Raw genomic sequence first — 57671 nt, 5'->3', positions numbered from 1 at the left:
CTAAACACACTCCTATCCATATCACGACTACAAATATCAGCACCCTGATATTACCGTACTTGTCAGACAACCGCGACATCAGCATGGCGCCAAATATGGCGATGATCTGGATGATGAGTATAATGGTGATAAGTGCCGAAGTATCCATATGCAGTTCCTTGGCTGCAAAGGCGGTTGCTGCAAGCATTATGGTTTGCACGCCCATAGAGTAAAAGAAAAATGCCGGCAAATACCCGCGCAGCATTGGTAAAGCCTTTATCTTCTGCCAAACCTTGCCGAGTTCTATGAAGCCACCTTTGATAATGTTTTGATGGTGAGATGTTGCATTAGGGTTGCCTTTTGGCAGCCTGGAAAAAGGGATCATGGCGAAACCAATCCACCATATACCCACAAGAAGAAAAGATAACTGAGCAGCGGACGACTTATTTAAACCAAATTTATCTGGCATAAGCACGAACACAAAACAGATAAGCTGAAGCAAAACACTGCCCACATAGCCGTAAGTAAAGCCTTTTGCGCTAACGCGATCCTGCATGTCCAGTGTGGCTATCTCAGGCAGGTAGGAGTTGTAGAATACAAACCCTCCACTATAACCTATGGCAGCTATAGCAAAGCATATAATGCCACGTTCGATGTGTGCTGCATCAAAGAAAAACAAGCCACAGCAAGCCAGCGATCCTATTATGGTAAAAAATTGCATGAAAACTTTCTTGTTACCACGATAATCAGCTATTGAGCTAAGCACCGGCAACAGCAGCACCATTATCAGGTAAGCAAATGAGAGTGAATAATTCTGCAACGCCGTGTTGATAAAGCTATGCCCAAAGAACTGCACCCGGTTTCCGTTTGAAGCATTTTCGGTTATGGCAACATAGTAGGCGGGAAATATGGTGGTGGTAATAACCAGATTATAAGCTGAGTTTGCCCAGTCGAACATGGCCCAGGCGTTAATTATTCTCTTATCGTTCTTTTCAGGCATGGTGGCTTAAAAGTAATCAAATTTTAGGGACGGCAAAATTAGACGGTAACCCTCATACACATTATCTTCAACAACTAACCGGCAGTCAAAATCGGCTTACTAATGGCTCTATTAAGTAGTTTATACTTTACTTTTGATATGTAAGATATATGCCACCAAAAATCGTTACCATATCTATAGATGTTGCCTTAGGAAAATCTACCCAAATGCGGTATGTTCATCCGGAAGGAGCTTATAGATTGCCTGTTTTGATATTGCCGGCGTTTGGCATTTCAGCTAAGTTTTACGACCGGTTATTAAAGAGCATTGCCCTGAGAGGGAGCGCGGCGGCTATCATTGACTTTCAAGGCCAGGGTAGTAGTTCAGTATTGGCTGATCGGAAAAACGACTTTGGGTATAATGACCTATTGACAGAAGATATTCCTGCGGCAATTAGCTTTGCCTGTATCTTATTCAACACCAAAAAGATTGAACTTTGGGGCCATAGTATGGGTGGCCAGTTAGGAAGTTTGTATTGTGCCACGCACGATCAGCGTATTGCTCGTTTGGTCTTGTGTACAACCTGTTCGGTTTACTACCGGTCATGGAAGGGTTTTGGTATGCTCAAAGTTCTTTTGTTCAGCCAATTTGTACGATTAATAGCAAAAATATACGGTTATTACCCCGGAGAGCGCCTTGGTTTTGGTGGCCGTTCAGGCAAAAAGCTTATAAACGACTGGGGACAGCAGGCATTAAGCGGTAGATATAAAATCGAAGGTAGTAATACAAACTGGGAAATTGCTCTTCAATCAATTATGATCCCTATTCATGCCGTTTATCTGAAAAAGGATTTTTTGGCACCTCCACGCGCTGTAGAACACCTGTTAGAAAAATTTACACCAGCAAACGTTACAAGTGTATGCCTGGATGAGCCAGACTTAAACCATACAAGTTGGGTGCGGCAGCCACAAACTTTTTTGAATGTGATTATGGGCAATTAGGAACAGCAATTCAATGAGCTCAAAGTTGTATTTTAAGCAGCAAGTAAGACATCTGCCCTAAAATATTCCCAAAAACTTCTTACGTTTCTTTTTAGGTTTTTCCGGTTGGGAGATCACAGGCGGAGTATATTTATACCTTTCCGCTGATACAGCAGCACGCCACTTGGCAATCGAATCTGCTTTCATACGAGCGAACTGCTGGGTATGAACCAAACTATCATAGTTATAAGGTTTTAACAATAAAATGGATTTATAGGGTTTAAGCGGTACGCCGGCTCCGTCAGCGCCATATTGTGCAGAGTTGCTGTTGCCGGCTTTCGAAACGACAAATAGTACCATAAATAACGCCGCCAGGAAAACAAGCCCTGCAAACACGCTTTTTTGCATGTGTACTACGCCCTTATCCATCCTGAGGATCCCAACCTTCTCCGGATCGCTGCGTTCCTGTAGTTTAGTTTGCAGTTTTTCGTTTTCGCTTAGTAAGGTAGATGCTCCTATGTTCACCTGTTCGCCGGCTGTTGCTAATGTTCCGTTAACAATTGCGTCGTGTAAAGCCTGACCGTCCGGAAAACGATCCTCAGGTTTTTTTTGGAGGCATTTATCAATCAGCGCCAGCAGCCAGGCAGGTACCTGCATTTCCATCTCACGTTTGTCGGTTCCCCAATTTCCGGGTAGTGCTGCTTTACGTAATGGAAGCGGATCAGGAACCTTGCCTTCCAGGTGCCCCATCATCACGTTGTTCCGTCCGGTGTCTCCACTTGTATTCAGGGGAAAAGGTACCTGTCCGGTAAGCAGCTCATACAGGATTACGCCATAGCTGTAAACATCAGTCTGCATCAGCATTTTACCGTCCGATTGTTCAGGTGCCATAAACTCCACTGCACCAGCGTTGCGAATGCTGCTGCGGCGTTGTTCCTCACTCATGATGGCTAGGCCAAAATCCAGGAGTACGTAGTTACCGGTGTTTATATTGTACTTAACGTTATTACTTTTTATATCGCCGTGCTTTACTCCTACTTTATGGCAATGGGCAAGCGCGCAGGCAAGCTGATCAGCTACTTTAAGCAGCTCCTTCAACATGAAAATCTTCTCATGTGGTGGCTGTAGCAATTCACTTAGGTCGGGGCCGTCTATATACTCCATTTCTATGAATGGGAACGATCCACTTTCGGTAACACCAAAACTTAAAATTTTAACAACGTTTGGATTTGTTATTTCGTTAACCTTCTGCAGCTTGGCTACCTCGTTCTGAAAGTTACGGTAGTTTTTATCTTCGCCGCTTTCCGAATAAACCGGGGTTGGGATCATTTTAACAGCTGAATAGATAACACCTGTCCTGCGGCCCTTGTATACCGAACCTTGTCCGCCGGTACGCAGTGCTCCCAAATTTTCTAAACCTTCGGCTATTGTAAAAACCTTGCTCATTTACTCATGGGTTGATAGCTGAACTCCAGTACAGCAGATTCGCCAAGTATAACCTGATCACCTTCGGCAAGCGGGTGACCGATGGTTGTAGAATGCAGTTTTATAACGTTATCGCTTTTATCAGCACGTATCTTGATCTTATTCCTTGGAGGAATGCCGCCATCATCGGCAAACAGCATAAAGCGCTGGGTATCCACACTCCATTCGATGTGCGCATGCTGGCGGCTTATATATTTGTTTGCTGCGTTACCGCTGTCTGATGGAAATGCTATTTGGTTGGTACGGAAAAATCCATCATCAGCCTGGGCCCGTTTATCGCGGCCTATATTAACCTTATCGCCGCCGGATTGTATCTCGTATTCAGCCTGCTCGGTCTCGCCATTTAATACCCTTATATAGCCTGTTGCCTTTTGCTGGATAAAGTGTTTACCGGTCTTAATAAAAAACGCGGCATCAACGTTAAGGGCCTGTACTGCTTCTTCGGGTTTGTCGTCATCAAAAAATATGTCCAGCGACCAGCGTTCCGGCAAACCGAGGTCATAGTCGTCTGCTATCTTTTGTATCTCGTCCCTAAAAAGATCGGGCGTCTCCGCGTAAACCGCGGCCTCGTACATGTGCCGGTCGGCCTCACTACAGTTAATGTAAAGGCTTAAGCCTTTAATGTTTGAGCCTTCACCACCTTCCGCTTTCTGAAGTTCCTGCTTTATAAACTGTAACAGCGTGTGGCGTACGCCCTTTACGTCTTCGGGCCTGTCCTTTTCGCTTCCACCGAACAAATTAAATATCATGTATCTAAAAGTATTATATATAACGTGTATACGGACCTTTTTTTAACCCGTTGGTTTATTCAATTGTTTGCTGTGCAATCCCTTTAATATAGCCCTTTTTGAGCAAAAATGGTATTACGTGCTTACCGGCTAGCTTAACCGCGTCTGACGAGCCCTTTGTGGCTTCTACACGTACGCACGTTACAATATAACCCGGGCCTTTTTGCTTGGGCGCGAAAAATACATACCAGCCATCGTTTATCTGCTGCCCTTTCCAGATACGTTCCGGTGTACCGGTTTTACCGGCTACAGGGATCCCGAGGGTATATGTTTTGGCCTCGCTTTGCTCTATCATGTACTTACGCATCAATTGAGCGTATTTTGGATCATTTACCAGTTTTACTCCCGGCTTAACTGAAGTTGCAGAATCACTAAACTTAAGCACGTAACGGTTATTAGGCATAGTTCCGTTGTTTGCTATGCCTGCAGCCATACGTGCCACGGCCGCGGGAGTAGCGATTAACTCGCCCTGTCCCCACGACATACCCGATATGCCTTTGGCCCGTGTACGCCGGATGTTGTTAGGGTCATATCTTGGCTTGGTGTTAAATTCCGTTTTACGCCAAAGCTGACGCCATTTATCTTCCTGTGCAGGGTTCAACTGCTCGCGGCCGTAGTAGTAACCGCCCACACCATGCAGGAACATGCCGGTTTTAAGATAAACCGTAGCCATATCTTCCTGCAAGTGCTGATCGTTGGCTAGTTTTATGAAGTATACGTTGTTAGACTTTACTACTGCACGCTCCAGCGTTATCATACCGGTTTCATCAGGCTCCAGCCCTTTGGTACGGATGCGTTCATAAGAGGCAACGGGATACGTTTTATTGGCCGCTGCCAAGCCTAACTTATTAAAGGATGCTAAGGATGTAGCAAGCTTCGCGGTTGAGCCAGGCTGCGTTGCCAGTGTAAAGCCCAGGTCGCTTGTGGTCATCCATCCGGCTAATTGGTTCTGGTCGGCATTACTCATTGTTAGCTTTTCCCAATCTCTTACAGGAGGCAACGGATAAACTGATGATGCGAGCACGTCGCCTGTGTTAGATTCCATTACCACTACTGATACGCGGTTATCAAGCAGTGAGGTATCGGTGACCATTGAACGCTGAATGTTGGTTTGCAGACCTGCATCCAATGTAAGCCTGACATCGCGATTACGGTTCTTGAATGAGTCTACTGCCGTGCTGTTTATACCCGCAAGCAGCAGCGGAGACAATGCACTGTAATCTTTCCGCACGACGGTCATCTCTTTTACACCACGCGCCAGGAACCTGTCCTCCCGGTAGCGGTTAGCTGTAACATTAAAGTTGGTGGTCGGCAGTTTAAATCCCCTTAATTCCGCTGCGTGTTCGTACTCGGCAAAGTATCCGTTAGGGCTGCCGTTAAAAACGCCGGTATTGTTATCACCTACCCAAAAGAACATCTGCTCCGCAAACGGATAATAACGATCGAGCCGTTTGTGCATAGCTGAGTCGATATTATAGTTACCCGCTCCGGATTGTGCCAGCTTGCCCATCTGCTTTTTCACCAGGTCCGGCTTGCTGGTAGCCAGCAATACCCCATCCCGGTCATAAAGGTTGCCGGCTTGCAGCCGGTTCATCAATATAGCAATACGGGGGTTATAGCTAAACATGCGCGCACCGCCTTTATCTGCAACTAGCGCAGGCTGTACCACCCACTTTTTATTATTGAACAAATAACGGGAAACACTCACTGTAAGTAAGGCAACGCCCATTACCGCTGCTATAAGCGCAGGCACCAGGTTCTTGTCCTGCTGGCCCGAGATGTACTTCATTTGTATAGCTGTACCTTTTACCCTTGATGCCGACATTAAAAAGCCAGAAGCAAGTAAGTTGGCCACCAATGATGACCCGCCATAGCTTTGAAACGGCAGCGACACGCCCGAAAGCGGCAATGCACCGGTAGAACCACCTGCAATAAGCAGGAACTGGACGAATGTGGATATACCTACACCCGCACACAAATAAAACAGGAACGGTGTACCCGTTCGCCGACCTATTATAATTGACCGGTGCAGGTAAAGGAGGAACAGGATGAAAATACAAACGATCCCTGTCCAGCCAAATTCTTCACCCATTGACGGGAGAATCATATCTGTATGAGCTTCGGGGATGGTTTTAGCAAAACCCTCTCCTACACCCTGCCCGGATACGCCACCACTTGACATTGCCCAAAGGCCATTTGCTACCTGGTCGCCGCCGTAAACTTCATTGTTCCATGGATCCATCCAGATGGCCTTGCGATCTACCAAACGTTGTACCGGGCCTGGGAACAGTTTACCTAAATACGGGATCTGGTCAATGGTAAGGAATGCAGCCATGATCACGAGTACCATAACGGCAGATTCACTGAGCTTACGACGCTGGAAGAACATGAGCAATGCCACTATACCGGCAGTTACCGCAGCTGAAAGCCACACGTTCTTTAAGGTCCAGGAGGCGATAACATATATAACTACTGATATCGCCATAAACATGAAGTCGCCACGGGAGAACGAGAATAAGGCAATGAAGGTAAAACACACCACCATGGCCGGTCCAAGGTCTCCCAGCAGTAAAAATAGCATCAGCGTGACGAGTATTGCTATAAGCGCAAAAGCAAAGAAAGACCAACGCTTTGTCCAACTGGTGTATTCGCTTATTAATTTTTCATTAGCTGCAAAGAAGCCGGCAAGAAAAAGAATGATAAGGTATTTAACAATCTCGCTCGGCTGAAAGCCAAACAAGTTCACCTTTACGCCGCTGCCTTCCGGACCGGTACCAAACTTTATGGTCATAGCTAATAACCCTGCTGCTATCACTACCCACGGCCAGCCGTTTGAGGCCTTTTGGTTGTTTTTAAAAACTAACAAACGGTACAGATTAGAATCGGCAGTGAAGCGGCGCATCTTAAAGACAAGCATCACCAGGAATGCTACCATCCCAATGCCTAAATACACCAGTGAGTCTTTTGCCAGGAACCGGTCACGTAAAGGATCCTGCAGGCTAAGCAGTGTCAGGAAAGATAGACCTGTCAGGATCATTACTACAGGCAAAATCAACTGGTCGCTATCACTGAAGAACAGCGAGAGTATGATGTGCATCAACAGGTAAGCACCGATGAAAGTTGCCGCTATGATCCAGAACCAGTGGTTGAATTCCGCAGGTGTGCGTATGATCAACGACTTCTCCTTTTTCAGGATATTAAAATCTCTTGTAGAAAATAGTTTTATGGTGTGGGGCGCCTGGCGAAAACTAAATACAGCATCTTCGTCCAGGTTTTCAGTGCCCTGTGATGTTCCGAACTGGAAGCCCGGCTGTAGAGGCAATATTTTGAATGCTTTACCATCTGGTAAGCCTTTGAAGTGATAGTTACCGGATCCATCCGTGCGTGCATAAGCGGTAAGCTCCTGAAGTTTTAACTTACCTGCACTATCCGGATAAAGTACCTTTTTGAATCCTTCTCCCTGTTCTGTCCGCGGCTTTGTATCCTCTGTGAGTTCATCACTAAACAGGCTGTCTTGCGGTAGTATCATTTGTAGCCTCACCAATACACCCGGCACCAGCTCTTCGTCATGTGAAATGCTGCCGCTGATGCCATACTTGCCCATAGCCAGATCTGTAACCTGCGGCAGTTTCATTGGCGATTGTTTTTCACTCACAAAAAGCAACGAGTCCGCACCGGTATAGCCCAGTAAAGATCGCGACGCTTCTACACGTTTTTTGAACGACTCGCCACCTTTCGCAAAAGCATCATCGGCAACTACGTAGTACTTACGCTTATTTAGTTCACCAACATTATCAATCTTTTGGCCTACACCAATGTTATCGCCAACCGTTTTGGTAATTAGTTCTATATCGCGTTTGTCTTCAAAGTAATACCCCTTGGTAAGCAGCTGATGTATGCCCTGTGCGGGATCTTTGTCATTAAGGTTCACCATTGTGCCATCCGCCAGGCGTTTATCAACATCAGCAAAGCGAAGCTGCACAACTTCGTACAACCTGTAGAACAACAAAGAAAAGAGGACCGTAATGAGCAGGAGGAAAATCCTTTCTTTACCTCTGCCGGGTCTTTGCGCCTTATCTGCTTCCATTTTGGGGCTTAACAGTTTTATTAACAGAATCGGCATAAAGTGCCGCTGCCGGGAATATTTCCGTTACGGCTCTGCCGCTTGGTAATCCATAATTCTTTTGTACTGGTGTTTTGCAGTCGCTAAACTCCACATTACGCAGGTACAACGGTATATTGCCGGACGCTATACCTGCCGTAAAACCCTTTAACTTTAGGTTGGTAAAGCCAGCAGCCCTAACGCCACTTTTGAGTATAAATGCAGGCGCATTATAAGCAGTGTCTGCCTGTATGGCTAGATTACCTTTTACACGAATGAAAAACTTAGCGCGGCTAATATCCAGCGTATCGCTGATGATCAAGGGCTGTTTGAACGACGTGTCGGACAATACAAGCGTATCTGTCTTCATCATGTTAATGGCATTTTGCAGTTTGATCTCTTCAGAATTGCGTGGCGACTTTTCCTTTGTTACGGCAATAGCCTCCGGTTTGGTTACACTTTTGTTAATTTCCTTTTGCCATTGCAGGTAGTAATAAACAGAAGCACCTATAAAGAACAGGCACAAGATGCTGATGATCACAGCGTACAAATTGCTTTTTTTTTCAGGCATTGGTTTTTGTTGCTTTTCTTTAATCGCCGAGGTTACATTTTGATATTCTTTCTTTACCTCTGGCGGCGGTTCGGTATTTTCCTTAAGCTCTACAACTGGTATTGTTGCTGCTTGCGGCTGAGGCTTCTTGTCGTTCTGCACCAGCACTACAGTTATGTTATCGTGACCACCATTTTTATTGGCGGCCTGTATAAGCTTACCAGCCTTTTCAGCTAAGGGAATTGGCTGTGTAATAATATTGGTGATCTCTCCCTTATCCACCATATCGGTGAGCCCATCGCTGCACAGCAGCAGCATATCTCCGGGCAGAAACGGCGATTGACCTGTTTCAATAAAACTATCGTCAGCATCTATCTGGCTGGAAAAACCCAGCGCTTTGTTGATCTCATTACGTTTAGGGTGGTCCATGGCTTCGCGCTCGCTTATGCGCCCAGAGTCTTCAAGAAAGCCTACGAAAGAATGATCTTTGGATATCTTAACCAATGAGCCATCGCGCAGCAGGTATAAGCGTGTATCGCCAACATGCGCATAGTAGAACAAGTTATTAGGGATGTCGGTAACAGCCAGAGTAGCTACACAAGCCATGCTGTCCAACTCTTTAACTTCTTGTTTTTTAGCAGTAATGGCACTATTCGCTTTGCGTATAGCCTCTATCATTGCAAATACAAAGTTCTCTTTGGTTTCGCTCAGGTGATCCAGTATCTGCTCGCGTGCAATAGCTGCTGCTACTTCGCCGCCATTATACCCCCCAACACCGTCTATAACACTTGCCAGTACAAGGCTTTTGTCCAGCCGCGTAGCAATAAAGGTATCCTCGTTATTGCTGCGCACCTTACCGGTGTCTGTTAGTCCAAAAAAGTTTTCAGCCATTGTGTTTGCCGGAGTTTTTAATATCTACAAAGTGCGTTGCCAACAGGCAAACCACCATTACTAACAAGCTTATTGATAATATTTGCGACATACGCTTAAGACTTAAACAGATTAAGGCCCACTATACCGTTTAACAACATACGCGAATTTACGGGCAGCTCTACCCACTTGGGTGCATTAATATCGCTGGTAGGTACCGCCATTTCGTTGAGCGTTGTCATTTCGCCATATGATGCCAGGTAGAATTTACCATCCGCCTTATTAAAGCGCACCTGCAAATGCGGCGTGTTAACCCACTCCGAAGGTATCTTGAATATATTTGGCTCATCGCGTTCTTCGTCGTTCCCGGAGACAATTACATCGTCATCCTTCATTAGAAACTCTACCTTTTTACCGGCAAACTGCTTATCGGGAATAATGGTTTCGAAACGGGCAACGCTCTTGCTTTCCTTTTGAATCGCCTCCTTTTCGCTGTACTCCAGATCTTCCTGGTAAGGTATTTCAAAGTAACCTTCGCTGTAATAGATAAAGCCTTTAAGAATATCCTGATTCACATCGAATGTCTGCGCAATACCTGTCTGACGCGGAATAAAGGTTACCCTTAAGTTCTCTTCCTTTTTGGTGGGTTGACTGTTATCCGGAAGTAACTTCCCGATAAAGCCTTTATCACCGCGTTGATAATCCGGATGCGATACCAGCCTGAACACCCATTTGGATCCGGATGGTTCTACGCGTTTACCCTCCTGCCGATATTCCTTAAGTATTTCATAAAACTTTTTAACAGTCTCCTGTACTATTAAGCCAAACAAACCCTGCTTGTTCTCGATAAACTCACGGTAATCATCAGCATTAAAACTGATGATGAATTCGTGATAAAAAACTACCCGGCCTGCAAACGAGAGGTCCTTAATAGATTCACGAAACTGGTCTACAATATAACTATAAACGCTTTCAGGCGTGAGTGGCGGTATTTTACCGTTAACACCGGTACTTTCTGTGGTCAAGAACCAATCTTGTATACCAATGCGCTGCCAAAAACTAGGTTTGGTTTCCATGTTTAAATCGTAAACTTCAAAATATGATAATGAACACTAAACAAAGGCAGATGTTTTTAGCACGTGCCAGGTTGGTATATGAACTTTTAAAACGGCGAATCGTTAGATGTATCTGCCCTGCTGCTGTCCACAGCAACGCTGTCTATAGAAGCCTTAATAATACTATCTCTTCTATGCTTGATGGAATCACGACGCAATTTTAAAATACGCTTCCGTTCTGTCTCCAATCGTGCAGAGTCTTCGTATTGCGGATTATTCATCAACGTGGTATCAGAATTAGTTTGAACAGAGTCTTGAGTAGTGGTGTTGTTAGGAAGTCGTGCATCCTTTTTAATGAATACCGAATACACAGAGAAGAGTACAAACAGCACCAGCAATGCCACCAGTGCGTTGAAGCCGAGTTTAGAAACAACCATCTTAGAGTTGTCCAAGGGCTCTGCCAGTTCCTGATCTATTACGGGTTGCGCGTTTTGAAGTTCAAGCAATTGTTGCTGTAGCTTTTGATTATCTGCTTTGAGCGCTGCAACGCTCTCTGTAGCAGTAGCAGCTCCGACCGCAACATTCCCGTTTGTAGATGATAAGCTACCTGCAACTATTGCATCATGCAGTTCAGAACCATCTTTAAAACGGTCATCGGGATTCTTTTGAAGGCATTTATTGATGAGGTTAAGCAACCACGCAGGAACCTGCATTTCCTGTCGGATCTTCTTTTCGTCCCACTCCTCAGGCATATTTAACTTACGGGAGCGTATCGGATCCGGTATATCGGTTTCCATATGGTTCACCATAACAGAGTTCCGCCCGGTATCGCCGTTCCCAGACAGTGGGAAAGGTACCTGACCCGCAAGCAATTCGTAAAGGATAACACCGTAACTGTAAACATCTGTCTGCAGCAGCATTTTTCCTTCATGCTGCTCCGGCGCCATAAATTCAACCGCGCCGGCATGACGTATGCTGCTGCGGCGTTGTTCTTCGCTCATGATAGCCAAGCCAAAGTCGAGCAACACGTAATTGCCTGTATGGATGTTGTATTTTACATTATTGCTCTTGATATCGCCGTGCTTTACCCCAACCTTATGGCAGTGCGCAAGTGCGCAAGCTAGCTGATCAGCAACTTTAATTAGCTCTTTCAGCGTAAATATCTTATCATGCGGCGGCTGCAGCAATTCACTTAGATCAGGCCCCTCAATGTATTCCATCTCTATGAAAGGAAACGAGCCGGTATCTGTTACACCTGAGCTGAGTATTTTTACAATGTTCGGATTAGGTATTTCGTTTACCTTTTGCAGTTTAGCTACTTCATTTAAGAAGTTTCGGTAATTTTTATCATCGCCGCTTTCGTTAAGGATTGGTGTCGGTATGAGTTTTACGGCGGAATAGATGGTACCTGTCCGCTTTCCTTTATATACCGAGCCTTGCCCGCCGGTACGCAAAGCGCCTAAATTTTCTAATCCTTCTGCAATGGTAAATACTTTACTCATGTATCTTTCTAAAAGTTGAGGTTTTACGGTAAACGGGAACGCGCCCCTGAAATTACAATAAACAAAGCCGTTTGTTGTACGGAAATGAAAATTTGTATGGAAGGCAGTCGCCCGGCAGCTAACCGGATCTCACCAAAAACTTAAAGGAACGCTTATTAGTATACCTTAACAACACATTCTATAAGGTTGTAAAACATTTGGCTTTAAAGGTTGTCCTTTATGTAATTTATGGATATAGCTGATCAAAAACCCGCCCCAAGGCCACGCAAAGAACTAACATATATAGAAAAGGTATGGCACACTGTAGCAATTGTAGCATTGCTAGTAGTAGTGATACTTATAGCGAGAGTAGCGTTCAATGTATTGCTGATGGTGCTTGCCGCCACACTTATTTCTACTTACTTCCATGGGTTGGGCAACATTATCCAACGCAAAACAGGCTGGAGCCGTAAAGTAGCCATGTCTATATCTGTCGGCGGTTCTTTTGCCATTGTTGGGGTATTGCTGTGGTTTATTGGTGCACGCCTGCAAATGCAGGTAGCTCAGTTGAGCCATACCTTGCCTAGTACTATTAGTGCCGCCCGCGAAAAGTTGTCGGAAACACCAATTGGCCAACAGGTACTTACTTATTTTGATGATAACTCCGGCAAGATATTTATTACTGCCCAACATTTTTTCAGTACCAGTTTTGGCGTGCTGGGAAATATTTACATCATTGTTTTTCTCGCGTTATTCTTCACTGCAAGCCCGTCTGTGTACAAGAATGGATTTATGATATTAATCCCCGAAAAGAAAAAAGAACTGTGGCAATGTATTATGAACAGGGTAAACGTATCCTTAAAGGGATGGCTTAAGGGCATGTTGCTATCTATGGTGCTGATATTTGTGATGCTCACAATAGGCCTTACAATCATGGGGATTCCCGCTGTGCTTGTTTTAGCGCTTTTTGCGGGTATGCTCAAGATCATACCTAACTTTGGGTCGCTTGTAGCCATGATACCCGGTGTGCTGCTTGCACTGACAGTAAGTACAAATACAGCCGTTATTGTAGCGCTTATTTATATTGTCTCGCAAACTATCGTCAGCAATATTGTAACCCCCATTATTCAGAACAAGATTATTAATTTACCGCCTGCTTTAACCATTATCAGCCAGGTTATCATGGGAACCTTGTCTGGCGCGTTAGGCATAATCCTGGCGGTGCCGTTGCTTGCTATAACGGTTATACTGGCGGATGAACTGTACGTAAAAAAGATAAATGTAGTAAAGCGCGATGTGAATGCGGAAAATGTTCCGTTGACGGATTAAATTATAACTCCTTTTATTACGTTATTCCATCACTTCATAAATAGTAACAGGTTTAGCCTTATTTTTAAGAATTACCTCTCCTATCTTTTCACAATGGAACGACTCTTTTGCTTTATGATAAGTTTCTTCAGAAATAATTATTTGTCCTGCCTTTGCTGAAGATTGTAAACGTTGCGCCAAGTTAACAGAATCGCCAATGACGGTGTAATCCAATCGCTTTAAAGACGCTGACCCAATGTTTCCTGATACCATCTCGCCGGAGTTAATGCCAACTGATATTTCGGGTTTGAAGGTTTTTTCGCCTGCAGTTATCTCTTGTACGCCGGCAAGTTGATGTCTTGCCGCCAGGGCTGCATCTATCGCTCTGTCAAGGTGGTATTCTCCACGAAAAACAGCCATCACTGCATCGCCCATAAATTTATCTACATGGCCGCCTTGGGCAACTACCTCTTTTACAATTTTGTCAAACAAGCCGTTTATGAGCTCAACTACCGTGTTGGCAGGTACATTCTCCGTAATAGATGTAAAGCCGCAAACATCTACAAACATAACCGTAGCGTCTATTACTTCGTTCTTTAATAAACTGTTTTCAAACTCTTTATGAGTCATAAAGTTGAGCACGTTCTCATCCACGTACATCTTGAGAATGTTATTCTCTTTGATGGCCTTTATGGTTTCCTGAAGCTGCTTTACGTGCTCGATAGTCTTTTGCATTGTAAGATCAAGATCATCAAAATCTACCGGCTTACATACAAAATCAAAGGCGCCACGGTTCATAGCGGTACGGATGTTCTGCATGTCCCCATAAGCGCTAACCACTACCGCTTTTACCATAGGATTAGCTTCCGGCAATCGGCTTAACAGGGTAAGCCCGTCCATTACCGGCATGTTTATATCGCTCAGGATTATATCGAGATCGGGATGTTCTTTAACTTTTTCTAAAGCTTCTTCGCCGTTTTGTGCAAAAACAAACTCGTAGATATTTTCCCTTATCTTCTTCCGGAACTTTTGCTTCACAAGCAATTCCAGGTCCGCCTCATCATCTACAACTAAAATCTTGGCCATTACAATTGTTCCCCGGTGTAGGTTTTTAGTTTTTCTTTTAGCACGCCAAAGTCAAGCGGCTTTGTTAGAAAGTCGTTCGCGCCCTTCTCCATTGCCTGGCGGTGGTTCTCTTCATCTCCGTAAGCGGTTATCATCATCACCACAGGTGGTGGTGGTGCCGTGTAATCTTCGCGGATGTGTGTTAACAGCTCAATGCCGCTCATGCCAGGCATGTTGATATCGCTAAGTATCAGTACAACCTCAGAGTGCTTTTCTTCGAGGTAATGAAGCGCTTCCTCCCCCGACTGGGCAAAGCTAAACTCGATTTCATTATTCTTTATCTCTTTGCGAAAACGTTGCAGGAACAGTGGCTGTACATCTGCTTCATCGTCAACTACCAGTATTTTCATATGCTGTGTAAATATAGCCCTTTTAAGTTTTGGCAGGGAGCCAAATTATAAACTTGGTATACTGCCCTTGTACTGTCTCTACATCAATCTTGCCGTTATGACCCTTTACTACAATATCGTAGCTAAGTGATAAGCCAAGCCCTGTACCTTCACCGGTCGGCTTTGTGGTAAAAAAGGGCTGCATGATCTTGTCTCGTATTTCTGCCGGTATGCCTGTGCCGTTATCTGCAACCGAAACTACGCAGCCCCCGGAAGGTGTACTGTATGTTCTAACTTCAACCTGTGGCTTGTAACCGCTGTCCGAAACTTTTGCTTTTTGCTGTGTAGCATAAAAGGCATTGGTAAACAGATTTAATAGTACACGTCCTACATCCTGCGGAACAATATTTACTGCTGGCAAACTTTCTTCATAGTCCATTACAAGTTCAGCATTAAATGATTTATCCTTCGCCCGTAAACCATGATAGGCAAGCCGCAGGTATTCGTCAGCCAGCTTATTAAGATCAGTTGGCTCCTTCTGTCCAGACGTAGCCCGGCTGTGCTGAAGCATGCCTTTAACAATGCTATCGGCGCGTTGGCCGTGGTGTCTTATTTTCTCCAAATTTTGCTTCACATCGCCGGCGATAGCAATTGCCTCTTCCTTGTCTCCGTTGGCAAGTTCTATCTCCATTTCGTCAATTAGTTCAATACTTACTTCGGAGAAGTTGTTTACAAAATTCAGCGGATTTTGTATCTCATGTGCTATGCCAGCGGTAAGTTCCCCCAGCGATGCCATTTTTTCGGATTGTATCAACTGCGATTGCGTCTGCTTAAGTTCGGTAAGCGATTGGTTTAGTTCCGCGGTACGCTCGGTAACTTCTTTCTCCAACCATTCATTTTGTTCTGCAATCAGCTTTGCCTTCTGCTGTTCTGCTTCCCTCGCAATTCGTTCGTTTTCCAGAATTTGTAAGGTATTCTGTTGTTCAATGTCCTTAAAACGACCGAATAACGACCATGACAAGGCAATTACTGCCCATAAAAGAGAAAAGTTGGTGAAATACTCCATAACGGATGTATTTTGGTTAAGCACAATGCCAACCACTACTACCATTATAAAACAAAAGATGAATGGTGATACTGCAAGCACAAAAAGCCTGGTGGCAGCACGGCGCTTGATAATGTCGGTAACAATAGTAACTACAATGCCCACGGCTATAACCGCAGTGATCAACGCCAGCGTTACAGTCAGAACACCACGAACAAGATTAGATGCATTAAGCAGTAAATAGTTCAGGGTAGCAACTGCTGCAAAGCAATGGCAGAGCGGCATAAATACTTTGTTCCACTTCGGATAATTTTCCGACGTGCGCAGGAACATCCCACTCAAAATAAAACCGAGATAGAAAACAAACACCAAAATAATACCTGAGACCCGGTCGCTCAGGGTAGGGTACTCGCGAAGTGCCAGGTGCTCCAAAGGTCGGGAAATGCTTGAGATTGCTACAAGTACTAGCAAGACTGCATAGTAGAGGTAAACTTTTTCACGAACGGTATAGTAGAAAAAGAAATTAAATATTGCGGCAAACAGTAAAAATCCGCAGACTGACGAATTGATTATGATATCGGATAGAAATTTATCATTATTGATGTATTCAGCAGCAACTACCCTGTCTGCAAAGCCAATGAACAGTGCACTGGGCGTGCCATTAGAACGTGGCTCATCCCGGCGGTAAAAGGTAACACTATCACCAGGCGGTATCACGTAAATAGTGTTGTTAATTCGTTTAAGACCGCTTTTTAGACTCCAGGGCACACTAATACCCGTTATATAGCGATGCCATTTGCCATCGGGCAACTTTGCGAATATCTCTGATGTTTTCGCCTGTCCTTTAAGGGTTATTTTAATAGGATACCTCAGATCGTTAACTATGCCGAATCTTAACCAATAGACCAGATTACCTTTTATGTTCTGCCGTTTACCTTCTTTTACATACTTGAAACGGCTTTCTAATCCTTTTACGGCTGGGAATTGAAGCACCTCACCTTCACGTTCCGTTAAATACTGCCAGCTGCTTGCCGGTACTTTCACGTAAGTGCCCGTATCTGCCTTGATATGAAAAGCTGATGGAAAGCCGGCATCTTGCCCTGCTGCGACGCGACACAATAAGAACATAGACATCAACAGGTAACCAAATCTTTTCATTCTATTGTTGTTTGGTTTCTATTGGCAGTGTGATGGTGAACTTTGTCCACTTGCCTTCTTTACTGTCGATATCTATTGTACCACCATGTGCCTTCACTATTATATCATAACTAAGCGATAAACCAAGCCCTGTGCCTTCACCGGTAGGTTTTGTGGTGAAAAAAGGCTGTAAAATCTTGTCCTTGATATCCTCGGGAATGCCTGTACCATTATCCTTAACCGTAATAATTATGGAGGAATGGCCACCTGAATGCGATACACCTGTCGTCAACTCTACTATTGGTTTAAATCCTTCCAAGCCGAGCTTTTGTTTTTGCTGAACGGCGTAAAATGCGTTGTTAAAAAGGTTTAACAAAACCCTGCCTACATCCTGCGGAACTATGTTTACAAGTGGCAGCGTTGGGGCAAAGTTGGTGACTAGCTCGGAGTTAAAGCTTTTATCCTTTGCACGCAGCCCATGATATGCCAGGCGCAGGTATTCGTCGGCAAGGGTATTTACATTAGTAGCTTCTTTTGTGTTGCTGCTTGCACGACTGTGCTGTAGCATACCTTTTACAATACCATCAGCGCGTTTGCCATGATGGCGTATTTTCTCCAGATTTTGCTTGATATCAGTCGCTATCGCAATAGCCTCTTCAGTGTCGCCCTTAGTAAGTTCTTCGGCCATCTCGTCTATAAGTTCCATACTTACGTCCGAAAAGTTGTTTACAAAGTTGAGAGGATTTTGTATCTCATGCGCTATACCAGCAGTAAGTTCGCCTAATGAAGCGAGCTTTTCGCTTTGGATAAGCTGCTGTTGAGTGGTTTTAAGCTGTTGAAGCGCATCCTGCAACTCATTACGCTGGTTCGTTAGCTCGGCTGTACGCTCGGCTACAAGCCTGTCCAGTTCCAGGTTTTGCATGCTTACCATGCGCATTTCCTGCTCCTGCTTTCTGGAATTGGCCCAACGGGCAAATATCCAGGCAAAACCCAGCAGTATAGCCGTACCAGTCCAGTTGTTGTAGCGTCCACCAAACTTTGGGGCTATAAGGTCTATAAGTGCTACTACAATCGTAATAGCTGCTAAAGGATAATGCACCTTGATAAAGGAATGCATCGGTTTAAAATCTTCCTGATTTAGAAAATAATAGACAATCCCCAGCAGCACAAACGCGCCTAAGAACAGATCGTAGGTATCTTCAAACTGATCCGATGCAACAACATACACTACCCAAACACCAACGCTGGCAGTATTAAGTACCAGCTTCCATTTGGGGCCAAGCGGTGTGAACTTGGTTGAACTGAGCAGTCGCCTTATCAGTAAAAAAGAAGCGATGTATAAAAATATTTCCATGTGTAGGGTATCAGGGTAAATTGATGCCAATCAGAATAGCAACGATCGGTCAATTAATTGGTTAAGTAACTAAATTAGTGTGAATAATCAAATAGCATATTCAAGCTTAGCGGCGTCAAACTTGTTAAGGACTTTATCTGGCAACTTAGCCCTGCAAAGCAGTAAACATTTAATATATTTAGCCGACAATAAGTTGTTACTGGTATCTACACCGTCAACATTGACAATCAGGTTATTAAATGAAAGACTTAGCTATACCACACTGGGTAAGAGATTGGGGATACACATTAATGGGAATACTTTTTTGCGGTTTCGCGCTAAAAAGCTTTCTGATACCTAATTCCTTTTTTGATGGTGGAGTAACCGGTATTTCGCTCCTTATTCACGAACTATACCATTTTAACATTGGGTGGATCATCGTACTCGCAAATATCCCGTTCATAATCATGGGGGCTTTTCAGGTGAACCGCCGCTTTGCTTACAAGACCCTTGCTGCAGTGATATTGCTAGGGTTGTGCCTGCAATTTCTGCCGTATCCCGATCGTATTACTACCGACAAATTACTCGTCTCTATTTTCGGCGGTGTGTTTATGGGCATAGGTGTTGGGCTTGCTATACGAGGTGGCTGCGCTTTGGACGGTATAGAGGTGCTGGCGCTTTACACTGGAAAACGCATCAGCTTTACTATTAGTGAGATCATTTTGGGAATAAACATCATTATATTTCTCATTGCTGCATTTGATCTGGGATTGCCTACAGCGCTGTATTCTATCATCACCTATTATGCGGCCTCAAAAACTATAAGCTTTGTTATTGAAGGCCTAGAGGAATATACCGGCGTTACCATTATTTCCGGCGAAAATCAGTTGATTAAAGAACGTTTAGTAAAAGAACTTGGCCGTGGCATAACTGTTTACAAAGGAGAGCGTGGTTTCCTTAAAGAAAGTTTTGATGTAAGCCAACCGGTAGATATCGTATTTACTGTAATTACCCGTTTAGAAGTACGCAGGCTGCGTAACCTGGTACATGATATAGACCCCAAAGCATTTGTGTTTACCAGCACTATAAAAGAAGCCGCTGGTGGTGTACTAAAGAAAAGAGCCCGGCACTAAGTACTGTTGGTGTAACTTTTTCATCGCAATGTTTATTGGTGATGCGAAATTTAGCATATTTAGGGATTACCGCCTGTTTATGAAAAAATTTCTACTTCCCGTAATAGCACTGTTTTCCCTGAATGCTTCTGCACAAAAAATAGCTAAAAAGCCGCTCGACCACTCCGTTTACGATAGCTGGCAGAGCATAGCGAACGAACGCATCAGCAATGATGGAAAAAAGGTTATGTACGTGGTAAAACCGCAACAGGGCGATGCGGACCTAGTTTTAACTGACATAAAGAATAGTAAACCCTTTCACATACCCCGGGCAGATACCGCACGTTTTACATCCGACTCCAGGTATGCCTTGGCCATGATCCGCCCATTTTACAAGGATGTTAGGCAGGCTAGGATCAAGAAGAAAAAGCCGGCAGAGTTCCCCAAAGATACACTTGCGTTAATTTTATTAGGCAAAAACACTGTAGAAAAGATCCCTGCAATACGATCATTTAAGATAGCAGATAGAGCATCAGTGGTGGCCTACCTCGCTCCTGCTGATACCATGAAGAAACCCGAAGTAAGCGACACATCTAAAAAGTCAGTAGCAACAACTATAGCCCCGCCCACCCGCGATGGTGCCGAACTTACTGTAAGGCAACTGCACAACGGCAAGTCGAGGACTTTTAAATACGTAACCGATTATGTATTGAGCAAAAATGGCAAACTGCTGGCTTATTCAGTAACAGCTCCAAAAAAATCCAAAAATGTCACGTCCGGGCTTTTCCTGTACGATATAGAAAGGGACACTTTACGGCTGGTAAGTACCGGCCGTGGTAATTACCGCAACATAACTTTTGATGATGCCGGGAAACAACTGGCGTTTACCGCTGAAAAAAATCCGGAGAAAGCCTTAGTAAAACCATTTAAACTATACTATTACACTTTAGGAAAAGATAGTGCTAATGTAATAGCCGCAGAAAAATCCAACGGCATGACGCCTAAATGGGCGGTAAGTGGCGACGGGAGGGTTTATTTTAGTAAAACAGGAGAAAATCTGTTCTTTGGTACTGCCCCCATACCAAAACCGGCAGACACTACCATAGTCGATTTCGAAGTTGCGCGTTTAGACATCTGGAACTATAAGGACGACTACCTGCAGCCTCAGCAATTAAAGAACCTTCAGCGAGATTTGAAACGCAGCTACCTTGCCGTTATCCGCCCTACAGAACAACACAGGCTGGTGCAACTGGGCGACGAGAACATCCGCGATATTATGGTATCTGACAACAGCGATGCTGATTACGTTTTAGGATTAAGTGATACCGGTGCACGCGTACAAACACAGTGGGCAGGCGGCGGAGTGCAGGAAGCTTATCTTATAAATACACGCACAGGACATCGCACACGCATCAACACCAGGCTTAAAGCTGACTACCGTATATCGCCGAGGGGAAATTACATCATTTGGTTTGACTCAAAAGAGCAGCAATGGCACAGCTACAGCATAGCTACGGGCAAAAAAACAAATCTAACCCTTGGCTTAGGTGCTAAAATGGGAAATGAGGATAACGACGTACCGGATGATCCTTCACCTTACGGCATAGCTGGATGGGAACAGGACGACAAGCGGGTGCTTATATACGACCGATACGATATATGGAGCATTGACCCGGCAACCAGAAAAGCCATCAACCTGACCAACGGTCTTGGACGCAGAAACAAGTTAGAATTAAGATACGTGGCCGGAGACAACGACGAAAAGTTTATTCCGTCTAAAAAGAAGATGTGGCTTATAGCACAAAACGAAAAGAACAAGCAATGGGGTTATTACAATAAGCAAATAGATGAACCTGGTGATCCGCAAAAAGTACTGATGGCGCCAATGGGGTACAGCAGCTTGCAAAAAGCTAAGAACAGCGATGTTTACATTTACACCAAATACAGCTACACTACCTCTCCTGACTTGTATGTATCTGGTGATCTTAAGAAAGAAACAAAGCTCAGTGCTACAAATCCGCAACAGGCGCAATACATCTGGGGAACAGCCGAATTGGTGGAGTGGACAACACCAAAGGGTTATAAATCTCAAGGCATTTTGTATAAACCTGAAAACTTTGATCCTAACAAAAAGTACCCGATGATCGCCTACTTTTATGAAAAGCTAAGCGAGGGATTATACAATTACATGGCTCCGGCACCAACCCCGTCAAGGTTGCCCATCACCTACTTTGTGAGTAATGGTTATTTAGTATTTGCACCAGACATCAGCTATATAAATGGCCATCCCGGAGCTTCAGCAGTAGAATTTGTAAACTCAGGAGTCGAGGTGTTGAAGAAAAATCCCTGGGTTGACGGAGCGCATATAGGCATACAAGGCCAAAGCTGGGGTGGTTACCAGGTTGCTTATCTGATAACGCAAACAAACATGTACGCAGCCGCATGGGCCGGCGCTCCGGTGGCCAACATGACATCTGCTTACGGCGGCATTCGCTGGGAGAGCGGCCTTAACAGACAGTTTCAGTACGAAAAAACACAAAGCCGTATAGGTGCAACGTTGTGGGAAAAACCGGAGTTGTACATCGAGAACTCTCCCCTTTTCCAGTTCCCTAAAGTACAAACACCTGTAGTTGTCATGAGTAACGATGCAGACGGCGCTGTACCCTGGTATCAGGGCATAGAAATGTTTACCGCTCTAAGAAGGCTGGGCAAACCAGTTTGGCTGCTCCAGTATAACGACGAAGCACACAACCTTGTTAAGCGCCAGAATCGGATGGATATAACCATTCGCGAAGCACAATTCTTTGATCACTTTCTAAAAGGCGCACCAATGCCAGTTTGGATGGACAAGGGCGTACCCGCTGTAAATAAAGGCAAAGACTGGGGGTTTGCGCTAAACAGAGAGTAGTTACTCCAGGTAGTAGTGCCTGATGCTGTTGAGGCGATCGTCAAGCTCGTACACCCACGGCGTTGCTGTGGGTATGTCCAGTTTAGTCACCTCCTCATCGCTCAGGTTCTCTATGTACTGGACTAATGCCCTCAGGCTGTTGCCATGCGCACAAATAATCACTTTCTTATTCTCCCTTATAGCCGGCACAATGTGCTCGTGCCAAAATGGTAAGGCGCGTGTCATGGTCTCACTTAGATTTTCAGTAAGCGGCAGTTCACGGTAAGTGAGGTCGCTGTAACGAAGGTAATGTCCCGGGAAACGATCGTCCTGTTCAGTTATAGCAGGGGGATGCTCATGCGGATCGCGCCGCCACTTGTGCACTTGCTCCTCGCCATATTGCGCAACTGTTTCAGCTTTGTTTAATCCCTGCAGCGCGCCGTAAAAACGTTCATTCAGGCGCCAGGATTTATGTACGGGTATCCACAAGTGTTCTAATTCTTCCAGCACAAAGTGCATGGTTTTGATTGAACGCTTTAACACCGAAGTAAAGCCTTCATCAAAGGTGTAGCCGTGCTTAGCAAGCAACCGTCCTGCCCTTCTTGCTTGTTCCAACCCTTCGTCAGACAGATCTACGTCGGCCCAGCCGGTAAATCGGTTCTCTTTATTCCAAACACTTTCGCCGTGGCGAATTAGTACCAGCTTTTGCATATGACGTATTAACGTGCTTTGTCATTTTCGGTTTATATTTAGTTGCTATTTAATTGTAAATAATTAGCTTGCATAAACCAATTAACCCTTCAACACATGATATCAACCACTCCTGTTGTGGTGACGGATGGCATTGCCAATCCTGCGCCACTGGGCCTTTGCGCTTTCGGGCTTACCACCGTACTGCTTAACATACATAATGCCGGTTTCATCGAAATGAATACGATGATACTGGCAATGGGCATCTTTTATGGCGGATTGGCACAGGTTATTGCCGGTGTTATTGAGGCGAAAAAGAATAACACATTCGGGCTAACGGCATTCACTTCTTACGGTTTCTTTTGGTTGTCGCTTGTAGGATTAATTGTAATGCCCAAACTTGGATGGGGAACTAAACCGAGTGAAGGTGCCATGTGCGCCTACCTGGGCATTTGGGGAGTATTTACTTTCTGCTTATTCTTTGGCACCTTAAAATTGAACCGTGCGCTACAATTTGTTTTTGCATCACTAACAATTCTCTTCTTTTTACTGGTAGCAGGAGACGCAACAGGTAGCGAGAACGTTAAACACTTTGCAGGTTATGAAGGCATATTATGCGGAGCATCTGCCATATACACTGGCATAGCCAACGTGCTAAATGAAGTATATGGACGCGAAGTGTTGCCTATTGGTACCGTTAACAAGTAAAACGATAAGAGAAACGATTGGGAATTACTAACTTCACCTCGTGAAAGATTTCAAAAAGTATTACGTTATTCCGGCATCTCCTGAGGAGCTTTACCTTGCACTTACTAATCCTATAACCATCCAGTTGTGGACAGGAGAAGAAGCGGAAATGTCTACAATCCCTGGTTCAGAGTTCTCTATGTGGGAAGGCAGTATAGTTGGGAAAAACCTGGAGTTTGAGGAAAATAAAAAACTTGTGCAGCAATGGTATTTCGATGGGCAGTCGGACGAATCCATAGTTACCATTAAAATCCATGCAGATAAGCACGGATCTTCAGTAGAATTACGCCACACCAATATCCCGGATGCGGATTATAACGACATTGCTGAAGGCTGGAATGATGCTTACTTTGGTAGTTTGATTGATTTTTTTTCGTTCTAAAACTAAAATAATCCAGCTTCTTAGTTATTAATAGGCTTAAAATAAAGAGGCCCGGTAATGTACCGGGCCTCTTCTATTCAATGTTGGAGATTAACCTATCTCCTAATACTATTAATATAATGTGAACTCAACCCTACGGTTAGCCTGACGGCCTGCAGCTGTTGCGTTAGTAGCTATTGGCTGGCTTTCACCGTAACCTGTCGCTTCTATACGAGATGGGTTAGCACCTTTGCTTACCAGGTAAGATTTGATAGACTCAGCACGATCCTTAGATAATTTCAGGTTAAGCGCATCTGAACCTACATTATCAGTATGGCCGGCAAGTTTCAGGCTGAAATTCTTTTCAACCAAAAGGTTAGCAACACGGTCAAGGCTAGAGTATGATTTAGCACGGATAGTCGCTTTACCTGTATCGAATTCAAGGTTTGCAATTGCATCACGAACAACACGTTTGTCCTCTTCAGTTACCACCAAAACACGTTTTTCTAACGGACAGCCAGAACCATCAACCTTTGTACCAGCTGGTGTATTAGGGCATTTGTCGTAAAAATCCGGTACACCGTCAGCATCACTGTCTGCAGCAAACTTAGCAAGATTAGCGTTAGTGGTAGCCAAATCGCTTTGCAGTTTCGCGTTAGCTGCTTTCTGCTCATCTATTTGAGCCTGTAGCTGATTTTTGGTGTTCATATTCTCCCACATATACTCGGTACGCATGCTTGATACCGGGTTGTGTGTAGCTAACTGTGGTTTGGAGCTTTTACCAAGAGCAAATTCTAAACCGATGTGAGCGTAAGAAAACCGGTCATTTCCTGAACCGTAATTGTAACCATCAAAGTTATCAGACGATACAAAGTTAACCTGGTAACCCAGATCAAGGTTAACACCAGAACCAAGGTTGAATTTCAAGCCTGCGCCAAGCGGAATGAAGAATTCTTCGATATTGCCGTTAGTTTTATATTCTGTAGATGTTCCTGCAGTTGTTGTTAATACGGGTTTGTAGCTCATTATACCGCCACCAAAGGTGACATAGGGCTGTATAACACCTTTTTGATGACGCCAGTTGATGTTGGCAAGTGTTAGGTTACCGCTTAATGCAGCTGACCAGTGCATTTTTGTTTCGAAGCTGTTGTAACCATTTACGTTAGGCTGTGCATCTTTACCTTTTACTTTACCACCCAGGTAATCTGCCTGTATAGCAAAAGATGGTAATATTTGCTTTTTGATGTAAGCACCGTAGCCAATTTCTGCTTGTGGTGTTCTGAAGTCCTGACGGCCATTTGTGCCGAAGATGGTGAACGGAGTTAACACACCTCCATTAATACCTATAGACCAGGTGCGGAAAGCGCCGCCGCCTGAGAATGGTTTTACGTAGTCCTTAGTGCTGATAGAATCGGGGGTTTGGGCTAATAATCTACCGCCTACCAGCAAGGAGGTAAACAGCACAGAAGCTTTTTTTAAAGTTGGTTTCATAGTAATGAGTTTTATACAAGCCGCTTAATTTTTGCCGGCTTACAACGGGTTAGGCAACATTGATGCCAACAGGTATTAAAGAAATACAACAGGAATGTTACAGAAGGGTACCGATACTAAAAGTATTAGCTAGAGGTGTATCCATCAGCTAGTTACAAGGTTGAGAGCAATCGTATACTATAGTGAAGAGTTCAAATTGCTTTAGAGGTAGCTCTGGTTACTTTATGAATAGAATTTAGTACAATATCGGCCTACGCCATCACTGCTACTCTATTTAAAACATTGATTTCCGACCTAGTATAGCCTGAAATCAACGTTGTTTGCACCGCAATTTACAGTTATGTTAACGACAAGCCGGTGGTAGTAAGATGCAAGTAATCCAATATCACTTGATCCGGCACCTTTAAAGTGCAGAGTGACGTTCGAATTACTTGCTTCTATAGATGTTAAACAGCGCTTTTTTCGAGCGCCTGTGTGATATCAGCCAATACGTCATCAACTTTTTCCAATCCGGCTGAAATGCGTATCAAACCCGGAGTGATACCTACCGATGCACGTTCCTGGTCGGTTAGCTTGGAGTGTGTCGTACTTGCCGGGTGCGAAGCAATACTGCGACTGTCGCCCAGGTTGGCAGTTACGGAAAGCAATTCCAGACTATCTAAAAACTTACGTCCCGCCTCTACCCCGCCTTTGATCTCAAAACAAAGTACACCACCGCCGGCTTTCATTTGCTTTTTAGCTATCTCATACTGCGGGTGGTTAGGCAGGAAAGGATACTTCACCCAAGCCACGTTAGGGTTTCTTTGCAGCACTTCTGCTATCTTAAGCGCGTTCTCACAATGGCGCTGCAGCCGCACATCAAGGGTCTCCAGGCTTTTGCTAAGCACCCAGGCATTGAACGGCGACATTGCCGGACCAGTATTCCTACAGAAAAGGTATATCTCGTGAATCAGATCCTTGCGGCCAGTAATCACACCGCCCAACACCCTACCCTGACCATCAATCCATTTTGTGGCGGAGTGAACAATTAAATCGGCGCCAAAATCTACTGGTCTTTGTAGTAATGGTGTAGCAAAGCAATTATCCACATTGAAGATAAGATTATGTTTTTTTGAGAATTGTCCGGCCCATTCCAGGTCTATTACTTCCAACTGGGGGTTGGTTGGGGTTTCCAGGTAAAGCATTTTCGTGTTCGGCTGTACTGCGGCTTCCCATGCTTCCTTGTCGTTAGCAGGTATAAGCGTACAGGTTATACCCCATCTTGGCAAATATTTGTTTACAATAGTAAAGGTGCTGCCAAATACCGAGCTGCAGCACAGCAAGTGATCGCCGCTTTTAAGCAGACCCATAAAAGTAGAGAAGATAGCGCTCATACCTGTAGAAGTAGCAAAGCCATCCTCGCAGCCTTCCAGAGCACACATCTTGGCTACAAATTCATCAACAGTAGGGTTGCTGAAACGGCTGTAAATGTTCTCATCGTTCTCGTCAGCAAATGCAGCGCGCATGGTTTCAGCCTCGTCAAAAGTAAAGCTGCTGGTAAGATATAGTGGAGATGAATGTTCGTTTTGAAGCGTTTTTGGCGCACGGATGCGCACAGCCTGGGTTATAGGGTCTAGTTCCTTTGACATTTGTAATCTTTGTAGTAGTGTATTTATTATTTAGCCGGGTGGATAAACACCTGCCATTTTATATCAGCCTCGGCTTTGTAAAGAGTAGCCGCTACCGAACAATATTTACCAAGGGATAGTTCAACAGCCTTTTTAGCTTTTTCCTCATCTACTTTGCCGTAGAGGTGGAACTCCAGGTTGATGGTTTGCCATAGCGAGGGCTCTTTATTAGGCTCACGCTCGCCGCTGATCACCATTTCATAATCAACTACATCCTGGCGTTGCTTGCGCAGTATGGCGATAACATCAATAGCCGAGCAGCCTCCGAGGCCCATCAGCAACATTTGCATAGGGCGTACACCAAAGTTTGCGCCTCCGCTTTCTGCACTGCTGTCCATCCTTACGGTGTGGCCATAATCGTCGTGGGCTTCAAAGCCGTATTCTCCGCTTACGCGGGCTAGTTTTATAGTAGGCATGATAATGTAATAATTATGCTAAGGTAGCTTTTTTGGAGAATTTAGCTTAAAATGCATAGGTAAAAACCATTACTTTGATGCTGGAAATTTTAATATGAAACTTTGATGAGAAAACTACTCCTTACCGCTGCCTTGTTCTTTACTGCAGTTGCGGTTTTTGGCCAAAGCAAACTGGTATCTTACGACGACCTCGGCTACCTGCTGCGCAACAACATTACTAAGGCGGACACCTTTTTCGTTTCCAAAGGCTATATGCTGGCCGAAAAGAACCTGAAAAAGAACACCCGCAAATACACCCTGGCTTTACCCGGCGGCACTTACAACAATGTAAACCTCCGTACCGACGGCAAGCGCATGTTTATGGACATAGAAACCAACGAACTTCAGCAATACAATCTTATATACAACTCTATAGCCGACTACCTTAACAAAAGCGTAACTACAGCAGATGTGCAGGCATTTACCGTTAAAGACCTGGGTAGTATCTACATTATGGTGAACGACGCTGTTCCCTATGATGCTATGAAACGTATTTACGATATCCAGATCGTATCAGACAAAGCTATTACTTCATATAATTAACGTCCGGGTTTCCCGCTCGTAAAGCGGGACACCCGGGACACCCAAAACGACTAATTATCTGTATAACAATTAATTAACATATAAGAGCGGGACACACCGGGACAGTACAAATACTTTAAGTAATTAATTGTAAATAATTGAAATAAAGCCTATTATAAATTATTTACATTTTTCAGAAGAAAAGCTCCGGGACACTTCTTGGAGGGCGTTTGGGACACTTCTTTTGGAGTTTATGCTGACTGCTATTTCTTCAATTTCCGAAACCTTAATCAGCAAGTTTTCATATTTTTATTGATGATGCTTACCGAAGAAACCATCATCAAACAACTAAACGAGAATCATACTAAGGGCTTTGTAAAACAATTAGCTGCACAACTGCTTAAAGAACACTTTAACCTTAACCGTTTGGTCGACCTTACCTTTCACCCAGACCAGCAGACGGGTTTTCGTGCAGCTTGGCTCCTGGACACCGCCATACTGGCCAACCCCGAACTATATACAACCACTATAACTTACCTCATGCAGCGCATGCCGCAGGTTACCAACGCCAGCTGCAAACGGCATTACGCCCGTGTGATGATGCATCTCACTGATGCAAAAGCCCCGCTTAACGTGCGTGAAACCATTGCCGGAGCCGACCTGGAGAGCCTTGTAGAGACCTGCTTCGACTGGATGATAGACCCGGAAACAAAAGTTGCCGTACAGGTATGTGCAGCCGATACGCTGTTTAATCTTATCCCCCGCTTTAATTGGATTAAAAACGAGCTGGAGAATCAGGTAAAATTTATGATGCGTACCGGCACAGCTGCTATGCAGGCCAGGGGTAAAAAGCTACTTGCTAAACTGGAGAAATTTCAAGTCCTGTTAAGGCGTTAAGCAAGAAACCTTTAATAAACTCAGTTATTTACGCGGAAAGCCAGCGTCATTTTTCACTTCATTAATTTGCTGTGTATGCCGGTTGGTATGTGCCGCAATAAGCAGGATAAACTGATATGCATCATACGTACCAATAGGTAATACGGACACATGGTTGCGCAGGTCTTCGTGTGTGCTTTCAACAAAAGCTATCAACTTTTCCCTATTCTTTTTAAAAGAGGCAAGTGCTTCTGCAGCTGAACGGTCTGGAGAATTTGCCGGCTCCAAGGCAGCGAAAGTTTTTGATTTTTGCGAACGGTTTTCTACGGCTTTTATCAATTCCTCATCAGTAAACTTTATACCTGTTCTTTGTTCAGGGTTAGCCTGCTGCTTTAAAGATGCATCTACCATAGCCCAAAGATTACTCTCCGCTGCTGCAATGTGTTTAAGGCAATCTTCTACACTCCACTTGTCAGGTGCAGGTTTAAATGTAAGTTGCGCTTCGGTCAGGTCTTTCGCGGCGTTAAAAACGTCCGCCTCTGTTTTCTTAATAAATTCCAGCGCGTATTCCCTTTCTACTTGAGTTAGCTCCTTTGCTGTTGTTGTATTTGAGATGTTCATAGCATTATTTTTTGTTGTTTTCTTTTGCTGTGCATTGCTTTGGAAAAAAAAAGTGCTGAGCAATGCCATCAGCGTGCAGGATAGTAATTGTTTCATGTGATGAAGTTGATATTAAGAGACTAGTTAGATGTGATTTAAAACAAAGGTGTTAACGATTGTGAAGCTACAACGCTTTTAGTTAGTTGCTCCAGGTTGTTATAAGTTGCGCGGTAAGCATGTACAGCCATGCTAATTCTTTTAACGCCTGCATCTGCCATCAGTTTAACTGAAGACAGGTTTGCGTTACCTACTACATTTACCGGCAGTTGTACAGCCGCTGTAATCTCTTTTATTATTGCTGCATCTGTTACACCTGTAACAAAAAGACCATTGGCACCCTCGGAATGGTAAGTTTTAGCCCGGTTGATAACCGTTTGCAATGGCTGCGGTAATTTTTGCAGGAATACGTCAGTACGGGCGTTGATAAAAAGCTGCTGATTGGTTTTTATGAGATAGCTTTTTATACCGCTTAACTTTTTTTGATAAACAGCCTCTCCTTCGGCATCCTCTAAATTTATACCCGCCACACCAATATCAAGCAGCCGCTGAATATGATCATTTATAACCGCCTGATCGCTGCTGTAGCCCCTTTCAAAGTCTACGGATAGCGGAACATCTACTGATGATCTTATTCTTTGCACAATGTACAACAGCTCGCTAAACGGGATCTTCTCACCATCGGCATATCCCAACGAATCTGCTATAGCCCCGCTCGACGTACCTATTGCCAAAAAGCCGGCCTTTTGCATCAATTGGGCACTTTTCACGTTCCATGCATTTGCTAGCAGAAATGGCCTTTCCTGGCTATGTAATTGATTGAATTTCTCGTAATCTGTCATGTCAATAGAATGAGGTTGTATGGTTAAGCAACTGTATTAAGCCGGTGTTATTTCCCTGCTCAATAAGTTATCTAAGTATTGCCGCCAACCTCTGGAACATTCATTATAGCACTGTACCGCAGGAATAAGGCCCAGATGAGTAAACTTCACAACCGACTTGTTTCCCTGTTCAGATATCTCAAAGCAAATTTTGGTTCCTGTCCATTCACTCTCCTGCTCTACAAAAGTGAGCCGGCTTTCTGTCACTTCCCAGGTTATTCTGCTCACAGGTACTAGTTCTACCAACTTTTGCCTGGAATAGTGTACCCCGTCGCCAGCCTTAAACTGAATTCATCACCCACTTTTTCTGAGCTGCCTTCGATTGTTTCGCCATATATACCCGACCACCAACCACTTACATTAACCAGTAGGGTAAACACTTCCGTCGGGGATTTATCCGTCAGGTAAGTAACGGAGTAACTTTCATTAACCATAAGTTTTGCTTTCGTTTAAACAAAGCTATGGTCAATACTACACTCAGGAAGGGTGCTATTAAGACTTTATGATGGGTTGTTTTGGACATTACTTTACCCTAGCTTTGTTAAAAAAGCTTATGGAGCAAATTACTGTATTATACCCGGAAGAGTTGTGCCTGTTAAGTACAGTAGCCTGCGTACTAGGTACTGTAGAAATGTTTTCGCAGGCAGAGCGCTTTTGGACAAGCCAGGGCCGTATCCCTAAATACCAACTGCTGGTGGCAGGCACATCTGGTAAAAAGGAGTATGTTAGAAACCTAGTCTCTATTAAAACTGATGCCCATATAGCTGAAATCCGTAAGACAAAGCTCATTATTATACCGTCTGCCTTGCCCCCGAAAGATACTGAGGACAATGCTGTTATGACAGACTGGATAGCAAAGCAGCACAAGGCAGGCGCCGATATTGCAAGTATGTGTTCAGGCGCCTTTATATTGGCCGCTACCGGCATCCTGGATGGAAAAAATTGCTCTACACACTGGACACACGCAGACAAGTTCAGGCAGTTGTACCCAAACGTGAATTTACAGGCCAACCAATTGATCACCGATGAAAACGGCATTTACACTAATGGCGGGGCTTACTCGTTTTTGAACCTGTTGATTTATTTGATTCAAAAGTACTATGACCGTGAGACCGCTATTTACTGTTCCAAATACTTGCAGATTGAGATTGACAGAAACACCCAATCGGTGTTCAGCATTTTTTCCGGCCAAAAGCAGCATGGCGATGAAATTGTGCAACAGGCACAGGAGTTTATTGAGAGTAATGTTGACACTAAGATATTTATAGAAGACCTGTCATCTAAATTTGCAATTGGCCGTAGAAACTTTGACCGCAGGTTTATTAAAGCGACGGGCAACACGCCTATTGAATATGCACAGCGGGTAAAGATAGAAACTGCCAAAAAAGCTTTCGAAACAACCCGAAAAACAGTTAATGAAGTTATGTACGAAGTAGGTTACAACGATGTAAAAGCCTTTAGAGAGGTGTTCAGGAAAATTACCGGGATGGCGCCCCTTGCCTACCGCGCAAAATATAATAACACGCTTTAGCTATTAACCAGGGGGAAGTAACTTCTTACTTTATAATAAACAACAAAGGCCAGGATTCGAAAACAAGGAAGTTACCCTTGTGTGAGCTTTCGAACCCCGGCCTTTATACCTTTAAATTGTTGCTATTATTCGCTCGGCCTGTCACTGCCATGCAGTTGGTCGCTTACCTGACCATGGTGGAGCTTTGCCTGCAATGCTGAAGAGCTATCATTGGCGTAAGCGCCGTAGGCATTCACCAATATACCCTTTAAGTTATATTTTGCTGAACTAATTGCATAAACTATAGACATATCAGAAGGATTACTTTGTCCCTCGAAGCGATAGAACTCGTCTATTTCAAAGTCTTCGGCAGTCATATGTATGTCCTTGGATTTATCGTCAATGGTGTCGCCTTCAAGGCTAAGGTTGGCCTCATAACCGCGTTTCATCAGGTCGTTAGTGGCGTCAACTAATGTTTCAAAATTTTTCATTGGTAGTAGTTTTGTTGCTGTGATAAATGATCAACTGAATAACTCAAAAATCCTGCCGTTTGTTTTCGGTAAAAGCGCTTGTTAGCATGTATAAGGCTAAACAGGCCGATTTAGCCTCGTTGCTACCTTGCCAATGGTTAAACCCTGCACCAATATAGAGAATACCACTATCATGTAAGTGATGAGCACAAACTCGTCGCGGTACATGGTACTGCTTAAGGATAGTGCCAGCGCCACGGAAATACCGCCGCGTAATCCACCCCAGGTAAGTATGGCAATAGCGTTCTTTTCGAACTTAATGGTATACCGCAGGAACAATACCGGCAAGGCTACTGATATCCAGCGAGCCACAAGGGCGGTAAGTATAGAGATGGCTCCAATGATCATAATGGTTGTATCCACCTTGATGATCAGCACCTCCAACCCCATCAGCAGGAACAGTATAGCGTTAAGTATCTCATCTATAAGTTCCCAAAACTTACCTAAGTAATCGCGTGATACATCAGACATGCCGTCCTGCCTGGCCTTATTGCCCGTGATGATACCCGCAACAACCATCGCCAATGGTCCGGACACATGCAGGTGGCCAGCGACATAATAACCGCCCATTACAATAGCCAGTGTTATAAGCACCTCTACTTTATAATCGTCTATAGAACGCAGTGCAAGGAACCCGGCATAGCCTAAAACTGCACCGAAAAGCAATCCACCAACGGCTTCCTGTAAAAACAACTTTCCTACACTTAATATTGAAATGTCGGCTCCACCGGAATTAGCTACCTCAGCAATGGTGATGAAGACTACTACAGCTACCCCATCGTTAAAAAGGGATTCGCCGGATATTTTAAGTTCCAAAGACGAGGGTATGCCTGCCCTTTTAAGCAGTGCCAGCACTGCTATTGGATCTGTAGCTGAGATAAGCGAACCAAAAAGCAGGCAGTAAATAAAAGGCACTGCCAGCCCAAATACGCCAAACAGCAGCCAGGTTAAACCGCCTACAACGAACGTAGAAATAAGTATCCCTACCGTGGCCAACACAATTACGGGCAGTTGCTCCTGCCTGAGCTTAGCGGCATCTATATGTATAGCGCCTGCAAACAGCAGAAAGCTCAGCATAAAGTTAAGCAGCACATCCCTGAAATCTATTGAAGACACCAGTTCTACAGCTTTGGACGACAGCAGTGATTGAGAGCTGCCCAATAAAGCTAACAGCAAAGACGTTACCAGCGACAAAATCATGATGCCTATAGTGGGCGGCCACTTTATAAAGCGATGATTGATGTAAGCAAACAGTGCTGCCAGCACTATGGTAATACTCAGAATTTCGTTGATGCCCATAAGATGATGTTTTGCCTTAGCTACAAAATAACAAAATTTTGCCAGTTTCCATGCCTTTTAATCAAGTTAATTCACCTAAAAAGCAAACGGCGGTCCGAAAGGACCGCCGCTGCTAACTATAAACAAAACTGATCTTAGAAGTGCTATTGTGCTTTTGCTGCCCAAAGCGAAGCATTGAGGTGCAGCGCAGGGTGCGATGTGTAGCCAGACGGAGCATCACCGCTCCAGCCGTTAAAAAGGTTGTCGGCAGTATCACCAGTACCATCGTCTGATGGTGAACTGTCGCCGATGAAGAATATACGGCCGGTGCCATAAGTGGCAAGCAATGCCATTACACCACTGTTACCGCCGTTTGTTACACTATTGCGCCAGAACAAGCCTTGCACGCTGGAGTTTGTAGAAGGCGAAAGCGTAGCAACCGATCCATTGTAGAAAGCCAGTTTAGATGCGTTGCCCGCAGCGCCGTTAAGTACAATAGCTGCATTGGCATTAGTGCCGGTATATACATTAGTAGACGGGCCTTCGCTGATGTCTACATAGTTCACGGTAAAACCAAAAGGGTTGTTATTGTTGATACCATTGTTGGTCATCAGGTCGTTCCACACACGTGGTGAGTCGTAGCCGTCACCATCACGGTCTGATGGGTTGTAGCCATTAGCATCGGTACCCGCTGTTGTTGCTGCTGTATGGTCGGCTACCATTACCAGGCCACCACCTGCATTTACATAATTCATAATAGCAGTTTTTTCTGCGGCGGTAAACAGGCGGTTAGGTTCTATCACAACAAACACGTCGTAATTGCTCAAGTCCTGTGGATTGCTAGAATTGCCGTAAGTGATGGCTGTGCCAACAGGTAAAGATTCTACCAATTCGCCCTTTTTAACCAGTTCTACCGCCCAGGCAGACATGGCACCTTTCCAGTAAGTCTCGGCAGTAGTTGATGTAATGCCGGTGTATGATGGTGTTGGGTAACGTTGTGCTTTAGTCTCCACGGTTGTACCGCCTGTGTAAGATGCAACGTTTTCAGTACCGTCTGCATCTATCTGCCAGTCGGCGCTGCCCGCGTTTTCCAGGTGACTTGCGTCGAACAGGAATTTTTTACCCGTGATTACCGTTCCGCCACCTCCGGGATTACCGCCGCCTGCGTTATCGTTAACAGTTATGTCATCGATATTAATGCGGTTACTGCCACCATCCAACTTGCGGATCTCCAGCCTTACCGTACCAGATACTGTAAAGGTGAAGGTTTGGGTTGCCAAGGTTGAACCCGAGGTTACATTACCGCCAGCCTGTGTCCAGCTGCTGCCGCTGTTTGTAGAGTAGAACAAGCCCCAGGTGCTGGCAGCATCTCCTGTATAAGTAGCGTGCTTTACGGTAACACTGCTTATGCCAGTGGTAAGATTGTACAGCATGGTAATTTTACCTGTGTTACGGATCCTGGCCGACCATGAACCTGCTTTTTTATCGCCCGACAGGTTGCCGATCAAGGCGTCGTAAAGGTTCCAGCTGTTGCCGGACAGCGTTACATTATCGCCACTGGAGGATCCTGTTGGCGACACGTCATAAGCGGTTTTGGGGCTGGTTGAACCAACCTCAAAACCTTGCGTAAGCGTTACAGCCTGCGTTGCTAAGGTGGTTGTTGCTTCTGTTTTGGTTTCCGGCAGCTTTAAACTGTCGTTCTTTTGGCAGCCTGTGGCCAGCAGTGCCGTTACCGCTAATGAAACCAGCGGCAACCTCATTGTAAAGAAGAATTTCATAATGGATTGTAAGTGGTAGTTAAGTGTTGTTAATTATACGTTCAAAGCTGTATATTAGGTTTCAATTAGTTATACAAAACGTATTATCTAATTGTTAATTAAGTTAAATTGGGTAAAAACACCCGGTAGCTGTACAGAAATACCCCTAAACAAAAAGAGCCGCCCTAAGGCAGCTCTTCCGTTCTGAATTGTATCTGAAGCTTTGGTTCGTCACTCATCAACCACAACTCAATCATCACAAATTACACTCACGCGTTCAGGAACACAAAGTTGTTGTCAAACATATCCAGTTTTATCTTACTGTCGCGATCTACCTTACCGGCCAGTATCTGTTTCGACAGTTCGTTCATTATCTTTTTCTGTATCACCCGTTTTAACGGCCTTGCACCGAACTGCGGGTCATAACCCAACTGCGCCAGCCAGTCCAAAGCTTCTTCTGTCGCTTCAATAGTGATGCCCAGGTCGGCCAGTGTATGCTGCAACTGAGCGAACTGCAACCTGACGATATCGGTGATCTCGTCTCGGCTCAGCGGCGTGAACATGATGATCTCGTCTATCCTGTTCAGGAACTCCGGCCTGATGGTTTGCCTCAACAGGTTAAACAGTTCGTTTTTGGTCTTTGCTATCACCTGCTCTTTGTCGCTGTCCTCAAAGTTCTGGAAGTTATCCTGAATGAGGTTAGAGCCGATGTTAGAGGTCATGATGATGATGGTATTCTTAAAATTCACCACCCGGCCCTTGTTATCGGTCAAATGGCCATCATCCAGTACCTGCAGCAATATGTTAAATACATCAGGATGTGCTTTTTCAATCTCGTCAAGCAGTACCACGCTATATGGCTTGCGGCGAACGGCTTCGGTTAACTGGCCGCCTTCATCATACCCCACATAGCCCGGAGGCGCTCCTATCAGGCGTGACACGGCGTGGCGTTCCTGGTACTCGCTCATGTCTATACGCACCATCGAGTTCTCATCATTAAACAGGTACTCGGCAAGCGCTTTAGCCAGCTCGGTTTTACCAACACCGGTAGTACCCAGGAAGATGAACGAACCTATTGGTTTGCGTTTATCCTGCAACCCTGCCCTGCTGCGGCGTATAGCGTCGCTTATGGCTTCTATCGCTTCCTGCTGCCCAGCGACACGTTTGTGCAATTCCTCTTCCAGGTTAAGCAATTTCTCGCGTTCACTCTGGATCATTTTGCTTACCGGTATACCAGTCCAGCGGCTTACCACGCCAGCTATATCGTCGGCAGTAACCTCTTCCTTCAGCATCCGGTTGTCGTCTTTATTGGCTTCTAAAGCAGCCTTAAGTTGGTCTACCTCAGCCTGTGCTTCGCGGATTTTACCATATCGCAATTCGGCCACTTTACCGTAATCACCTGCACGTTCCGCCTGGTCTGCCTCCAGCTTGTAATTTTCTATTTGTTCAACCTTTTGGTTAATCCCATCCACCAGGTCTTTTTCACCCTGCCATTTGGCGCGGAGGGAATCACGCTCCGAAGACAGATTAGCTATTTCTTTGCTGAGCTCCTCAACCTTGCGGTCATCTTTCTCGCGTTTGATAGCTTCCCGCTCAATCTCCAGTTGCATGATGCGACGTTCCAGTTCGTCAACAGCCTCAGGTACCGAATCCATCTCCAAACGAAGCTTTGAAGCAGCCTCGTCCATGAGGTCGATAGCTTTATCAGGTAGAAACCTGTCAGATATGTAGCGCTGCGACATTTCAACTGAGGCAATAATCGCCTCGTCTTTAATGCGCACCTTATGGTGTGCTTCGTAACGTTCTTTTAATCCCCTCAGGATGGAAATTGCGTCGGCAGTGTCCGGCTCGTCCACCATAACCTTCTGGAAACGGCGTTCTAGCGCTTTGTCTTTCTCAATATATTTCTGGTACTCGTTAAGTGTGGTGGCACCAATGGCCCTTAACTCGCCACGTGCAAGTGCAGGCTTCAGAATGTTGGCAGCATCCATGGCGCCTTCGCCCCCGCCTGCACCAACCAGGGTGTGTATCTCGTCAATAAACAACACTATTTCGCCATCGCTCTGGATAACTTCTTTAATCACGGCCTTTAACCGTTCTTCAAATTCGCCCTTGTATTTGGCGCCCGCAACCAAGGCGCCCATGTCCAGCGAGTACACGGTTTTTGTCTTTAAACTCTCGGGTACATCACCTTTGATAATACGAAAGGCAATACCCTCAGCAATGGCGGTTTTACCCACGCCAGGCTCACCAACTAAAATAGGGTTGTTCTTGGTACGACGGGATAATATTTGTATTACCCTGCGGATCTCCTCATCACGGCCGATAACCGGGTCAAGCTTACCCGAAGCTGCATAGTCGTTAAGGTCGCGGGCATATTTGTTAAGCGCGTTGTAAGTAGCTTCGGCGTTTTGGTCGGTAACTTTGTTGTCACCGCGTAGTTCAACAATAGCCTTTTTGAGGTCTTTCTCGTTCACACCCGCGTCTTTCAAAGCGGAAGCTGTTTTATCGCCAGACGATAAAACGCCCAGCAGGATATGTTCGACAGATACAAACTCATCTTTAAATTCCTTTAGATATGATTGTGCTTTCTGCAGCGATGAGTTAGTAGCTGAGGATAAATATATGTTGCTGCCGCTTACTTTAGGGTACGATGCTATCTGGGTGTCCAGCGTATCGTTAAGGCGGTTGATATTTACGTTTAGTTTTTTTAACAGGTAGCTTATTACGTTCTCATCAACCAACAATAAGCCTTTCAGCAAGTGAGCGGGCTCAATAGCCTGCTGCTGATTGCCTGTGGCAATTTCAGAAGCCTTTTGCACGGCTTCCTGTGCTTTTATGGTGTAGTTGTTAAAATTCATAGTACTAAGTTGTTAACAAATGCTCTGCCATATGCTACATTCAGAAGTTTTGACATTTAGCCAACTGCTTTACAGTCAATTTGTCGGCTGATCTGGAAAAAACATGCCTTAACAGCAGGATAGCACGTTAGTTTATTTGCTATTGATATATTATTTTTGGTGAACCCTTACTAATTCATCTAAACTTTGGATACGCACTATTTTTCGAGATTGCCCGGCAAGTATGTATTTGCTTACCGCAATTATTACACTTACCGTAATTTGTTAAGCGTACGTACCGCCAGCCTGGTATTTTTTGCGCTTAATGCGGTTATCCGCATCCTGTACCATGTTTTTCCGGAGAGCCTTACCAAAGCCGAAAACTTCCCGGAGTTTAGCTCCACCAATTGGATATTTATAATTGTAACCCCTATATTTTACTTGCTGAGCTATCTAGCTATAGAAAGCTTTAAGGCTACCAAGCGGGGCACAACAGCAATGGCATTGCTGGTATTTGTATTCTCGTTGTACATTATTATGTGTGGTATGTACAGCAGCTTTATAACTACCGGTGACCCCAGCAATGCGCTCACCCTCTACCTCGTGGCGTTGAGTATGGTAAGTGTGCTGTTTGTATTTGAATATTACGAGACCATATTACTGCTTGTTAGCGTGGAGTTGATGTTCACCATCTTACTGTTTCACGCCGGTGCCGGCGCAACGGAAATGACCTACAACCAAATGATCTCGGCTATTTTGCTTTCAGGCTTTTATCTCACATCAAGATACTTTTTTTCGTATAAAGCCAGCTATTACGGACAGATAGTAGAAATCCGGGAAAAAACCGCCGAAATTGAAAAGGCCAACCAGTTTAAGAACGAGGTTTTGGGCATGGTAGCTCATGATCTGCGCAACCCTATTGCAGCTGTTGAGTCGCTAGCGATGGTGATGGAAATGGAGGATATAGACGAGGAAACACAGGAGAATCTCACCCTTATGCGCCAGTCGTGCGTTAAAGCGCGCACCATTATAGACGACTTGTTGGAAGCTGCTAAAAATGAGAACGCGGGCCTGGACACCAAACGAACCGACATGAACGCGTTCTTAAAGAATATAGCCAACGGATGGAAGGTACAGCTGGGCGGTAAAGATACGGTGGTATTTAAAAGTGAAGCCCCGGAAGTATTTGCAAAGATCAACCATGAGAAGTTCCCGAGGGTGATTGACAACCTGATTAGTAATGCGCTTAAATTTTCTAAAGAAAACGATTCTGTTGAGTTGGCATTGAACGTAATTAAGAATCGCGTAGTGATCCGCGTAACAGATCACGGCATGGGAATTCCTAAAGAAATGCTACCACGCTTGTTTGAACGTTTTTCGGGTGCTGGCCGAACAGGTCTGCGCGGTGAGCAGTCCACAGGTATCGGACTTAGCATTGTTAAGCAAATAGTGGAGAGCCACCAGGGCAAAATTAATGTTAAAAGTATTGAGGGTAAGGGCAGCATTTTTACTATCGAACTTCCTGTCGTAGCTTAATAAACAGGCCGACAACAACTTGCAATTACGTACATATATTATTGCCTAAGTAGAAAAATATTTACCTGTTTTACATAAATAATCAAACTATTATTACCTAAATTCATAGGCAAATTTAACCTACCCATGAATTACATCTATCGCCTTTTCTATTCAAGAAGAGGCCAGGTAACCTTAGCCGTATCACTGATACTTATTGCAGCCGTTATCTACTTTGCAAGAAGCAATCACCGAAGCACGCCTTCAACGGAATTTAGCCGCTATATCGAATCTTACACGACCGGTGTTATTTCCCGCCAGGGCGCCATCAGGGTAAAGCTGGCCGGCGAGGTTCAGGTGACGCACGCCCAGGGCGAGGAAGTTAACAGCAAATTGTTCGACCTATCTCCTTCTGTAAAAGGAAAGGCTTACTGGATAGATGAACGTACCATCGAGTTTAAACCCGACGGCAAGCTGGATGCTGATAAAAAATATGATGTAGATTTTGAACTGGGCAAGCTGATAAAGGTTGACGGTGAGTACGAACACTTCAAATTTGATTTTCAAACGATCAAGCCGGACTTCAGCGTGTCGTTCTTTGGTTTAACAAGCGCTACAAACCGTTCGTCAGACGAGATGAAGCTGACCGGCACAATACAAACTGCCGATTATGAAGATGCCGCCAGCGTTGAAAAGATTATAAGCGCCAGCTATGAACAACCGGTTAAGCTAAGCTGGCAGCACGATAACGTGAGAAAGAAACACAAATTTGTTATTTCCTCAATTAAGCGGGTCCGCATATTTAAACCCGTTGATGTTAAATGGGATGGCAGCAGCCTTGAGGTAGATAAAACCGGCAACCAGGCTTTTGATGTGCCTGCCGTAGGCGACTTTAAGGTGCTTGACATTAAGGCTGTTCAGGAGAATGATCAATACGTTGCGGTTCAGTTTTCTGATCCGATTATGGTTGGCCAGGAACTTAACGGATTGATAAGCATCGGCGAACTTACCGATGCTGCTTACACTATTGATGGCAGTGTAGTAAAGGTTTATGCGCCACAACGGCTGGAAGGCAACTTCAGCGTTACTGTTAACGAAGGTGTAGAAAGTGTATTTCATAAAAAAATCAGCAAAAGCTATAGCGCCAACGTGTTTTTTGAAAACCGTTTGCCTGCCGTTACCATACCCGGTAAAGGTGTTATCCTTCCCGACTCGGGTAAATTGCTAATGCCTTTTGAAGCAGTGAACCTGAAAGCCGTAGACGTAAGTATCATAAAAATATACGAGAATAACGTACCGCAGTATTTCCAAACAAACGGCTTTGATGGCGGCGCTGAATTGCGGCAGGTAGGCAAGCCTGTGTTACAGAAAACAATATCGTTAACTGAAGATAAATCTCTCAACCTGCATAAAAAGAACCGCTTTATGCTGGACGTGGATAAGCTGTTCCGTGCTGAACCAGGTGCTATATACCGTGTGATTATAGGGTACAGACAAGAATACTCTTTGTACAGTTGCTCAGCAGGTACTGCTGTCCTTAAAGCAAACAACAACGAAGAGGATGGTGGTGATGAATACGACGACGGCGGCGAATACGGCGGAAATACAGGTGGTGTAAGCGACGAAGACGATGATTTTTGGGCTAAGTATGACAACTACTATCCCGAAGGTTTTGAATGGGACAAACGCGATGATCCTTGCAATAACTCTTACTTTAACAAGGAGCGCTGGGCAACCCGCAACATTATAGCTTCGAACATTGGGCTCATCGCTAAACGTGGTGCCGATAACACCACGTTGGTGGCCGTGACCAACCTGCTTACTGCGGAACCAATGAAAGGTGTTGACCTGGAACTGCTGGATTATCAGAAACAAGTTATTGTTAAAGGAACATCGGACGGCGACGGTTTAATGCGTTTTGAGAACAAGCGCAAGCCTTACCTTTTAGTTGCTAAAAACGGCAAGGAGCGTGGATATCTGAAGCTGGACGACGGCAGCTCGTTACCGTTATCACGGTTTAACGTGGGCGGCGAACAGGTACAGAATGGCTTAAAAGGTTTCATATATGGAGAACGCGGTGTTTGGCGACCGGGCGATTCGATATTCGTAACCTTTATACTGGAAGATAAACTTAAGGCACTGCCTGCAGATCATCCGGTAGAGTTTGAATTATCTAATCCCAATGGGCAGCTTTACAAGAAGCTTACCCGCACAAGTTCAGTAGATGGTTTTTACAGCTTCCATGTTGCAACAGAGACCTCCTCTCCTACGGGTAACTGGTCGGCCACTGTAAAAGTAGGTGGTGCATCGTTCCAAAAGAACCTTAAGGTAGAAACCATTATGCCTAACCGGCTAAAAGTTAAGCTGGATTTTGGCGGAGCGGCTACTATAACCAAAGGCAGCGGCGTAAATGGCCGGTTAAGTGCGCAGTGGCTATTTGGTGGGGCAGCTCAAAACCTGAAAGCTAAAGTAGATGCATTCTTATCTGCAAAAAACACCTCGTTTAAGGGTTTCGAAGATTATGTTTTTGACGACCCCACCCTTGCTTTTAACACACAAACCCAAACCGTATTTGAGGGTAACCTGAATGAGAACGGCCTTGCAGATGTGAACGCTGACATTAACGTAGAAAAACAGGCGCCGGGGCAATTGCGTGCCAACTTTGTGGTGAAAGTATTTGAGCCCGGCGGCAATTTCAGTCTGCAGCAAGCGGGTATAGATTACAACGTTTACCCGGGATATGTGGGAATAAAGACACCGGAAGGTGCTGCCTTGTCGGGCATGCTGGTGACTGATAAAGACCACAATATACAAATTGCCGACGTAGATACCAAAGGCAACCCGCTTGCCGGGTCGCACTATGTTACGGTTGAACTCTATAAGATACAATGGCGCTGGTGGTGGGATCAAACCGGCAACGAAATGAGCAACTTTACTCAGGACCAGTATAACAAGCTGATCTCTACCGAGAACGTACTTGTACAAAACGGTCGTGGTAATTGGAAAATGCGCATTAAGCACGCAGACTGGGGCCGTTACCTCATCCGGGTACGTGATGAAGCAACAGGGCACTCCACCGGTAAGATCATTTATGTAGACTGGCCAAACTGGTCGTCGCGCTTGCAGGAAACGAACCCTACAGACGCGTCGATGCTGTCGTTCACATCAGACAAAAAGAATTACAAGGTTGGCGAAGATGTTACACTCACCATTCCTACAATGAACGACGGCCATGCCTTGGTAAGTTTTGAAAACGGCAGCAAGGTACTTAAGACTGTTTGGATAGATACTAAAAAGGGACAAACACGCTATACGTTTACAGCAGACGAGACAATGGCACCCAACGTTTTTGTGAATGTAACGTTGTTGCAGCGGCATTCGCAAACCCGCAATGATTTGCCTATCCGCATGTACGGCGCAATCCCTCTAACAGTGGAGAACCCTGAGACTGTATTAAGGCCGGTAATAAGCATGCCGGATAAGATAAAACCGGAAACAACCACCTCCATTGATGTATCAGAAGCATCTGGTAAGGAAATGACCTATACCATTGCCGTTGTTGATGAGGGTTTGCTGGACATCACCAACTTTAAGGTACAAGACCCACATGAGGCATTTTACGCTCGGGAAGCGCTGGGCGTAAAAACCTGGGACTTATACGACTATGTAATGGGTGCTTTTGGAGGCGGTCTGGAACGCATCCTCAGTATTGGTGGTGACGGTACCGGGGGCATGAACAAGAACGTCACTGTTAACCGGTTTAAGCCCGTGGTGAAATTTCTGGGGCCGTTTAGGTTAGGTAAAGGTGAAAAACAAACCAGAAAGTTCACTTTGCCGCAGTATGTAGGATCAGTTAAGGTTATGATAGTTGCGGGCCACGATGGGGCTTACGGCATTGCGGAAAAGGCGGTGGCTGTTAAAAAGCCATTAATGATACTCGCTACACTTCCGCGCGTGCTTGGCCCGTCAGAAAAGGTGCAGTTACCTGTAACTGTATTTGCGATGGAAAACAACATCAAAAACGTGACGGTGCAGGTGCAGTCAAATGCATTCAGTAATCTGGGCGGCAACAACACACGTACGATCAGGTTTGACAAACCCGGCGATCAGCTGGTGACCTTCGACCTCGATGTTAAGGATTTTGTAGGCGTAGGTAAAGTCCGCATTATTGCCAAGGCAGGAGGCGAAACAGCAGTAAACGATGTTGAGCTGAATGTGCGTAATCCTAATCCGCCGGTAACCAGGATCATTGACAAGGAGTTAAGACCAGGCGAAAGTTGGTCTACACCTTACACCGCTTTGGGTATAAACGGAACGAACAAGGCTACGCTTGAAGTTGCCAGCATTCCGCCGCTCAATCTTGGCAAACGACTGGATTATCTTATTACTTACCCGCACGGCTGTGTGGAGCAGACCACCTCGGCAGGCTTTCCGCAACTATACTTAAACCAGTTGCTTGACTTGTCAGGTCGGCAAAAAGCCGAAGCTGACCGTAACATCAAAATGGCTATTAACCGCCTGAACGGCTTCCGGGTGCCGGGTGGCGGTTTAAGTTACTGGCCGGGCCAGGGCGATGCTGATGAGTGGGGAACCAACTATGCAGGGCACTTCCTGCTGTCGGCACAGGCAAAAGGCTACAGTCTGCCAGCCGGGATGCTGAACGAATGGAAGCGTTATCAAAAGCAGAAGGCCGTGAACTGGTCGCCTGACCCACGCACCAACATACACGACTATTACTATTATACAGACCTGGTGCAGGCCTATCGATTGTACCTGCTTGCGCTTGCCGGTGCACCTGAACTGGGTGCCATGAACCGCTTAAAAGAGTACCAATACGTAAGTAATGAAGCACGTTGGCGGCTTGCCGCTGCCTACAAACTAGCGGGGCAACCGGAGGTTGGTTTGCGCATGATCCGCGGGTTGTCTACAGACGTTAAGCCTTACAACCTGATGTATGGCACTTACGGTTCTGACCTGCGCGACGAAGCCATGATACTGGAAACACTAACACTTCTTGGTCAGCAGCAAAAAGCGGCAGGCTTACTGCGCAGCGTTGCTGCAAGGCTTTCACAGGATAGCTGGTACAGCACCCAAACTACGGCTTACTCGTTGGTGGCTATTGCTCAATACTGTGGCAGTAATAAAACAGGTGCTAAACTAATGTTCAACTACAAGGCAACCGGGGGCAGCGGCAATGTAAATTCGGGCTCGTATATGTGGCAGCAGGATTTAGCAGCTAACGGCGGTAACGTTACCATGAAAAATGCCGGCTCTAATCGCTTATATGTACGGCTTATTCAGCGCGGGCAGCCATCTGCGGGACAGGATATAAAAACTTATGTAAATCCTGATGTGATGAGTATGCGTGTTGGATACTTTACATTGGGCGGTAAACCGTTGGACGTAAGCTCCCTTAAACAAGGCAGCGACTTTGTTGCCCAGGTGAATATTAAAAACCCGGGTAAACGCGGCAGGTACGATAATCTAGCGCTTACGCAAATATTCCCGTCGGGATGGGAGATATTGAATGCCAGGATGCTGAATAACGATGAAGCATTCAAGTCTTCCGCATCCGACTACCGCGACATACGTGACGACAGGGTGAATACCTACTTCCGTTTAAATGAAGGTCAGGAAGTGACCTACTATGTAATGCTCAATGCCGCGTATGCCGGTAAATACTACCTGCCTTCCACTTACTGCGAGGCAATGTACAACCACGACATCAACGCGCTGATTAAAGGGCAATGGGTTGAAGTAGTAAAGTAAAAATGGATTGTAAAGGAGCGCTATTTCAGCAATGGATTCCGCTCCTTTGCAAATACATTATAAACCATTTTGTCCAGCAACGCCGGGAAGAACTTGCTCATGAGAACGGTGAGCTTACCTTGACGAGTCATGATTAGCGTACGTTTGCGGGCTTCTATACCATTCGATATAATGGTAGCTACCTCGTCAGACGTCATCATTTTATCTTCTTCAAGGGTACTTTCGCCTTGTGGTGTACCTTTTTGGTTAAGTGCAGTATTACGGATATTTGATGCTGTAAAGCCCGGACAGGCCACCATTACGTGTACGCCCGTTTTAAGGTTTTCTTCACGCAAGGAGTCCATAAAGCCATTCATCGCAAACTTGCTCGCTGAGTAGCCAGACCTTCCCGGGAGCCCTTTGTAACCGGCTATTGATGACACAGCAACAATACTTCCTTGTGTTTTTAATACTTCCGGCAACGCGTACTTGGTGCAATAAACCGTTCCCCAGAAGTTAACATCCATCAGGCTTTTTAGAACACTAAGGTCGGCGTCTTTGAAGAGCGCGCGCATAGATATTCCCGCATTGTTAATTAATACATCTACCCTGCCAAAAGTGAGCACCGCTTGTTTAATCAGCATGGCGCAATCATCTGCTACGGTCACATCACACTGAACTGCAACCGCGCGAACATGATGCTGCGTTTCGATGTTTTGCGCTAAGGTGCATAATGTTACATACTGGCGTGCGCCTAACACCAGGTTAGCGCCTCGTTTGGCAAGTTCTATAGCTAAGGATTTCCCGATGCCGGAAGAGGCACCGGTAATAACAACTACTTTATCTTTCAACTTCATATTTCGGGGCAAATAGCTGCGGCACGCCCGGAAGTTTTATCTCCGGCATGCTGAACATATATTTGCCGGCGAATATAAACATAGCGCCGTAAAAGTGCCTGATATAGCTCCATGTAAATTTGGACTGCACCTGCTTCCTGAAGTTGATGATATAGGTTTTTGGAAAGTAATAATTCTTGTAACCCGCAAGCCTGATCCGGTAAGAAAGGTCGATATCATGGCCAAAGTAGGCGAAACGCTCGTCTAGGCCACCAACCTGCTGTAGTACAGAATTGCGTAATAACATGAATGCGCCATTCACTACGTCTACTTCGGCGGTTTCAAATTCATCTACCCAGTTGTCTTTGAGATGCTTATATATTCTTGATTTAGGGAACTGTTTAGCTAGCCCTGTAATGCTGAAAAAGCCTTCCCATGTACGGTTAAAGCCCCTCCGCGCGATGTGCAGGAAACGGCCCTGAGGTGTAAGCATCCTCACACCCAAAGCACCTGCATCCTGGTGCATATCCATGAAAGATAATGTGCTTTCCAGCGTGTTGCTGGCGGTTATTGTATCCGCATTGACCAGTAAAACATACTCGCCTCTTGCGCTGCTTAACGCCAGATTGCGACTTTTAGCAACGCCCAAGGTTTTCTCGTTCACAATCAGTGCGTTGTCTGCAAACTCTTTATGAACCATGGCAACAGACCTGTCTGTGGACGCATCATCAACTATAATTAACTCATAGTCAATGTTGTTACATGCAGTAGTTAAAGAATTTAACGATTGTTTTAGCAGCGCGCACATATTGTAGTTAACTACAATAACCGAGAGTTTCATAAGCGTCAGGATAATGAATTTTCGTACGGTACACGGGTCACTATAGATCTTCCTAAAGTAATCTCGTCCACGTACTCTAATTCACCTCCAAACGCTATGCCACGCGCTATGGTGGAGATATTTATACTGAATTGCTTCAATTTTTTATGCAGGTAAAATATGGTGGTATCACCCTCCATGGTTGCGCTTAACGCAAAGATAACTTCTTTAACGCCACCGTCCTTTAGCCGCTCTACCAGAGTATCAACCTCAAGATCTGCCGGGCCTATGCCATCCATGGGTGATATCAAGCCGCCCAAAACATGATACACACCATTATACTGGCTGGTGTTTTCTATCGCCATCACATCACGGGTGTCTTCCACAACACAAATAATCGAATGATCGCGCTTTGGTGAAGCGCAGATCTCACAAACCGCCTGATCTGATATATTATGGCAGGTTTGGCAAAACTGTATCTCGTTGCGAAGCCGGCTTATCGCGCTGCTGAAACGCGCCACGTCTTCCTTGTCGCGGTTAAGCAAATGCAGCACAAGCCTTAAGGCGGTCTTCTGCCCTACGCCCGGCAATTTAGAAAACTCAGCAACGGCATCCTCCAGCAGTTTTGACGAAAAATTCATTACGCGAAGTTAAACGTTTTAATAGATAAAATGACTTGATCCGGAGCAACACCATAGTCATATTTCATTATGTAAATTCCGGCTGCACGTGTCCCGGGTGTCCCGCTTAGCAAGCGAGACACCCGGGACAGCTAAAATATGTAACTCACAGGCTTACAGTTGATTGTCAGTATCAAGCGGGACACCTCGGGACAGTACAAAAACTTCAGGTAAAATTTGTAAATATTTATATTTCAATAATATGTGGTTTTAACGCCACTTGTCGACATAATGATTGGAACACCTAAAGCGGGACACTTTTAAATGCTATATAGGAAGCAATCTTCTGCAGATATATTAGCTACATAACAAGAAGAGGCACCTTAAAGCGCCTCTTTCTGATACATTGTTAAAGATGTGGCCTACTCGCTTCTCAGGCTCTTTACAGGATTGCTCAACGCCGCTTTTATGGCCTGCCAGCTAACGGTGGTGAGCGTAACCAATAAGCTGATGAGTATAGTTGCCGCAAATACCCAGGGGCTGATATCTGTATGGTAAGTGTACCGGCTAAGCCAGTCACTCATGAAGTAATAGCTTACGCCTGCGCCTATTACAAAAGCAATAAGTACCAGCACTACAAATTCTTTTGAAAGGCTATACCATAAATGCGCAGTTGTGGCGCCAAGCACTTTACGGATGCCTATCTCTTTACGACGCTGTTCTGCCGAGAATGATGCCAACCCGAACAAACCTAAACATGATATAACAATTGCCAGCACCGTAAAAGAATTGGCCAGCGTACCCAGCAATTGCTCGGTACGGAACTTTTCGCCGTACAACTCATCTAAAAACTTGTATTCAAACGGGTACTCAGGGTTGTACTTTTTGTAAACAGCTTCCAGTTTGCTTAATGCTGATGACACAGAGATACGCGAATTAAGCCGCAGATTTGCTGTCCCATTCCAGTCTTTCATAAAGCCCACTATTAAAGGGTTTATTGGTTCGGACGGGCTGCCTTGTATAAAGTCCTTCATAATCCCTATAACTACCCTGTCCTGCCCCTGCCACTTTACTTTTGTACCTAAGGGACTCTTGAGGCGCATAAGCTTAACGGCGGCCTCGTTCATTAGAATAGCGAGGGTATCACTTGGCCTGCCCTCTTCAAAGTCGCGTCCCTCCGCCATTTTCACACCAAAAGTATTGGTAAAATGGTAAGTGGTAACAATTTGGTCAATAGGCGTCTTGTCTTCTCCCGGGAGTTGCCCTGGCCACGTAATGCCCCACGACGAACTGTTGCGGGTGGAAATTGTGCCTGATGTTGCGGAGCCATCTACAATGGCACCTGCCTCAATAGCATCTCGCCTGAACAGTTCAAACTTGTCGTATAACTTCCCTTCCTGTGAAACTTCTATTACGCCATTTCTGTCGTATCCTGCAGGCTTGTTTTTTATGTATTGTATTTGTTTGTAGATAAGAATGGTAGAAAGGATAAGGCAGGTGGCAAATACAAACTGCAGGGTAACCAGTACCTGCCTGGGCCGTAAGGTTGCGTTACCGGTTTTATTAAGCCCTTTAAGCACCTTAACCGGCTTAAATGATGAAAGGAACAAGGCAGGGTAACTGCCCGCTATAATGCCGGTTATCAGTATAATGCCTGTTGCTGCTATCCAAAATTGTGGCAGGTGGTAAGGTATTGCCAGGTTTTTGTGAATAATGCTGTTAAAGTAATCTAACAGAATAGTCACCAAAACAATTGCGAAAACAAAGGATACGGCCGACATAAGCAGCGACTCGCCCAAAAATTGTTTTACAATGGCAAAGCGCCTTGCGCCTACCACTTTACGTACACCAACTTCGCGGGCCCGGTTTTCTGACCGGGCGGTGGACAGGTTCATAAAATTAATACAGGCAATAAGCAGGATGCCCAATGCCAGGAACATAAAAAGCCTTACATATTGTATTGCACCACCAACGCTTACCCCATTCTTAAATTCGCTATACAGGTGTAAACGCTCAAAAGGATATAAGAAAAGCTTATTCTCTTTGTCGGCACTGTTATACTTCTCTATGGTGCCGGCCAGTTTAGCATTTAAACGGGCTACATCTATACCTGGCTTTACAAGCGCATAGGTCTTAAAGGAAAAGTTGCCCCACGAGTAGTTTTTGACCCACGGTTGGTTTGCTTCCAGCCCGGCCCATGATCCAAAAACCTTGAATTTAAATGAGCCGTTTTCAGGCAGATCTTTATACAAGCCGGATACCATCACCGTACCCGTCGTGTTAAATTTGAGTGTTTTACCTATCGGATCTTCCGTGCCAAATAAAGCTTTAGCTGCCGACTCAGAAATAATTACCGACTGAACGTTGCTGAAAACATCCTGTCGTTTGCCTTTTAGAAGTTTTATAGTAAAAATATCCAAAAAATCGGGATCAGCAGAGATCATCTCCAGCTTTAACGATTTGTTCTTATAGCCAAAAAGGTTATCATAGGCCCAGTTTGTCCTGGCAACTTTTTCAAGCTCCGGGAAATCTTTGCGTATAGCTGCTGCAATTGGTACGGACATGCCGTTGGTGGTGATCAATTCGCCGCTTGCTGCCTGGTTGCGGAATAACTGATAGATGCGATCGCCTTTCTCGTGGTACTTGTTAAAGGTAAATTCATTATACACATACAACAGCAGCATAAAACTTACCGCCATGCCAATACCCAGCCCGCCTATGTTTATAAAGCTATATAGTTTATGCCTGGTAATATTGCGCCAGGCTATTTTAAAGTAATTCGTCAGCATATATTTGCTAGTCCTTTTATTCTGTTAATCTCAGGAGTTAGATTACCCGCTTATTCCGTTTTTAAACTTTTAACCGGGTTTGCTGCTGCAGCTTTTACCGTTTGAAAACTTGATGTAAACAACGCTGCTACAAGCATACCTGCGCCGCTAAGCACAAATACCCACCAACTGATTGGCGTACGGTCTACAAAGTTCTCAGTCCATTTCTGCATAGCATAATAAGCAATTGGTGTAACCAGTACAAATGCAAGCACAATAAGCCAAATCAATTCTTTAGATAATAAAGCAACAATTTGCCCTACCGAAGCACCCAGTACCTTACGTACGCCGATTTCTTTAGTACGTTGGCCGGTAGTATACATAGCAAGGCCAAGCAGGCCAAGGCAGCTAATAAATACCGATAAGCCGGTTGCCCATGTTAGCAGCCTGGTTGTATTTTGTTCCACAGTATAAAATTTCGCAATCGCTTCATCATAAAACGTGTACTCGAAATCATCTTCCGGGTATATGTTTTTCCATGTGGAGCCTATTTTATCCAGCGCAGTTGTCCATTCTGTTCCACCGGCAGTTTGCGGTTTTAAAGCAATATGCAGCGTGCGGTTATTCCATTTGTTACGGAAAGGTTGTAAAATAACCAGCGGGCGGATAGCCGAGTGAAGGGATTTCTGGTAAAAGTCATTCGCCACACCTATTATTTCCATTTTTCTGTCGTTATAGTCTAATACCTTTCCTATCGCATCAGCCGGATTTCTGAAGCCGAGCGTCTTCGCGTAAGTATTATTAATTACAAATGCTCTGCCGGTATCTGCAGGCTGCAAGCTGCGCCCGGCCAATAGTTTGATGTTATAAAGTTTGATATAGTTCTCGTCGCCAAACTTTTGTTCAACATCGGTTTTTACTTCTTTTTTACCGTCGGTATACTTTGCCGTGGTAGAGTTTGTATTGGATGATGAAGGCGCCGCGCCGCCAACACTTACCATTTGTACCTGGGGCATGTTGCGTACGGCATTTAAAAATACCTGCTGTTTATCTGTACCAAGGCTCTTAAACGGCGTGGAGATATTTACAATAGCATCTTTCTTAAAGCCCAGGTCCTTATTTAGCGCGTAATATATCTGCTTACTTACCAGTACTGTAGCCATGATAAAGAACTGTGCAATAACAAACTGCGTAACCGTTAACGATTTGCGAAGTACGGCGTTGCGGGTTTTGCCGGCCAAGCTGTTTGCCTGGGTTTTTAGCACAGCCACAGGCTTATAGCCTGAAAGGACCAAGGCAGGATAAAAGCCAGACAAAAGGCTTACTCCTATAGTCAGAACGATGAGAAAAATTACAAGATCTGGCTGATGAATTAAGTTTGCACTAATACCCGGCGGAATAAAATCTGCAAAAAGTTTTAAAATCACTGGGGCTATACAAACAGATATAATAACAGCTAGCAACGTTACCAGGAAGGTTTCACTTAAAAACTGCATGATAAGCTGGCTGCGCGTACTACCCATTGTTTTGCGTATACCAATCTCCTTAGCTCTCTGTGATGCCTGCGCAGTAGTAAGGTTAATAAAGTTGATGCAACCAAGCACCAGCAGGAAAGCGCCAATAATAAGCAAACCATACAAGGTGGTGAGGCTTACCGTACTGCCGTTATCAAACGGAAAGTACTGCTGACTAAAGTGCAGATTGGCAAGTGGCTGCAAGCTGAACGACTGTGAGTTGCCCTTATCTTCAGCCTTCGGCGGATTGTACTTTTTCAGCAGATCATTAATCTTGCGGGTGATAACCTGTGGCGACACTCTTGGGTTAAGTTTAACAAACAGCTGAGATGCAGATGTAGTACTCCCCCACTCGGTAAGCTGCATATTATCTTTCCAGGCAGGCACAGTGTTACCGGATGAATAAGATATGAAATCTGTGAAAGCAAAGTCGGTATTCGCCGGCAGGCTTTGTACGACGCCGCTCACTGTAGTTTTAATGGTATCCTCATAAATTACTTCACGGCCAATTATACGGTCATATGGCACATTGGGGAAATAAAGCTGCGCCCTCTGCGATGTTATTACCAATTGGTTAGGCCTATTTAGCGCTGATTTTGCCGAGCCTGCCAGCCAGTTGTAATGAAACAGGTTGAAGTACTGCCCGTCAGCAAGAACGATGTTCTTTTCTTTCTTTAGCGTTAGCTCTGCCCCATGCTCACCGGGTACGTTCACCTTAGTTTCCCATAGGGTAAAAAATGGTGCAGACTGATCTACACCCGGTACCTGGTTTTTTACAGCTACCGTTAAAGGACCGCATACACCACCGTTGTACCCCGGGTTACCCGCAAACGAATAGTTGGTAACAATGCGGTACACATTACTGGTATCGTTGTCAAACCGGTTAAAGTTTAAATCAAACTGCACAATGAGGTAGATGACTACCGCAGCACTAATACCAATGGATAAGCCCACCACATTTATAAACGTGAATAGTTTGTGTTTGCGGAAGCTCCTGAGAGCTATTTTGAAGTAGTTCTTTATCATTACGGATGGATATATTAATGTTGTAACGAGATACTGGTGCAATCCCCCCAGCTTCTTAGAAGCCGTGTATTACTTTACTCTGTTTTTAAACTTTTTACCGGATTAGCGATAGCTGCCTTTACTGATTGAAAGCTGATGGTTACAAAAGCAATTAATATTGCTCCGCCACCTGCCACGGCAAACACCCACCACTTTACATTATCATGATAGGCAAAGCCCTGTAAAAACCATTGCTGCATAAACAGCCAGGCAAGCGGTGATGCCACCAGTATAGAAATAATTACCAATTTGATAAAATCGCGGGATAACATACCTACTATTATAGATGTGCTTGCACCCAGTACCTTGCGGATGCCTATCTCTTTAGTGCGCTGCTCTGCAGCATAAGCTGCCAAACCAAATAACCCCAGGCAGGCGATGATAATAGCCATAGAAGTAAACGCGATGAATATGCCGCCCATGCGCTGCTCTGTACGGTAAGTACGGTCGAAGTCTTCATCCATAAATGAATAGCTAAACTCCTGGTTTGGCGATACCGATTGCCACTTAGATTTTATCTGCTTCATTACGCTGCCTACGTCAGCAGCACCAATACGCACAGCCAGAGCTCCGCGGTTTTCATTTAACTTGAACAATAATGGCGAAATGTTCTCGCGCAGAGAATTGAAATTAAAATCTTTAACAACACCCACAATAGTATAGCGCTTTAATACTTTACCCATATTATCCTGAACGCCCACAATTTCTTTGTTGGATGCATCACGCCAGCCAAGTAACCTGGCCGCAGCTTCGTTAACTATTACTGCCGCGGTATCGGTCTTCATGTCTTTGGAGAAGTTGCGGCCATAAGCCATTTTCATCCCCATGGTTGGTATGTAATCTTCATCAATATCCCATACCTGTGAGGTAACTGCCTCCTTCATGTTTAAAGATGCATCCTTAAAAAAAGTTGTACTGTTTCGCCAGCTGTTCGTCGGTATAAAACCTGTCATGGTAGAACTTATTACACCGGGTAACGTCCTTACTTCCTGTTTAAAAACTTTACTGTTGTTGCCAAGAATATCCGTGTTATGAACTACCAATACCTGGTCGCGATTAAAGCCGAGGTCTTTACTTTGAATATACTTTAGCTGATGGTAAATTACCAGCGTACCAATAATGAGGAAAACGGAAATTGAAAATTGGAAAACCACCAGAAAGCTGCGCAGGAACCCGCCTTTAAAACCTGATGACAATTTACCCTTAAGCACCTGCACAGGCTGAAAAGCGGAAAGGAAGAACGCCGGGTAAGAACCGGCCAGGCAGCCAATTACCAGCACTACAACCAATAAGGATGGCAGCAGCCATAACATAGTAGCTGTGTCTATTAACAGTTGTTTGTCTGCCATTTGGTTGAACAGCGGCAGTAAAGCCCAAGCCCCGGCGAGGGCAATTAATGTTGCAAAAAATGTTACAATTACAGATTCCGACAAAAATTGCGATATCAATTGCTTGCGTGATGACCCCAGTACCTTACGCACACCTACCTCGCGCGCCCGGTTTGCCGAACGTGCTGTAGAAAGGTTCATGAAGTTTACACACGCGATAAGCAAGATGAATATAGCAACTGCCGAGAATATATACACGTATTGTATGTTGCCATTTGCTGATAGTTCGGCAATGTCGCTGGAGTACAAGTGGATCTTTTTTAACGGCATTAGCTGGAGATGGTAGTAGTCTCCGTTTGCCTCGAACTTGTCATAATCCATGTGCACAGCCGCTTGTAGCTGCCCACCCACGTATTTACGTACCATGGACGGAAACTTGGCAGCCATGCGGTTTACATCGGTGCCTTGTTTTACCAGCACATAAGTGTTGAAGTTGTTGCTAAGCCATGCACCATTTTTACTCTCGTCCAGGCCGCTCATCGCTAAAAAGAAATCATAGTTAAAGTGCGAGCGCCTGGGCACATCTTTAATCACAGCGCCTACTTTGTACAGCAGGGTATCATTAAGGGTAAGTGTTTTGCCTACAGCATTCGCGGTTGCAAAGTATTTAACCGCCATACTCTCAGTTATTACAGCGTTCTTAGGCTCAGCAAGCGCTTTTACGGGATTGCCGTATAATGCAGGTAGCGTAAATACATTAAAGATGGAAGGATCGGCAAACACGAAGTGTGCCTCCTGGATGTTGTGGTCGCCTTTACGAACTTTATATCCACCGCGGTCCCGAAAGCGTGCAATGTCCTCAACTTCAGGAAGGTCATGCCTGAACGCCTCTGCCAGGGGCGCCGGAGACACGGCATAGTTGTTTACCGAACCGCCAAACTTTATATCATTGTTCACCCGGTAAATGCGATTTGCATTGGTGTTGTAGCTATCGTAACCGAGTTCATCTACCACGTAAAACACGATGAGCATACATACACAGAGGCCAAGCGCAAGGCCTAAAATGTTAATTGCAGTAAATCCTTTATTTTTTGTAAGGCTTCGTAAAGCACTTTTTAAATAGTTTTTAAACATTGCCTATAAAACTGAACTGTGATAAATATTTATGTTACTTAGGTTGCCATTACTCGCTTCTTAGACTCTTTACCGGGTTGGCCAGCGCTGCCTTAACCGACTGGAAGCTCACCGTGATAAACGCAACCATAAGCGCTATTGCCCCTGCAAGTGCAAACACCCACCAGGAGATCTCCACCCTGTACGCAAACTCTTGCAGCCACTTGCTCATGGCATACCACGTTACCGGGACAGAGATGACAATGGCTATTGCAACCAGCTTTAAAAATTGCGCAGACAACATTCCTGTAATAGAACCCGACGATGCACCTAAAACCTTACGGATGCCTATTTCTTTTACCCGCTGGCGTATGCTAAAGGCAGACAGGCCGAATAAGCCAAGGCTCGCAATAATTACAGCCAATACCGCAAACGAGGTGAATATTTTACCTGTACGCTCTTCCGCACTGTATAGCGAGGCAAACTGATCATCAAGAAAACTGTAGCTGAAGGGCCCGTCGGCATGGTAGCTGTCCCATTGTCCTTTTAGGTCGGCTATAAGACCCTTCAGGTCGGCGGTTTTTACTTTTACCATAATGGTACCATTGCTATGGCCGTAAAGCATCATTAATGGCGCTATTTTCTCCTTTGCAGATGAGTAATGGAAATCTTTCATTACGCCTATGATGTTAAACTCACGCTGACCAGAACGCACTATAGTACGCCCGATTGGGTCGGTGTTGGCCAGGCCAAGTTCTTTTATAGCAGCCTCATTCACAATCACAGCTGATGAGTCGGATTTTGAGGCAGGCATAAAATTGCGTCCCTTAGCCATCTTGATGCCCATAGTGGGCAGATAATCTTCGTCGATATGATAAATATTGGCATGTACTTCCGAGTGTTCCTGCCCGGCTGTTGTTGGCTTTAAATAGATCTGAGTGCCATCTGAGGTGCGGATAGGCACATCGCTGCTGATGGTAGCTTTCACCACCCGTTTGTCGCGCATCAATTGATCTTTAAACGGAACAAGATTGTTGCCCAGCGTATAGGTATCGTTAATTACCAGCACCTGTTCCTTGTCGTAACCCAGCTTTTGGTTCTGCATAAAACTTAGTTGCTGATAAACCACTATTGTTGCAATAATGAACGCAGTAGATATAAAGAACTGTACCACAATCAAACCGCTGCGGAGCATACTTTTGCTGCTTTTGATTGTGGCACCTTTGAGTACCGTCAACACTTGAAAAGACGACAGGAAAAAAGCCGGGTAAATACCTGCAGCTACGCCAACTATAAGCGCAATCACAAGTTCTACAGCTATTGCTTTGTAGTTGAGGTAAAACAACATGCCAATGTTTTTGCCGGATACCTCATTAAAGTAGGGCAGCAACATGTAAACCAAGCCTAAGCCAATGGCCATCGCCAGTAAGGTGAGCAGTACACTCTCGGTAAGAAATTGAGAAATAAGGTTACCCTTCAGCGACCCCAGCACTTTACGGATACCAACCTCTTTACCCCGTTTTGAAGACGCCGCTGT

General features: G+C 44.9%; 40 protein-coding genes (2 of these 40 cut by a window edge). 11 read left to right on the top strand and 29 right to left on the bottom strand.

Going from position 1 to position 57671, the window contains the following annotated elements; all coding sequences use genetic code 11:
- A protein-coding gene (locus tag DYU05_RS02555) for an MFS transporter (protein ID WP_117381407.1) crosses the window boundary here: on the bottom strand, positions 1-979 show its 5' portion. 323 nt of this gene lie to the left of the window's left edge; only the first 979 of its 1302 coding nucleotides appear in the window; it begins with the start codon at positions 977-979; its stop codon lies off the left edge, out of view.
- Between the two features lie 149 nt (positions 980-1128).
- On the opposite strand from DYU05_RS02555, the gene DYU05_RS02550 reads away from it, so the two are divergent.
- Positions 1129-1959, top strand: coding sequence for an alpha/beta fold hydrolase (locus DYU05_RS02550; RefSeq protein ID WP_117381406.1), 831 nt, complete (start codon positions 1129-1131; stop codon positions 1957-1959).
- 57 nt (positions 1960-2016) lie between these two features.
- On the opposite strand, the gene DYU05_RS02545 is transcribed toward DYU05_RS02550, so the two are convergent.
- From DYU05_RS02545 to DYU05_RS02520, 6 genes are all read right to left on the bottom strand, one after another.
- Positions 2017-3384, bottom strand: coding sequence for a serine/threonine protein kinase (locus tag DYU05_RS02545; protein ID WP_117381405.1), 1368 nt, complete (start codon positions 3382-3384; stop codon positions 2017-2019).
- Complete coding sequence (locus tag DYU05_RS02540; RefSeq protein WP_117381404.1) at positions 3381-4172, bottom strand: FHA domain-containing protein; 792 nt, start codon at positions 4170-4172, stop codon at positions 3381-3383. The genes DYU05_RS02545 and DYU05_RS02540 overlap by 4 nt, the downstream gene beginning before the upstream one ends.
- Positions 4173-4227: 55 nt before the next feature.
- The gene (locus DYU05_RS02535) at positions 4228-8298 is read right to left on the bottom strand and encodes an FtsW/RodA/SpoVE family cell cycle protein (RefSeq protein ID WP_117381403.1); all 4071 of its coding nucleotides are present in this window, start codon (positions 8296-8298) and stop codon (positions 4228-4230) included.
- Complete coding sequence (locus DYU05_RS02530; protein ID WP_117381402.1) at positions 8285-9754, bottom strand: protein phosphatase 2C domain-containing protein; 1470 nt, start codon at positions 9752-9754, stop codon at positions 8285-8287. Before DYU05_RS02530 ends, DYU05_RS02535 begins: the two co-directional genes overlap by 14 nt.
- A gap of 95 nt (positions 9755-9849) precedes the next feature.
- A complete protein-coding gene (locus tag DYU05_RS02525) occupies positions 9850-10809 on the bottom strand; it encodes a hypothetical protein (RefSeq protein WP_117381401.1) in 960 nt (319 codons plus the stop codon).
- Between the two features lie 86 nt (positions 10810-10895).
- The gene (locus DYU05_RS02520) at positions 10896-12290 is read right to left on the bottom strand and encodes a serine/threonine-protein kinase (RefSeq protein WP_117381400.1); all 1395 of its coding nucleotides are present in this window, start codon (positions 12288-12290) and stop codon (positions 10896-10898) included.
- A gap of 228 nt (positions 12291-12518) precedes the next feature.
- On the opposite strand from DYU05_RS02520, the gene DYU05_RS02515 reads away from it, so the two are divergent.
- Positions 12519-13598 (top strand): AI-2E family transporter, encoded by a 1080-nt coding sequence (locus DYU05_RS02515; protein WP_117381399.1) that lies wholly within the window; start codon positions 12519-12521, stop codon positions 13596-13598.
- A gap of 21 nt (positions 13599-13619) precedes the next feature.
- Here the strand turns inward: DYU05_RS02515 and DYU05_RS02510 are convergent, their stop codons facing one another.
- Genes DYU05_RS02510 through DYU05_RS02495 form a run of 4 tightly spaced genes read right to left on the bottom strand, consistent with a single transcriptional unit; the run spans position 13620 to position 18567 of the window.
- Entirely contained in the window at positions 13620-14663 is a 1044-nt protein-coding gene (locus DYU05_RS02510; RefSeq protein WP_117381398.1) for an adenylate/guanylate cyclase domain-containing protein, read from the bottom strand.
- Positions 14663-15052: a response regulator gene (locus DYU05_RS02505; protein ID WP_117381397.1), complete on the bottom strand. Its 390-nt coding sequence runs from the start codon at positions 15050-15052 to the stop codon at positions 14663-14665. The genes DYU05_RS02510 and DYU05_RS02505 overlap by 1 nt, the downstream gene beginning before the upstream one ends.
- 22 nt (positions 15053-15074) lie before the next feature.
- Positions 15075-17234, bottom strand: coding sequence for an ATP-binding protein (locus DYU05_RS21210; RefSeq protein WP_117381396.1), 2160 nt, complete (start codon positions 17232-17234; stop codon positions 15075-15077).
- Between the two features lies 1 nt (position 17235).
- Positions 17236-18567, bottom strand: coding sequence for a sensor histidine kinase (locus tag DYU05_RS02495; protein WP_117381395.1), 1332 nt, complete (start codon positions 18565-18567; stop codon positions 17236-17238).
- A 239-nt stretch (positions 18568-18806) separates the two neighbouring features.
- Here DYU05_RS02495 and DYU05_RS02490 point away from each other — a divergent pair, with 239 nt between their 5' ends.
- Both DYU05_RS02490 and DYU05_RS02485 read left to right on the top strand, forming a co-directional pair.
- On the top strand, positions 18807-19679 hold the full coding sequence (locus DYU05_RS02490) for a YitT family protein (protein ID WP_117381394.1): 873 nt from the start codon (positions 18807-18809) through the stop codon (positions 19677-19679).
- 79 nt (positions 19680-19758) lie between these two features.
- A complete protein-coding gene (locus tag DYU05_RS02485) occupies positions 19759-22566 on the top strand; it encodes a S9 family peptidase (RefSeq protein ID WP_117382926.1) in 2808 nt (935 codons plus the stop codon).
- Here DYU05_RS02485 and gpmA read toward each other — a convergent pair whose 3' ends face one another.
- Positions 22567-23256, bottom strand: a complete 690-nt coding sequence (gene gpmA / locus DYU05_RS02480; RefSeq protein WP_117381393.1) for a 2,3-diphosphoglycerate-dependent phosphoglycerate mutase — start codon at positions 23254-23256, stop codon at positions 22567-22569.
- A 96-nt stretch (positions 23257-23352) separates the two neighbouring features.
- Between gpmA and DYU05_RS02475 the strand changes: the two genes are divergently transcribed.
- Together DYU05_RS02475 and DYU05_RS02470 are read left to right on the top strand one after the other, a co-directional pair.
- Positions 23353-23943 (top strand): acetate uptake transporter, encoded by a 591-nt coding sequence (locus tag DYU05_RS02475; RefSeq protein WP_117381392.1) that lies wholly within the window; start codon positions 23353-23355, stop codon positions 23941-23943.
- 40 nt (positions 23944-23983) lie between these two features.
- Positions 23984-24364 carry an SRPBCC domain-containing protein gene (locus DYU05_RS02470; protein ID WP_117381391.1) on the top strand — a complete coding sequence of 127 codons (381 nt, stop codon included), beginning with the start codon at positions 23984-23986 and terminating at the stop codon, positions 24362-24364.
- A 111-nt stretch (positions 24365-24475) separates the two neighbouring features.
- Here the strand turns inward: DYU05_RS02470 and DYU05_RS02465 are convergent, their stop codons facing one another.
- The 3 genes from DYU05_RS02465 to DYU05_RS02455 form a co-directional block, all read right to left on the bottom strand.
- The gene (locus tag DYU05_RS02465) at positions 24476-25834 is read right to left on the bottom strand and encodes an OmpA family protein (protein ID WP_117381390.1); all 1359 of its coding nucleotides are present in this window, start codon (positions 25832-25834) and stop codon (positions 24476-24478) included.
- 446 nt (positions 25835-26280) lie between these two features.
- Positions 26281-27462, bottom strand: coding sequence for a trans-sulfuration enzyme family protein (locus DYU05_RS02460; protein ID WP_117381389.1), 1182 nt, complete (start codon positions 27460-27462; stop codon positions 26281-26283).
- A gap of 26 nt (positions 27463-27488) precedes the next feature.
- On the bottom strand, positions 27489-27917 hold the full coding sequence (locus tag DYU05_RS02455; protein ID WP_117381388.1) for an OsmC family protein: 429 nt from the start codon (positions 27915-27917) through the stop codon (positions 27489-27491).
- Positions 27918-28022: 105 nt separating this feature from the next.
- Between DYU05_RS02455 and DYU05_RS02450 the strand changes: the two genes are divergently transcribed.
- The gene (locus tag DYU05_RS02450; protein WP_117381387.1) at positions 28023-28499 is read left to right on the top strand and encodes a hypothetical protein; all 477 of its coding nucleotides are present in this window, start codon (positions 28023-28025) and stop codon (positions 28497-28499) included.
- Between the two features lie 294 nt (positions 28500-28793).
- Positions 28794-29375 (top strand): hypothetical protein, encoded by a 582-nt coding sequence (locus tag DYU05_RS02445; protein WP_133300151.1) that lies wholly within the window; start codon positions 28794-28796, stop codon positions 29373-29375.
- Between the two features lie 24 nt (positions 29376-29399).
- Here the strand turns inward: DYU05_RS02445 and DYU05_RS02440 are convergent, their stop codons facing one another.
- From DYU05_RS02440 to DYU05_RS02430, 3 genes are read right to left on the bottom strand one after another with little or no spacing between them, the layout of a single operon-like run.
- Positions 29400-30071, bottom strand: a complete 672-nt coding sequence (locus tag DYU05_RS02440; protein ID WP_117381385.1) for a DinB family protein — start codon at positions 30069-30071, stop codon at positions 29400-29402.
- Between the two features lie 38 nt (positions 30072-30109).
- Positions 30110-30853 carry an isocitrate lyase/PEP mutase family protein gene (locus DYU05_RS02435; RefSeq protein WP_117381384.1) on the bottom strand — a complete coding sequence of 248 codons (744 nt, stop codon included), beginning with the start codon at positions 30851-30853 and terminating at the stop codon, positions 30110-30112.
- A gap of 36 nt (positions 30854-30889) precedes the next feature.
- Entirely contained in the window at positions 30890-31138 is a 249-nt protein-coding gene (locus tag DYU05_RS02430) for an SRPBCC domain-containing protein (RefSeq protein WP_262511246.1), read from the bottom strand.
- A 307-nt stretch (positions 31139-31445) separates the two neighbouring features.
- Between DYU05_RS02430 and DYU05_RS02420 the strand changes: the two genes are divergently transcribed.
- Positions 31446-32423 (top strand): GlxA family transcriptional regulator, encoded by a 978-nt coding sequence (locus DYU05_RS02420; RefSeq protein ID WP_117381381.1) that lies wholly within the window; start codon positions 31446-31448, stop codon positions 32421-32423.
- 125 nt (positions 32424-32548) lie between these two features.
- Here DYU05_RS02420 and DYU05_RS02415 read toward each other — a convergent pair whose 3' ends face one another.
- The 4 genes from DYU05_RS02415 to clpB all read right to left on the bottom strand — a co-directional run bounded on the left by DYU05_RS02415 (position 32549) and on the right by clpB (position 38828).
- Positions 32549-32893: a phosphoribosylpyrophosphate synthetase gene (locus DYU05_RS02415; protein WP_117381380.1), complete on the bottom strand. Its 345-nt coding sequence runs from the start codon at positions 32891-32893 to the stop codon at positions 32549-32551.
- Positions 32894-32989: 96 nt separating this feature from the next.
- A complete protein-coding gene (locus DYU05_RS02410; protein ID WP_117381379.1) occupies positions 32990-34231 on the bottom strand; it encodes a cation:proton antiporter in 1242 nt (413 codons plus the stop codon).
- A 143-nt stretch (positions 34232-34374) separates the two neighbouring features.
- The gene (locus DYU05_RS02405; protein ID WP_205771773.1) at positions 34375-35988 is read right to left on the bottom strand and encodes a hypothetical protein; all 1614 of its coding nucleotides are present in this window, start codon (positions 35986-35988) and stop codon (positions 34375-34377) included.
- A gap of 248 nt (positions 35989-36236) precedes the next feature.
- Positions 36237-38828: an ATP-dependent chaperone ClpB gene (gene clpB, locus DYU05_RS02400; protein WP_117381378.1), complete on the bottom strand. Its 2592-nt coding sequence runs from the start codon at positions 38826-38828 to the stop codon at positions 36237-36239.
- A gap of 186 nt (positions 38829-39014) precedes the next feature.
- On the opposite strand from clpB, the gene DYU05_RS02395 reads away from it, so the two are divergent.
- The gene (locus tag DYU05_RS02395; RefSeq protein ID WP_133300150.1) at positions 39015-40343 is read left to right on the top strand and encodes a sensor histidine kinase; all 1329 of its coding nucleotides are present in this window, start codon (positions 39015-39017) and stop codon (positions 40341-40343) included.
- A 126-nt stretch (positions 40344-40469) separates the two neighbouring features.
- Positions 40470-46091 (top strand): alpha-2-macroglobulin family protein, encoded by a 5622-nt coding sequence (locus DYU05_RS02390; RefSeq protein ID WP_117381376.1) that lies wholly within the window; start codon positions 40470-40472, stop codon positions 46089-46091.
- A 20-nt stretch (positions 46092-46111) separates the two neighbouring features.
- Here DYU05_RS02390 and DYU05_RS02385 read toward each other — a convergent pair whose 3' ends face one another.
- The 7 genes from DYU05_RS02385 to DYU05_RS02355 all read right to left on the bottom strand — a co-directional run.
- Positions 46112-46927 carry an SDR family oxidoreductase gene (locus DYU05_RS02385; protein ID WP_117381375.1) on the bottom strand — a complete coding sequence of 272 codons (816 nt, stop codon included), beginning with the start codon at positions 46925-46927 and terminating at the stop codon, positions 46112-46114.
- Complete coding sequence (locus DYU05_RS02380; RefSeq protein WP_117381374.1) at positions 46911-47747, bottom strand: glycosyltransferase family 2 protein; 837 nt, start codon at positions 47745-47747, stop codon at positions 46911-46913. Before DYU05_RS02380 ends, DYU05_RS02385 begins: the two co-directional genes overlap by 17 nt.
- A 5-nt stretch (positions 47748-47752) precedes the next feature.
- A complete protein-coding gene (recR, locus tag DYU05_RS02375; protein WP_117381373.1) occupies positions 47753-48367 on the bottom strand; it encodes a recombination mediator RecR in 615 nt (204 codons plus the stop codon).
- A gap of 401 nt (positions 48368-48768) precedes the next feature.
- Entirely contained in the window at positions 48769-51135 is a 2367-nt protein-coding gene (locus DYU05_RS02370) for an ABC transporter permease (RefSeq protein WP_117381372.1), read from the bottom strand.
- Positions 51136-51185: 50 nt separating this feature from the next.
- On the bottom strand, positions 51186-53654 hold the full coding sequence (locus DYU05_RS02365; protein ID WP_117381371.1) for an ABC transporter permease: 2469 nt from the start codon (positions 53652-53654) through the stop codon (positions 51186-51188).
- Between the two features lie 74 nt (positions 53655-53728).
- Positions 53729-56155: an ABC transporter permease gene (locus tag DYU05_RS02360; RefSeq protein ID WP_117381370.1), complete on the bottom strand. Its 2427-nt coding sequence runs from the start codon at positions 56153-56155 to the stop codon at positions 53729-53731.
- Between the two features lie 49 nt (positions 56156-56204).
- Positions 56205-57671: the 3' portion of an ABC transporter permease gene (locus DYU05_RS02355; RefSeq protein WP_117381369.1), read on the bottom strand. The gene runs 942 nt beyond the window's last position; the window shows 1467 of its 2409 coding nt (coding positions 943-2409); its start codon lies beyond the right edge, outside the window; it ends in the stop codon at positions 56205-56207.

The sequence above is a fragment of the Mucilaginibacter terrenus genome (assembly GCF_003432065.1).
Lineage (GTDB): Bacteria > Bacteroidota > Bacteroidia > Sphingobacteriales > Sphingobacteriaceae > Mucilaginibacter > Mucilaginibacter terrenus.
The sequence above is the reverse complement of the archived record's forward strand: the minus strand, read 5'-3'. Positions and strand labels throughout refer to the sequence as shown.

What these genes read in the sequence shown, in the direction of transcription:
- DYU05_RS02550 (WP_117381406.1), top strand. Translation starts at nt 1,129, where the DNA reads ATGCCACCAAAAATCGTTACCATATCTATAGATGTTGCCTTAGGAAAA.
- DYU05_RS02545 (WP_117381405.1), bottom strand. Translation starts at nt 3,384, where the DNA reads ATGAGCAAGGTTTTTACAATAGCCGAAGGTTTAGAAAATTTGGGAGCA.
- DYU05_RS02540 (WP_117381404.1), bottom strand. Translation starts at nt 4,172, where the DNA reads ATGATATTTAATTTGTTCGGTGGAAGCGAAAAGGACAGGCCCGAAGAC.
- DYU05_RS02535 (WP_117381403.1), bottom strand. Translation starts at nt 8,298, where the DNA reads ATGGAAGCAGATAAGGCGCAAAGACCCGGCAGAGGTAAAGAAAGGATT.
- DYU05_RS02530 (WP_117381402.1), bottom strand. Translation starts at nt 9,754, where the DNA reads ATGGCTGAAAACTTTTTTGGACTAACAGACACCGGTAAGGTGCGCAGC.
- DYU05_RS02525 (WP_117381401.1), bottom strand. Translation starts at nt 10,809, where the DNA reads ATGGAAACCAAACCTAGTTTTTGGCAGCGCATTGGTATACAAGATTGG.
- DYU05_RS02520 (WP_117381400.1), bottom strand. Translation starts at nt 12,290, where the DNA reads ATGAGTAAAGTATTTACCATTGCAGAAGGATTAGAAAATTTAGGCGCT.
- DYU05_RS02515 (WP_117381399.1), top strand. Translation starts at nt 12,519, where the DNA reads ATGGATATAGCTGATCAAAAACCCGCCCCAAGGCCACGCAAAGAACTA.
- DYU05_RS02510 (WP_117381398.1), bottom strand. Translation starts at nt 14,663, where the DNA reads ATGGCCAAGATTTTAGTTGTAGATGATGAGGCGGACCTGGAATTGCTT.
- DYU05_RS02505 (WP_117381397.1), bottom strand. Translation starts at nt 15,052, where the DNA reads ATGAAAATACTGGTAGTTGACGATGAAGCAGATGTACAGCCACTGTTC.
- DYU05_RS21210 (WP_117381396.1), bottom strand. Translation starts at nt 17,234, where the DNA reads ATGAAAAGATTTGGTTACCTGTTGATGTCTATGTTCTTATTGTGTCGC.
- DYU05_RS02495 (WP_117381395.1), bottom strand. Translation starts at nt 18,567, where the DNA reads ATGGAAATATTTTTATACATCGCTTCTTTTTTACTGATAAGGCGACTG.
- DYU05_RS02490 (WP_117381394.1), top strand. Translation starts at nt 18,807, where the DNA reads ATGAAAGACTTAGCTATACCACACTGGGTAAGAGATTGGGGATACACA.
- DYU05_RS02485 (WP_117382926.1), top strand. Translation starts at nt 19,759, where the DNA reads ATGAAAAAATTTCTACTTCCCGTAATAGCACTGTTTTCCCTGAATGCT.
- gpmA (WP_117381393.1), bottom strand. Translation starts at nt 23,256, where the DNA reads ATGCAAAAGCTGGTACTAATTCGCCACGGCGAAAGTGTTTGGAATAAA.
- DYU05_RS02475 (WP_117381392.1), top strand. Translation starts at nt 23,353, where the DNA reads ATGATATCAACCACTCCTGTTGTGGTGACGGATGGCATTGCCAATCCT.
- DYU05_RS02465 (WP_117381390.1), bottom strand. Translation starts at nt 25,834, where the DNA reads ATGAAACCAACTTTAAAAAAAGCTTCTGTGCTGTTTACCTCCTTGCTG.
- DYU05_RS02460 (WP_117381389.1), bottom strand. Translation starts at nt 27,462, where the DNA reads ATGTCAAAGGAACTAGACCCTATAACCCAGGCTGTGCGCATCCGTGCG.
- DYU05_RS02455 (WP_117381388.1), bottom strand. Translation starts at nt 27,917, where the DNA reads ATGCCTACTATAAAACTAGCCCGCGTAAGCGGAGAATACGGCTTTGAA.
- DYU05_RS02450 (WP_117381387.1), top strand. Translation starts at nt 28,023, where the DNA reads ATGAGAAAACTACTCCTTACCGCTGCCTTGTTCTTTACTGCAGTTGCG.
- DYU05_RS02445 (WP_133300151.1), top strand. Translation starts at nt 28,794, where the DNA reads ATGATGCTTACCGAAGAAACCATCATCAAACAACTAAACGAGAATCAT.
- DYU05_RS02440 (WP_117381385.1), bottom strand. Translation starts at nt 30,071, where the DNA reads ATGAAACAATTACTATCCTGCACGCTGATGGCATTGCTCAGCACTTTT.
- DYU05_RS02435 (WP_117381384.1), bottom strand. Translation starts at nt 30,853, where the DNA reads ATGACAGATTACGAGAAATTCAATCAATTACATAGCCAGGAAAGGCCA.
- DYU05_RS02420 (WP_117381381.1), top strand. Translation starts at nt 31,446, where the DNA reads ATGGAGCAAATTACTGTATTATACCCGGAAGAGTTGTGCCTGTTAAGT.
- DYU05_RS02415 (WP_117381380.1), bottom strand. Translation starts at nt 32,893, where the DNA reads ATGAAAAATTTTGAAACATTAGTTGACGCCACTAACGACCTGATGAAA.
- DYU05_RS02410 (WP_117381379.1), bottom strand. Translation starts at nt 34,231, where the DNA reads ATGGGCATCAACGAAATTCTGAGTATTACCATAGTGCTGGCAGCACTG.
- DYU05_RS02405 (WP_205771773.1), bottom strand. Translation starts at nt 35,988, where the DNA reads ATGAAATTCTTCTTTACAATGAGGTTGCCGCTGGTTTCATTAGCGGTA.
- clpB (WP_117381378.1), bottom strand. Translation starts at nt 38,828, where the DNA reads ATGAATTTTAACAACTACACCATAAAAGCACAGGAAGCCGTGCAAAAG.
- DYU05_RS02390 (WP_117381376.1), top strand. Translation starts at nt 40,470, where the DNA reads ATGAATTACATCTATCGCCTTTTCTATTCAAGAAGAGGCCAGGTAACC.
- DYU05_RS02385 (WP_117381375.1), bottom strand. Translation starts at nt 46,927, where the DNA reads ATGAAGTTGAAAGATAAAGTAGTTGTTATTACCGGTGCCTCTTCCGGC.
- DYU05_RS02380 (WP_117381374.1), bottom strand. Translation starts at nt 47,747, where the DNA reads ATGAAACTCTCGGTTATTGTAGTTAACTACAATATGTGCGCGCTGCTA.
- recR (WP_117381373.1), bottom strand. Translation starts at nt 48,367, where the DNA reads ATGAATTTTTCGTCAAAACTGCTGGAGGATGCCGTTGCTGAGTTTTCT.
- DYU05_RS02370 (WP_117381372.1), bottom strand. Translation starts at nt 51,135, where the DNA reads ATGCTGACGAATTACTTTAAAATAGCCTGGCGCAATATTACCAGGCAT.
- DYU05_RS02365 (WP_117381371.1), bottom strand. Translation starts at nt 53,654, where the DNA reads ATGATAAAGAACTACTTCAAAATAGCTCTCAGGAGCTTCCGCAAACAC.
- DYU05_RS02360 (WP_117381370.1), bottom strand. Translation starts at nt 56,155, where the DNA reads ATGTTTAAAAACTATTTAAAAAGTGCTTTACGAAGCCTTACAAAAAAT.